General features: G+C 70.4%; 54 protein-coding genes and 2 tRNA genes. 13 read left to right on the forward strand and 43 right to left on the reverse strand.

Features of this window, described 5'->3' with window-relative positions; genetic code table 11:
- A partial coding sequence (locus ABGB01_RS41885) for a hypothetical protein (protein ID WP_347779545.1) occupies positions 1-371 on the forward strand: 371 nt, incomplete at its 5' end.
- Between the two features lie 54 nt (positions 372-425).
- Here the strand turns inward: ABGB01_RS41885 and ABGB01_RS41890 are convergent.
- The gene (locus ABGB01_RS41890) at positions 426-1,175 is read right to left on the reverse strand and encodes a metallophosphoesterase (protein WP_347779546.1); all 750 of its coding nucleotides are present in this window, start codon (positions 1,173-1,175) and stop codon (positions 426-428) included.
- Positions 1,176-1,273: 98 nt separating this feature from the next.
- On the opposite strand from ABGB01_RS41890, the gene ABGB01_RS41895 reads away from it, so the two are divergent.
- Positions 1,274-1,477, forward strand: coding sequence for a DUF4236 domain-containing protein (locus tag ABGB01_RS41895; RefSeq protein WP_132508543.1), 204 nt, complete (start codon positions 1,274-1,276; stop codon positions 1,475-1,477).
- A gap of 149 nt (positions 1,478-1,626) precedes the next feature.
- Here ABGB01_RS41895 and ABGB01_RS41900 read toward each other — a convergent pair whose 3' ends face one another.
- On the reverse strand, positions 1,627-2,061 hold the full coding sequence (locus ABGB01_RS41900) for a GNAT family N-acetyltransferase (RefSeq protein WP_347779548.1): 435 nt from the start codon (positions 2,059-2,061) through the stop codon (positions 1,627-1,629).
- Between the two features lie 44 nt (positions 2,062-2,105).
- On the opposite strand from ABGB01_RS41900, the gene ABGB01_RS41905 reads away from it, so the two are divergent.
- A complete protein-coding gene (locus ABGB01_RS41905) occupies positions 2,106-2,597 on the forward strand; it encodes an AAA family ATPase (protein WP_347779549.1) in 492 nt (163 codons plus the stop codon).
- Positions 2,598-2,713: 116 nt separating this feature from the next.
- Here ABGB01_RS41905 and ABGB01_RS41910 read toward each other — a convergent pair.
- Positions 2,714-2,786: transfer RNA gene (locus ABGB01_RS41910), tRNA-Ala, on the reverse strand.
- 75 nt (positions 2,787-2,861) lie between these two features.
- On the opposite strand from ABGB01_RS41910, the gene ABGB01_RS41915 reads away from it, so the two are divergent.
- Positions 2,862-3,767 carry an RNA polymerase sigma-70 factor gene (locus ABGB01_RS41915; protein ID WP_347779551.1) on the forward strand — a complete coding sequence of 302 codons (906 nt, stop codon included), beginning with the start codon at positions 2,862-2,864 and terminating at the stop codon, positions 3,765-3,767.
- A 4-nt stretch (positions 3,768-3,771) separates the two neighbouring features.
- Here ABGB01_RS41915 and ABGB01_RS41920 read toward each other — a convergent pair whose 3' ends face one another.
- Positions 3,772-3,921 (reverse strand): hypothetical protein, encoded by a 150-nt coding sequence (locus tag ABGB01_RS41920; protein WP_347779552.1) that lies wholly within the window; start codon positions 3,919-3,921, stop codon positions 3,772-3,774.
- A 26-nt stretch (positions 3,922-3,947) separates the two neighbouring features.
- On the opposite strand from ABGB01_RS41920, the gene ABGB01_RS41925 reads away from it, so the two are divergent.
- Positions 3,948-4,163, forward strand: a complete 216-nt coding sequence (locus tag ABGB01_RS41925) for a hypothetical protein (protein WP_347779553.1) — start codon at positions 3,948-3,950, stop codon at positions 4,161-4,163.
- On the opposite strand, the gene ABGB01_RS41930 is transcribed toward ABGB01_RS41925, so the two are convergent.
- From ABGB01_RS41930 to ABGB01_RS41950, 5 genes are all read right to left on the reverse strand, one after another.
- Positions 4,160-4,981, reverse strand: coding sequence for a metal-dependent hydrolase (locus tag ABGB01_RS41930; protein WP_347779554.1), 822 nt, complete (start codon positions 4,979-4,981; stop codon positions 4,160-4,162). The two genes, ABGB01_RS41925 and ABGB01_RS41930, sit on opposite strands and share 4 nt — an antisense overlap.
- The gene (locus ABGB01_RS41935; protein WP_347779555.1) at positions 4,978-6,210 is read right to left on the reverse strand and encodes an MFS transporter; all 1,233 of its coding nucleotides are present in this window, start codon (positions 6,208-6,210) and stop codon (positions 4,978-4,980) included. The genes ABGB01_RS41930 and ABGB01_RS41935 overlap by 4 nt, the downstream gene beginning before the upstream one ends.
- Before the next feature lie 139 nt (positions 6,211-6,349).
- Positions 6,350-6,679, reverse strand: a complete 330-nt coding sequence (locus tag ABGB01_RS41940; RefSeq protein ID WP_347779556.1) for a hypothetical protein — start codon at positions 6,677-6,679, stop codon at positions 6,350-6,352.
- Positions 6,680-6,740: 61 nt separating this feature from the next.
- Positions 6,741-7,118: a hypothetical protein gene (locus ABGB01_RS41945; protein ID WP_347779557.1), complete on the reverse strand. Its 378-nt coding sequence runs from the start codon at positions 7,116-7,118 to the stop codon at positions 6,741-6,743.
- On the reverse strand, positions 7,115-7,477 hold the full coding sequence (locus ABGB01_RS41950; RefSeq protein ID WP_347617765.1) for a hypothetical protein: 363 nt from the start codon (positions 7,475-7,477) through the stop codon (positions 7,115-7,117). The genes ABGB01_RS41945 and ABGB01_RS41950 overlap by 4 nt, the downstream gene beginning before the upstream one ends.
- A 126-nt stretch (positions 7,478-7,603) precedes the next feature.
- On the opposite strand from ABGB01_RS41950, the gene ABGB01_RS41955 reads away from it, so the two are divergent.
- Entirely contained in the window at positions 7,604-8,098 is a 495-nt protein-coding gene (locus tag ABGB01_RS41955; protein WP_347779559.1) for a DUF523 domain-containing protein, read from the forward strand.
- Here ABGB01_RS41955 and ABGB01_RS41960 read toward each other — a convergent pair.
- Positions 8,074-8,709 (reverse strand): helix-turn-helix domain-containing protein, encoded by a 636-nt coding sequence (locus tag ABGB01_RS41960; RefSeq protein WP_347779560.1) that lies wholly within the window; start codon positions 8,707-8,709, stop codon positions 8,074-8,076. The two genes, ABGB01_RS41955 and ABGB01_RS41960, sit on opposite strands and share 25 nt — an antisense overlap.
- 32 nt (positions 8,710-8,741) lie before the next feature.
- On the opposite strand from ABGB01_RS41960, the gene nhaA reads away from it, so the two are divergent.
- The 3 genes from nhaA to ABGB01_RS41975 all read left to right on the forward strand — a co-directional run bounded on the left by nhaA (position 8,742) and on the right by ABGB01_RS41975 (position 11,465).
- Positions 8,742-10,577, forward strand: coding sequence for a Na+/H+ antiporter NhaA (gene nhaA, locus ABGB01_RS41965; RefSeq protein ID WP_347779562.1), 1,836 nt, complete (start codon positions 8,742-8,744; stop codon positions 10,575-10,577).
- 8 nt (positions 10,578-10,585) lie between these two features.
- Positions 10,586-11,026 carry a hypothetical protein gene (locus ABGB01_RS41970; protein WP_347779564.1) on the forward strand — a complete coding sequence of 147 codons (441 nt, stop codon included), beginning with the start codon at positions 10,586-10,588 and terminating at the stop codon, positions 11,024-11,026.
- A gap of 106 nt (positions 11,027-11,132) precedes the next feature.
- Positions 11,133-11,465 carry a hypothetical protein gene (locus ABGB01_RS41975; protein ID WP_347779565.1) on the forward strand — a complete coding sequence of 111 codons (333 nt, stop codon included), beginning with the start codon at positions 11,133-11,135 and terminating at the stop codon, positions 11,463-11,465.
- Between the two features lie 125 nt (positions 11,466-11,590).
- On the opposite strand, the gene sigJ is transcribed toward ABGB01_RS41975, so the two are convergent.
- A complete protein-coding gene (gene sigJ / locus ABGB01_RS41980) occupies positions 11,591-12,529 on the reverse strand; it encodes an RNA polymerase sigma factor SigJ (protein ID WP_347779567.1) in 939 nt (312 codons plus the stop codon).
- On the opposite strand from sigJ, the gene ABGB01_RS41985 reads away from it, so the two are divergent.
- Together ABGB01_RS41985 and ABGB01_RS41990 are read left to right on the forward strand one after the other, a co-directional pair.
- Positions 12,486-13,088: an SDR family NAD(P)-dependent oxidoreductase gene (locus tag ABGB01_RS41985; protein WP_347779569.1), complete on the forward strand. Its 603-nt coding sequence runs from the start codon at positions 12,486-12,488 to the stop codon at positions 13,086-13,088. The two genes, sigJ and ABGB01_RS41985, sit on opposite strands and share 44 nt — an antisense overlap.
- 146 nt (positions 13,089-13,234) lie before the next feature.
- Positions 13,235-14,659, forward strand: coding sequence for a cytosine permease (locus tag ABGB01_RS41990; RefSeq protein ID WP_347779571.1), 1,425 nt, complete (start codon positions 13,235-13,237; stop codon positions 14,657-14,659).
- Positions 14,660-14,690: 31 nt separating this feature from the next.
- Here the strand turns inward: ABGB01_RS41990 and ABGB01_RS41995 are convergent, their stop codons facing one another.
- From ABGB01_RS41995 to nadD, 12 genes are all read right to left on the reverse strand, one after another.
- Positions 14,691-15,686 carry an ABC transporter ATP-binding protein gene (locus ABGB01_RS41995; protein ID WP_347779573.1) on the reverse strand — a complete coding sequence of 332 codons (996 nt, stop codon included), beginning with the start codon at positions 15,684-15,686 and terminating at the stop codon, positions 14,691-14,693.
- Complete coding sequence (locus tag ABGB01_RS42000; RefSeq protein WP_347779574.1) at positions 15,683-16,684, reverse strand: ABC transporter ATP-binding protein; 1,002 nt, start codon at positions 16,682-16,684, stop codon at positions 15,683-15,685. The genes ABGB01_RS41995 and ABGB01_RS42000 overlap by 4 nt, the downstream gene beginning before the upstream one ends.
- Positions 16,681-17,514 (reverse strand): ABC transporter permease, encoded by an 834-nt coding sequence (locus ABGB01_RS42005; RefSeq protein WP_347779576.1) that lies wholly within the window; start codon positions 17,512-17,514, stop codon positions 16,681-16,683. Before ABGB01_RS42005 ends, ABGB01_RS42000 begins: the two co-directional genes overlap by 4 nt.
- A complete protein-coding gene (locus tag ABGB01_RS42010) occupies positions 17,511-18,491 on the reverse strand; it encodes an ABC transporter permease (RefSeq protein WP_347779578.1) in 981 nt (326 codons plus the stop codon). Before ABGB01_RS42010 ends, ABGB01_RS42005 begins: the two co-directional genes overlap by 4 nt.
- Positions 18,488-20,098, reverse strand: a complete 1,611-nt coding sequence (locus tag ABGB01_RS42015) for an ABC transporter substrate-binding protein (RefSeq protein WP_347779579.1) — start codon at positions 20,096-20,098, stop codon at positions 18,488-18,490. The genes ABGB01_RS42010 and ABGB01_RS42015 overlap by 4 nt, the downstream gene beginning before the upstream one ends.
- Positions 20,099-20,109: 11 nt before the next feature.
- Positions 20,110-20,820, reverse strand: a complete 711-nt coding sequence (locus ABGB01_RS42020) for a PIG-L family deacetylase (protein WP_347617752.1) — start codon at positions 20,818-20,820, stop codon at positions 20,110-20,112.
- Complete coding sequence (locus tag ABGB01_RS42025; RefSeq protein WP_347779581.1) at positions 20,817-21,752, reverse strand: GNAT family N-acetyltransferase; 936 nt, start codon at positions 21,750-21,752, stop codon at positions 20,817-20,819. Before ABGB01_RS42025 ends, ABGB01_RS42020 begins: the two co-directional genes overlap by 4 nt.
- Before the next feature lie 477 nt (positions 21,753-22,229).
- On the reverse strand, positions 22,230-23,552 hold the full coding sequence (locus ABGB01_RS42030; protein WP_347779583.1) for a hypothetical protein: 1,323 nt from the start codon (positions 23,550-23,552) through the stop codon (positions 22,230-22,232).
- 630 nt (positions 23,553-24,182) lie between these two features.
- Positions 24,183-24,255: transfer RNA gene (locus ABGB01_RS42035), tRNA-Ala, on the reverse strand.
- 130 nt (positions 24,256-24,385) lie between these two features.
- Entirely contained in the window at positions 24,386-25,015 is a 630-nt protein-coding gene (locus ABGB01_RS42040) for a histidine phosphatase family protein (RefSeq protein ID WP_347779584.1), read from the reverse strand.
- Positions 25,012-25,407 carry a ribosome silencing factor gene (gene rsfS, locus ABGB01_RS42045; protein WP_347779586.1) on the reverse strand — a complete coding sequence of 132 codons (396 nt, stop codon included), beginning with the start codon at positions 25,405-25,407 and terminating at the stop codon, positions 25,012-25,014. The genes ABGB01_RS42040 and rsfS overlap by 4 nt, the downstream gene beginning before the upstream one ends.
- A 90-nt stretch (positions 25,408-25,497) precedes the next feature.
- A complete protein-coding gene (nadD, locus tag ABGB01_RS42050; RefSeq protein WP_347779588.1) occupies positions 25,498-26,115 on the reverse strand; it encodes a nicotinate-nucleotide adenylyltransferase in 618 nt (205 codons plus the stop codon).
- Positions 26,116-26,211: 96 nt separating this feature from the next.
- Here nadD and ABGB01_RS42055 point away from each other — a divergent pair, with 96 nt between their 5' ends.
- Complete coding sequence (locus ABGB01_RS42055) at positions 26,212-27,234, forward strand: M48 family metallopeptidase (protein ID WP_347617747.1); 1,023 nt, start codon at positions 26,212-26,214, stop codon at positions 27,232-27,234.
- Positions 27,235-27,301: 67 nt separating this feature from the next.
- Here the strand turns inward: ABGB01_RS42055 and ABGB01_RS42060 are convergent, their stop codons facing one another.
- The 5 genes from ABGB01_RS42060 to ABGB01_RS42080 form a co-directional block, all read right to left on the reverse strand.
- Entirely contained in the window at positions 27,302-29,374 is a 2,073-nt protein-coding gene (locus tag ABGB01_RS42060; RefSeq protein ID WP_347779589.1) for a protein kinase, read from the reverse strand.
- Positions 29,375-29,455: 81 nt separating this feature from the next.
- On the reverse strand, positions 29,456-29,644 hold the full coding sequence (locus ABGB01_RS42065) for a hypothetical protein (protein WP_347779591.1): 189 nt from the start codon (positions 29,642-29,644) through the stop codon (positions 29,456-29,458).
- 49 nt (positions 29,645-29,693) lie between these two features.
- Complete coding sequence (locus tag ABGB01_RS42070) at positions 29,694-30,965, reverse strand: glutamate-5-semialdehyde dehydrogenase (protein ID WP_347779593.1); 1,272 nt, start codon at positions 30,963-30,965, stop codon at positions 29,694-29,696.
- Between the two features lie 84 nt (positions 30,966-31,049).
- Entirely contained in the window at positions 31,050-32,177 is a 1,128-nt protein-coding gene (gene proB / locus ABGB01_RS42075; protein WP_347779611.1) for a glutamate 5-kinase, read from the reverse strand.
- A gap of 1 nt (position 32,178) precedes the next feature.
- On the reverse strand, positions 32,179-32,778 hold the full coding sequence (locus tag ABGB01_RS42080) for a helix-turn-helix domain-containing protein (protein ID WP_347779594.1): 600 nt from the start codon (positions 32,776-32,778) through the stop codon (positions 32,179-32,181).
- Positions 32,779-32,832: 54 nt separating this feature from the next.
- On the opposite strand from ABGB01_RS42080, the gene ABGB01_RS42085 reads away from it, so the two are divergent.
- A complete protein-coding gene (locus ABGB01_RS42085; protein ID WP_347779595.1) occupies positions 32,833-33,603 on the forward strand; it encodes an SDR family oxidoreductase in 771 nt (256 codons plus the stop codon).
- A 282-nt stretch (positions 33,604-33,885) separates the two neighbouring features.
- Here the strand turns inward: ABGB01_RS42085 and obgE are convergent, their stop codons facing one another.
- From obgE to ABGB01_RS42160, 15 genes are all read right to left on the reverse strand, one after another.
- Positions 33,886-35,238, reverse strand: coding sequence for a GTPase ObgE (gene obgE / locus ABGB01_RS42090; protein WP_347779596.1), 1,353 nt, complete (start codon positions 35,236-35,238; stop codon positions 33,886-33,888).
- A gap of 183 nt (positions 35,239-35,421) precedes the next feature.
- The gene (rpmA, locus tag ABGB01_RS42095; RefSeq protein ID WP_132516546.1) at positions 35,422-35,679 is read right to left on the reverse strand and encodes a 50S ribosomal protein L27; all 258 of its coding nucleotides are present in this window, start codon (positions 35,677-35,679) and stop codon (positions 35,422-35,424) included.
- 15 nt (positions 35,680-35,694) lie between these two features.
- Entirely contained in the window at positions 35,695-35,997 is a 303-nt protein-coding gene (rplU, locus tag ABGB01_RS42100; protein ID WP_132638318.1) for a 50S ribosomal protein L21, read from the reverse strand.
- A gap of 225 nt (positions 35,998-36,222) precedes the next feature.
- Positions 36,223-39,072: an Rne/Rng family ribonuclease gene (locus ABGB01_RS42105; RefSeq protein ID WP_347779613.1), complete on the reverse strand. Its 2,850-nt coding sequence runs from the start codon at positions 39,070-39,072 to the stop codon at positions 36,223-36,225.
- A gap of 639 nt (positions 39,073-39,711) precedes the next feature.
- A complete protein-coding gene (locus ABGB01_RS42110; RefSeq protein WP_347779598.1) occupies positions 39,712-40,464 on the reverse strand; it encodes a TIGR03936 family radical SAM-associated protein in 753 nt (250 codons plus the stop codon).
- A 153-nt stretch (positions 40,465-40,617) separates the two neighbouring features.
- Positions 40,618-42,528, reverse strand: coding sequence for a TIGR03960 family B12-binding radical SAM protein (locus tag ABGB01_RS42115; RefSeq protein ID WP_347779599.1), 1,911 nt, complete (start codon positions 42,526-42,528; stop codon positions 40,618-40,620).
- Between the two features lie 67 nt (positions 42,529-42,595).
- Positions 42,596-43,762 (reverse strand): rod shape-determining protein RodA, encoded by a 1,167-nt coding sequence (gene rodA / locus ABGB01_RS42120; protein ID WP_347779600.1) that lies wholly within the window; start codon positions 43,760-43,762, stop codon positions 42,596-42,598.
- A complete protein-coding gene (gene mrdA / locus ABGB01_RS42125) occupies positions 43,759-45,804 on the reverse strand; it encodes a penicillin-binding protein 2 (RefSeq protein WP_347779601.1) in 2,046 nt (681 codons plus the stop codon). The genes rodA and mrdA overlap by 4 nt, the downstream gene beginning before the upstream one ends.
- Positions 45,801-46,265 (reverse strand): rod shape-determining protein MreD, encoded by a 465-nt coding sequence (gene mreD, locus ABGB01_RS42130; RefSeq protein WP_347779603.1) that lies wholly within the window; start codon positions 46,263-46,265, stop codon positions 45,801-45,803. The genes mrdA and mreD overlap by 4 nt, the downstream gene beginning before the upstream one ends.
- A gap of 238 nt (positions 46,266-46,503) precedes the next feature.
- Positions 46,504-47,382 carry a rod shape-determining protein MreC gene (gene mreC / locus ABGB01_RS42135; RefSeq protein ID WP_347779605.1) on the reverse strand — a complete coding sequence of 293 codons (879 nt, stop codon included), beginning with the start codon at positions 47,380-47,382 and terminating at the stop codon, positions 46,504-46,506.
- Positions 47,382-48,413 (reverse strand): rod shape-determining protein, encoded by a 1,032-nt coding sequence (locus tag ABGB01_RS42140; RefSeq protein ID WP_347779606.1) that lies wholly within the window; start codon positions 48,411-48,413, stop codon positions 47,382-47,384. The genes mreC and ABGB01_RS42140 overlap by 1 nt, the downstream gene beginning before the upstream one ends.
- A 317-nt stretch (positions 48,414-48,730) precedes the next feature.
- Positions 48,731-49,141 (reverse strand): nucleoside-diphosphate kinase, encoded by a 411-nt coding sequence (gene ndk, locus ABGB01_RS42145; protein ID WP_020546379.1) that lies wholly within the window; start codon positions 49,139-49,141, stop codon positions 48,731-48,733.
- Between the two features lie 138 nt (positions 49,142-49,279).
- Positions 49,280-50,854 (reverse strand): hypothetical protein, encoded by a 1,575-nt coding sequence (locus ABGB01_RS42150; RefSeq protein ID WP_347779608.1) that lies wholly within the window; start codon positions 50,852-50,854, stop codon positions 49,280-49,282.
- Between the two features lie 11 nt (positions 50,855-50,865).
- Positions 50,866-51,207: a DUF4233 domain-containing protein gene (locus ABGB01_RS42155; RefSeq protein WP_347779609.1), complete on the reverse strand. Its 342-nt coding sequence runs from the start codon at positions 51,205-51,207 to the stop codon at positions 50,866-50,868.
- Positions 51,207-52,496 (reverse strand): folylpolyglutamate synthase/dihydrofolate synthase family protein, encoded by a 1,290-nt coding sequence (locus tag ABGB01_RS42160; RefSeq protein WP_347779615.1) that lies wholly within the window; start codon positions 52,494-52,496, stop codon positions 51,207-51,209. The genes ABGB01_RS42155 and ABGB01_RS42160 overlap by 1 nt, the downstream gene beginning before the upstream one ends.
- Positions 52,497-52,717: the final 221 nt, after the last annotated feature.

Genomic DNA, 52,717 nt, shown 5'->3' on the forward strand with positions numbered 1-52,717 from the left:
CTCGACCCCTGGCGAATCGGCGCGATCACCCGGGCGGCCCTCGTCCTCCTCCGTCTCGAACACGGACGCCACACCTAACCGAAGATGTGATCACACAAGGTCGTGATCCGTTACGCGGAAAGGCTCAATGCGGTGATGCGTTCTGCACCATCCAGGAAGGAACTCCGGGGCGCTACCACATCTGGCGATTCAGCGGCTGCGGCCGTTTCACGCTGGAAAACTTCAAAGGGGAATGGGACACACATAATCACGGGTCGCTGACCGTGAACTTCCGCAACCAGCAAAGAGAGATCATCGCAAGGTACGCGGGCGGCCGGAGCACCAACGTGATCTGGGACCCGTACTGGCATGTGTCGACCTGCAATCGGTGACGCAGGACAGCTCTCAACACGTCACCTTCCCCTGACGTGAACCGCGCGGTGCGGCTACGGGACGAGGCGGTAGTGGGTGGTCATCCGGCCCTCGCCGTCGAGCACGTGGAACGCGAGCGCCGGCGGCAGGTCGTAGTCGATGCAGGTGTCGAACGTCGTGCCGCCCTCCCACGGAAGCCTCACCGTGGACACGACCCCGGGAGCGACCAGCAGCGGGCGCCCCGCGAACGTGGTGGCGGCCGGCATGTGCGCATGGCCGACCAGCACGGCCGGCACGTCAGCACGGCCGGTGAGCAGCTCCTCCAGCCGCTCCGGCCGGTGCAACCTGATCCCGTCCAGCGGCGGGCTCTGCAGCGTCACCGGCGGATGGTGGAACGCCACGAAGACCGGGCGGTCGGCGCCGTCCAGCACTCCTTCGAGCCAGGTGATCGTCTCGTCCTCCAGCCGCCCGGCGTTCTCGCCGGGGATGGACGAGTCGCACATGGCGTAGATCGCGCGGTCGGTGCGGAGCATCTGGTTGACGGGCCCGTCAACCAGATGCTGCTCACCGAGCAGGACCCGGCGGAACTCCGCCCGCACGTCGTGGTTGCCGGGCCCGGTCAGTACGGGGTGACGCGAGGTGAGCACCTTCCCGGCCTGCTCGTACTCCTCGGCCAGCCCGTGATCGGCGACGTCGCCGGTCACCAGCACCGCGTCGAGGTCGTACGGCAGCGCGTCCAGGTAGCGCATCACCCTGTCGGCGCGCGCGACGGCGTCGGGCGTGGCGCCGACGTGGATGTCGCTCAGATGGGCGATCACGATCATGAGCGCGGATCCTTCCGATGGTCACGGCCCGGCGGGAGGAACCCCGCGGGCGGCCCGGTCGTTCTTCCGGATGAGCGTACGAAGCCGGAGGAGGGGCATTGGGCTGGCACTACAGAAAATCGATCAAGGTGGGGCCGTTCCGGATCAACCTGTCGCGGCGCGGCGTCGGCCACAGTTTCGGCAACCGGCGTTTCCGGGTCACGACGGGCCCCGACGGCCGCCGCCACGTGTCCGTGCACCTGCCGGGCGGGTTCCACATAGGCAAGACGTTGGGGTCGCGGAGACATCACCGGCATTACTGAAGCGTAACCCGCTCCCCTCGGTGTACTCGCGCCCGATGGCGAGCCACGCGGGGCTGCCGACGTCCGTGGCGGCCCAGGACACGTCCAGGTACGTCGATGACAGGGCCGAAGATCGTCATACCTCTGACAGCACGCGGCCGGTGGAGCACTCAGGTGTCCCCGACCCTCAGCCCGAACGCCGACAACTTCTGCTCGTGGTGCTCGATGAGGCCGAGACGCCGGTAGAAGGCGTGGTTGGCCGGTCCTTCCCGCGTGGACTCGTGGTCGGTGGTCAGCATGAAATAGCGGCAGTGCGCGTAACGTTCCTTCAGGTGCTCCAGCAGCCGCCGCCCGATGCCCTGACCGTGGAACTCCTTTTCGACCAGCAACTCTTGGACGTAGCAGATCATCTCGTCGTCCGACACCGTCCGCGCCAGGCCGAGGAGCCGCCCCGACTCGTCCCTGGCGGTGATGACGAGATGCGAGTTGGCCAGGCTCCGGCAGACCCTGGCGATGTCACGTGTCCACGGTCCCCAGCCGACCGAATCGTAGAGTGCGAAGATCTCGGCTTCGTCGAACGACCGCTCGGGAGCGATGACCACCACTTATGGGACTCCTTGACCTCTCACTGCGAAGGACATCTCCGATTATGCGGGAAGCGCGGACACGCCCTCCTGGCGCGGGGCGGTTGATCCTGGTGTGCGGCCTGCCGGGCGCGGGCAAGACGACGCTCGCCCGTCGCCTGGCCGCCGAGCTCCCGGCCGTGCGGCTGTGCCCGGACGAATGGCTGGCGCGCCTCGACCTCGACCTCTTCGACGACAGGGCCCGCGACCGGCTGGAACGGCAACTCTGGCGGCACGCCCAGGAGCTGCTGCGGCTCGGTCAGGTCGTGGTCCTGGAGTACGGCTTCTGGTCGCGGGCCGAGCGCGACGAGCTTCGGCTGGCCGCCCGGGCCCTTGGGGCGGCCGTGGAGTTGCGTTATCTCGCGGCGCCGATCGACGAGCTCTGCCGACGCCTGGAGTCGCGCAACACGAGCGGAGCCGGCGACACGGTCCCGATCACGCGGGACATGCTGGAGGAGTGGGCCCGCCTCTTCGAGGCTCCGCACCGGGACGAACTCGCCCTCTTCGACCCGCCCTGACGGCGGGGTCCGGAGGCTTCGCCGACCGTCCCGGACCTCGCGAACGGCGGCCGGACCTCGTCCGAACACGCAAGCGGCCCTCGTCATCAGACGAAGGCCGGTCCTGAACAATGTTGTGGAGCTATGGGGATTCGAACCCCAGACCTCCTCCATGCCATGGAGGCGCGCTACCAACTGCGCCATAGCCCCTTGCGATCACCAAGTGTATAGGAGATCCGGAGCCCTCGTGTCACACCGAAGCACTCGTGATACGTCTTAGACGTCATGTCGACGTTTGAGGAGCACAGAAGCCTGCTGGCCGGGGTCGCGTACCGGATCCTCGGCAGCGTCGCCGACGCCGAGGACGTCGTCCAGGAGGCGTGGTTGCGCTGGTCAAGGGTGGACGAGGCGGGCGTCGACGACGCCAGGGCCTATCTGGTCAGGGTGACCTCGCGGCTGGCCCTCGACCGGCTGCGGTGGGCGAAGTCGCGGCGCGAGTCGTACGTCGGGCCGTGGTTGCCCGAGCCGATCAGCACCGCCCCGGACGCCGCCGAGCAGGCCGAGCTGGCCGAATCCGTGGAGCTGGCGCTGCTCGTGGTCCTGGAGACGCTGTCGCCGCTTGAGCGGGCCGTGTTCGTGTTGCGGGAGGCGTTCGACCTGCCGTTCGCCGAGATCGCGGAGATCATCGCACGCAGCGAACCGGCCACCAGGCAGCTCGCCCGGCGGGCGCGCGAGCACGTACGCGAGAAGCGGCCGCGGTTCGACGTGGACCGCGAGCAGCGCAGGCGGATGACGGAGCGGTTCGTCAACGCCTCGGCGGAGGGGGACCTGGACACGCTGATCGCGATGTTCGCCGACGAGGTCACGATGGTCACCGACGGCGGCGGCAAGGCCAGGGCCGCGCTGCGGACCATCACGGGGGCGGAGAACGTCGGCCGCTTCCTGGTGTCGATCAGCCGCCCCGAGAACCTCGCCCGCTTCATGAGCTCGGTCGGCCTGGCGCGGGCGGAGGGGGTCTCCTTCGGCTCCGCGGTGCTGAACAACGCCCCGGCGATGGTCATCTCGGCGGCCGGGCGGGTGGTGTCGGTCATCTCGCTGGAGGTCTCGGAGGGGAGGATCAGCACGATCTACCTCATCGCCAACCCGGACAAGATCGCCCATCTGGAGCCGGCGGCGAACGAGGCCCGCTGACCGGTCAGGCGGCGCGGCGGGTGGGGATGCCCGCCTCCCGTACGAGTGCCGGCAGGTCCACGCCCGCGTCCGCGAGGATCACGGCGGCGCCGTTGGCGGGATCGGCGAGCAGGCCCCACAGCAGCCGCCCCCCGTGACCGGCCCCGGCCGCCACGCCGCCACCTCGACGACCTTTCTGGCGTGCATGGCCAGCGGGAGCTGCCCGAGCGGCCCGTACAGGGTGACGCGCAGCGGGCGGACCCGCGAGCGGCGCAGCCTCCACAGGCCAGGTTCGTCCGTGCCCGGCCTGGTGCGGCGGTGCACCGCGTCGAGGTCGATGCCGATCGTGGCCGGCAGCGCCCGGGGGTCGCCCGCGCCGACGCGCTCGCGTACGCCGGCCGTGCAGGGCTTCGCTAGGCGCAGGTGGTGCGCATGGTCAGGGTCGCCTCTTCCAGCGTGCACGCGACCTCGACCCGCCCCAGCTCCGCCGTGGTGCTCACGTGCGTGCCGCCGCACGGGATGGACGCCTCACCCTCCGGAAGCGAGCACCGCCAGGTGCGCCGGGCCGTCAGCTCCGGCCCCGGCACGTCGACGGCGACCGGCGCCCCGGCGGCCACCCAGGCGGCGAGCCGCTCGTTCACGTGCCGGGTGACCTGCGCCAGGTCCAGCCCTTCGGCGGAGAAACCCTTCTTCCGCAACGACTTGCCCAGGCGGTAGACGTCCACGCTGCCGCGCGGCACGATCCGTGACGAGGTGATCGCCGCCTGGTCGAAGTCGGGCCGCCCGAGCCCGTCGAGCGCCGGCTCCTTGCGCCAGCGGTCGGCCAGCGCCGCGTTGAGGGCGAGCGCGGCCAGGTGGCAGGCGGTGTGGCCGGCCGAGAGCCCCGCACGGAAGCCGGCGTCCACCTCCAGCTCCACCTCGACGCCCACGGGCAGCGGCTCCGAGGTGACGTGCAGGACCAGCCACTCCCACCCCTCGGCGCCGCGCCGCACCGGAATGTCCCCTCCGGCGAACACCTCGCCGGTGCTCGACTGGGCCCCTGTGACGCAGTCGAGAACCGGCAGGCCCGCGATCGTGCCCCGATCGGCGGGCTGGTCGGGCCAGGTGTGGTCGAGGGGGTGGAAGGGCGTCTCGGCGACGACCAGGCCATGCCGGTCCCCCACCGGCACGGCTCCCGCGATGCGCGAGCGGCCGCTGACCCGGCCGGACGGGAAGGTGACGACAGTGGATCTCATCCGTCGATCTTCCCAGCCGCGGCGGGTCGCCTCTCGTCCTCCAGGTAACGGTCGCGGCCCGCGTACAGGCCCGTGCAGAGCTGCGCCACGAGGACCAGGAAAATCATCGTGTACGGCAGCGCCCACCCGCCGGTGGCCTCGCGCAGCACGCCGACGAGCAGCGGTCCCGCACCCGAGATGAGGTAGCCGGCGCTCTGCCCGAAGGCCGACAGCCCGGCCGTGGCCTCCGGGGTGCGGGTGCGCAGCGCCAGCATCATCAGCGCCAGCGGGAACGAACCCATGCCCACGGCCACCAGCACGATCCAGGCCGGCGCCATGGACGCGGGACCGAACCACAACCCGAGGAACCCCGCCGCGTAGAACGCCACGAGCCCCACCACGACGGGTCGCTGGTCGCGGAAGCGGGAGGCGACCATGGGCGTGGCGATGGAGACCGGGATGTTCAGCGCGGTGAACACTCCCAGGATCAGCCCGGCCTGCGACGTGGTGTAGCCGCCGTCGATGAGGATGGTGGGAAGCCAGCCGAACATGATGTACGCGATCATCGCCTGGGTGCCGAAATAGATCGCCACCGTCCACGCCAGCCGGCTTCTGACCATCCGGCGGATGCCCGCGTCCCCGGCGCCCGTGTCCCGCTCCGGCTCACTGCGCAGCAGCGCGAGCCAGGGAACGGCGGCCACGGCGGCCAGGGCCGCCCACACGCCGAGCGCGACGTGCCAGTCGCCTGACGCACGCTCGATCGGGACGGTCGCGGCGGCGGCGAGCATGGTGCCGGCGGCCAGAGCCGTGGTGTAGACGGTGGTCATGATCCCGGTGCGGGCCGGGAAGTGCCGCTTGATCAGCGTCGGGATGAGCACGTTGCCGACGGCTCCGCCGGACAGCGCCACCGCGCTGCTCAGCAGGAATATCTCGGCGGATCCCGCCATTGACCTGATGAGCATGCCCACGCCGAGCGTGACGAGGGCGAGCAGCAGCAACCGGTGCTCACCCACGCGCCTGGCCAGCGTGGGGGTGATCGCGCCGACGCTGGCGAAGGCCAGCACGGGCAGCGTCGTGAGCACGCCGGTGCCGACGCTCGTCATGCCGAGCGCGCCGGCGAGTTCGTCGAGCAGCGGCCCCACGCTGGTGACGGCGGTGCGCAGGTTGAGCGCGGCGAGCACGATCCCCAGCACGAGCAGCCATGCGAGAGGGCTGGTACGGCCTCTGGACTCTTGGGCGAGCACGCTCATACGCCGGAGATCCTCCGTTCATCAAATCATGGGATGAATCACCAGCCTAACAGGAGTTAAAGGGCGTTTTATTCCTGACCCATGGCAAGCCCCCGAACCTCGCGGGGCCCGGGGGCGATGTCGGTGAATGACGCTCCGGTCAGAGAAGAGGACGCGGCGGCACCGGCCCGGGAGGCGGAAGCGTGCCACCGGGAGGCGCCCCGCCGCCGCCGACAGTGCCGGGCGGCACCGACTGCTCCCCGCCGTACGTCGAGCCGCGCTGGCGCGCTCCCGGCACGTCGCCGCGCCAGCCGCCCGTCTCGCGGCCTCGCGACTCGATGAACTCCTTGAAGCGGTTGAGGTCGTTCGTGACGCGCATGCGGACGATCTGGAGCCAGTCGCCCGCGGTCTCGACGAAGCCCTCGGGGTCGTACTCCATCTGGAGCGTGACCTTGGTCCTCGTGTCGTCGATGCGGTGGAAGGTCACCACGCCCCTCATGGGATCAGCCACTGCCCCGGCGGGCACGGCGATAACGCCGCGCGGGCCGCCGTCACCGACGGCGCAGCAGCCAGTAGAGACCCACCAGCGGCAACACGAGCGGGATGAACAGGTAACCCCTGCCGTACGCCGACCAGACCGTCTCGTCGGGGAACGCCGACGGATCCACCAGGCTGGCGGTGCCGATGATCAGCACACCGGCCAGTTCGATGCCGAGCGCGGCCAGCGCCAGTCCGCGCGCGCCCCGCAGGAGCGCCACGGTGAGCACGATGTAGACGAGCGCCGCGAAGCCCGACAACGAGTAGGCCAGCGGCGCCTCGGAGAACCGGCCGGCGATCTGCACGGCCGCACGCGCGCCCGCGGCCAGCGAGAACAGCCCGTAGACGGCGATCAGGGCGCGCCCGGGCCCGGAGCCGATGGCGGCGCTCACGCCACGCCCTGCCAGATCTGCAGCAGCCGCCCGTTCATCACCGCGATCGCGAACCCGGCCACGACCAGGATGGCCGGCCCCCACCTGCTCCTCTCGGCCAGCGCCAGGAACACCCCGGCGGGCGGGATCAGCACCCCGCCGCCGATGTAGCCGAACAGCGTCACCTTGTCGCCGGGCCCCGCTCCGCCGGCCACCGCCGCGATCACGAAGCCGGCCTGGACGAGCAGGGCCACCTCGAGCAGGGCGAACCCGGACAGCAGCACCATGCCCATCGGCCGGTTGCGGATCGCGACGACCAGGCTCATGAGCATGAGCAGCAGGGAGCCGGCGATGACGATCGTGGAGACGACGGTGTTCATCGCAGGTAAGGCTATCGCCCGTGCAGGTCGGCCTCGATTCCGTCCAGCACCCAGGTAAGCCCGCGCTCGAAGTGGTCGCCGGGCCGCCGTCTCGCTGGTGCCGATCGCGCTCATAGGATCGAAGTCGTGGAAAGAATCCTCGTCAGCGCCTGCCTGATGGGGCGCAAGGTGCGCTACGACGGCGGCGCGAAGACCAGTTCCGACGCCTTGCTCGCCACGTGGCGCGCGGAGGGGCGGCTGGTGCCGTTCTGCCCCGAGGTCGAGGGCGGGCTGCCGGTCCCGCGCCCGGCCGCCGAGATCGAGGGCGGCGCGGGCGGCGCGGCCGTGCTCTCGGGCGCGGCGCGCGTGCTGGCAGCCGACGGGTCCGACGTGACGGCCGCGTTCCTGTCAGGCGCGCGGTCGGCGCTCGCGCTGGCGCGCTCGTCCGAGATCCGGATGGCGGTGCTCAAGGAAGGCAGCCCCTCGTGCGGCGGGCTCTCCATCTACGACGGCACCTTCGAGGGGCGCCGCACGCCGGGTCAGGGCGTCACGACGGCGTTGCTCGAGCTCGACGGCATCCGCGTGTTCGGCGAGGGCCGGCTCGACGAGGCCGCCGCCTACCTGCGCACGCTGGAGACGTAGAAGGCTCCGGCGAGGCCCGCGGCGAGCACGGCCGCCATCGAGCCGTGATACCACGTGAGCAGCGCCGAGCCCGCGGCCCCGCCGAGCGCCATGGCCAGAATGCCCAGCACCACCCCACCCAGCGCCGCCGCGTGACTGTAGACGAGCCCGTTCCAGGCCCAGGAGCGCCCGGCCAGCGCGCCGCGGGCGCCGACGAGCACGGCGGCCACGCACAGCGTCTCGACGACCGCGGCCGGGATGATCACGGGCTCGCCCATCAGGCCGGGCACGACGCCCCAATGCGGCAGCGCGAACGTCAGGAAGACCAGCGCGTAGCAGGCGGACAGCCAGCCCAGCGCCCTGCGGAGAGCGTCCATGCGGTCCACGCTCGCATCCGGCCGCACGCCGTGTCGTCGTCCCCAAGGAGACGGCTCGGATACGCCGTCGGAGGTAGGGAGCAGCCGTCTCACCAGGCGGATCACCAGGCCGGGCTTGCCGCCGAAGTGGTGGTAGAGGCTGCCGACGCTGATGCCGGACGCCTCGACGATGTCGGCGACGGTCGCCTCGGCGTACCGGCTTCGCTCCGCCGGCAGAGTGCGGGCCGGGCAGCTCGAAGGCGATGTTCCAGGCACCTTTAGGATCGGACACCTGGGGGTGAACTGCCATGTTGCGGGCGTTTCTGAGAACGGAAGCGGGCAGCACGACCGTGCTGCTCGGCGCCACCGTGCTCGCCCTGCTGTGGGCGAACTCGCCGTGGGGCGACACGTACGAGGCCTTCTGGCACATACCGACAGGCATCTCCTTCAATGACGCGCTGTTCTCGCTCGACCTGCGGCACTGGGTCAACGACGGCCTGATGGCGGTCTTCTTCTTCCTCATCGGCCTCGAGGTGTCGTACGAAGTGCGGCTCGGGCAGCTGCGCGACCGCCGGCTCCTCGCCGTGCCGGCCGTGGCGGCGCTGGGCGGGATCCTCGTCCCTGCCGGGATCTACCTCCTGCTGAACTTCGGCGGGCCAGGAGCCGTCGGCTGGGGCGTGCCGATCGCCACCGACACCGCGTTCGTGCTGGGCGTGCTCGCCGTCGTGGGGGCCCGCTGCCCCGATCCGCTCCGGGCGTTCCTGATGACGCTGGCCATCGTGGACGACGTGCTGGCGATCCTGGTCATCGCGCTGTTCTACACGGACAGCCTGTCCGTTCCCGCGCTCCTCACCGCGTTCGGGCTGCTCGCCGCCATCCTGACCCTGCGCAAGCTGAAGATCTGGCGGGCTCCCGCGTACATCGTGCTGGGCTTCGGGCTCTGGGTGGCCACGCTGGAGAGCGGGATCCATCCCACGCTGGTCGGCATCGCGCTGGGCATCCTGGTCTTCGTCTACGCGCCGACCGACCAGAAGCTGCTGCTCGCCGGTGAGGCCGTGCACTCGTTCACCAGCTCGCCGAGCGCGCAGGCCGCCAGGGAGGCCACGATGCGGGTGCAGCGGGCCGTCTCCGTCAACGAGCGGCTGCGGCTGCGGCTGCAGCCGTGGAGCTCGTACGTGATCGTGCCGGTGTTCGCGCTGGCCAACGCAGGGGTGGTGCTGGACGGCGAGGCCCTGCGGGCCGCCGTCACCTCGCCCGTGTCGATCGGTGTGGCGCTGGGGCTGGTGCTGGGCAAGTTCGTCGGCATCTCGCTGGGCACGTGGGTGCCGCTGCGGTTCGGGTGGGGAAGCCTGCCGGGCAACCTGGTCTGGGGGCAGTTGTTCGGCGGCGCGGCGGTCTCCGGGATCGGCTTCACCGTCTCCCTGTTCATCGTGGACCTGGCCTTCGACGACCACCCGGGCATCCAGTCGCAGGCGAAGATCGGGATCCTGGCGGGGTCGTTGCTGTCCGCGGTGCTGGGATGGTTGATCTTCAAGCTGGCGTGGGACCGGGGCGGGGTGTGCGCGCCGCCCGACGCGGAGCCCGAGGAGGAGCTGCCCGACCTGCTCTCCGTGCCGGTGGGGCCCGGCGACCACGTGCGCGGGCCGGCGAAGGCCAGGGTGACGATCGTGGAGTACGGCGACTTCGAGTGCCCCTACTGCGGGCGGCTCCACCCGGTGCTGGAGGAACTGCTCAGGAAGAACCCGGACGTGCGCGTGGTGTTCCGGCACTTCCCGCTGCGCACGCTGCATCCGCGGGCCGCCTCCGCGGCGGTCGTGGCCGAGTCCGCGGACGACACCGGCCGGTTCTGGGAGATGCACGACATCCTCTTCGACAACCAGCGCTTCCTCACCGACGCCGACCTCGAGCACTACGCCGCCCAGATCGACGTCGAGCCCTGGACGGACGTCTCCCGCCACACCGCCAGGATCGCCGCCGACGAGATCTCGGGCCGCGACAGCGGCGTGCGCGGCACCCCCACCCTCTTCCTCAACGGCGTGCGCTATCAGGGCGCCTTGGATCTCGGCTCCATCAGCAAGGCGGTGGACGAAGCCCGCCGATCCACTACCGTCGAGGAGACCCCGCAACCCCCGGAGACGGCCTAATGCTCAATGTGATCACCATCATCTTCCCCCTCGTCATGGTCGTCGTGCTGGTGGGCGGCGTCATCGTGACCGCCATGAACCGGCGCGCCCATGGGCGCGGCGCGACGCTGGGCATGGCGGGCTGCGCCGTGCTGCTCGTGGGGGTGCTGGTCAACGTCGTCCTCGGGTTCGTCGCCTCCTCGTTGTACGACGCCCTGGGCGCGGGCGGCGCCGCCATGCTCATCAGCGCACTCGGCATGCTCTTCAACGCGACCGGCACGGGCCTGCTGATCGCGGGCGTGATCGCCCGGCGCGACCCGCAGCAACCGCACTACCCGCAGCCCGGCCAGGCGCAGGGCTGGCAGCAGCAGCCGATCCAGCACCAGCAGCCCTACCCCCAGCAGCCCCAGCAGCCCTCGCAGCCCCAGCAGCAGGGCTGGCGGCAGCCGCCTTACGGCGGCCAGGGCTAGCGGCCGCCGGCGCCCCTCTCGCGCGGCTTCCGTCGTGTCATATAGACGGAATTTCCCCCGGAAGTGTGACAATGTGGGCGTAACTCACAAGCGCGTGGGGGGGATCATGACGCGAGAGCAGCCAGACAGGCAGGAACCTGATCCCAACCGGACGATCAGGCATCGCTTCCCGCACCCGGTCCCGCCGCCCGGCCCGCCCTCGCAGGGCCCGCCGGAGTCGCCGTACACGCAGCGCCTGCCCTACACCCCCGACATGCTGCCCGACGTGCCCCTCTACGAAGCCAGGCCGCCCAGGTCCGGCTGGTGGTGGGTGATCGTGGCCGGCGGGCTGGTGCTGCTGATCACGGCGGTGGCCGTGGCGGCGGTGTTGTGGGTGCGGAGCGACGCCGGCGCCGGGTCGCGGGCCCTCCAGGCGGAGACCGCCGTCACGCGCGCGTGACGTCCGTGGGCCAGGTGTCGAGCGCGCCCGTGGTGGTGCCGGCGCGTGCCGGCCCACTACACCCCAGGCGAGTGGCGGGCAGCGAGGTGGACGCGCTCGCTTCGCCGCCGGGAGCCGGGTCGGTGTCAAGCAGGTCTGCTCCATCCGGGTCTGCGGGCCTGGTTCGCCTCGCGCACGACCGCCCAGGCGTCCGCCACCGGGCCCAGGTTCTGCACCTGCCTGTCGAGGAGGTCGAGCGTCAAGGTGTTTACGATCTTGCCGTCCCGGTCGCGGAAGATCGCACCCGGCTGGCCGTTCATCTCGTGCGACTCCACAACGCCGCCGATCCGTGCGAACGGCGTAGCGATGGCAGCCAGCGTTCGGGCCACGTGCCCAGCGCCGAAGACACCGTCGCCCCACAGCGGCGCCTTGCCGCCGCTGTCGCCGACCATCCGTACGTCGTCGGCGAGCAGCACGCGCAGCCCGTCCACGTCTCCTTCTCTAAAGGCGTGGAAGAAGCGCCCGGCGAGTTCTTCCCGCTCGCGGCGATCCGCCTCGAACCGGGCGCGCCCGTCGTCCATGTGACGACGCGCCCGGACTGCGAGCTGGCGGCACGCCACCTCCGAGCGCCCCACCGCAGAGGCGACCTCGCCGAAGCCGAACCCGAACACTTCGCGCAGCACGAAAACCGCGCGCTCCAGCGGGCTGAGCCGTTCCAGCAGCAGCAGAGCGGCCATCGACAAGGAGTCGGCCAGTTCAGCCGACCGCTCCGGATCCGCGTACGGATCGGTCAGCAGCGGCTCAGGGAACCACTGCCCGGAGTATTCCTCCCGTCGCACGCGCGCCGAGCGCAGCACGTCGATCGAGATCCGCGACACCGTGGCCGACAGGAACGCCTTGGTCGACCGGGGCTGTGCCTGTGAGGCCTCGTAACGCAGCCAGGTCTCCTGGACCGCGTCCTCTGCTTCGCTCACGCTCCCGAGAATCCGGTAGGCGATCGAGAACAGCAGCGGCATCACTGGCTCGGGGCGGGTCTCGCCGATGGACGCCGTCGACCAGATCCCCAGCACCGTGGACCTGGACATGGTCCGGGCGGTGTTCGAGACCAACGTCTTCGGAGTGATCGCGGTGACCAACGCCATGCTCCCGTTGCTGAGGCGGTCACCGGCGCCGCGCATCATCAACGTCAGCAGCGGTGGCGCGTCGCTGACCATCAACGGCGACCCGGACGGCCCGTTCACGGGGCTGCCGACGTCGGCCGCGTACTCGCCGTCCAAGACCGCGCTGAACGCACTGACCGTGCAATATGCCAACGAGCTTCGCAAGGACGGCATCCTGGTCAACGCCGCCGCCCCCGGCTACGTCGCCACGGACATCAACGACCACAGCGGGTTCCTCACCCCCGCGCAGGGCGCCACGCTCCTCGTACGCCTGGCCACGCTCGGCGCCGATGGACCGACCCGGCTTCTTCAGCGCGGACGGCCCCGTGCCCTGGTAGCAGTCGGACGCCCCGGAGCTTCGACGGCACGTGGCGATGCTCCGGGGGTCGGTGCCGGTCAGGGGGCGTGGCGGGCAGCTCGGTGTTGTGCACCCAGGCGACCGGCTCGTCCATCGCCCCCGGCCTGCCCGCGACCAGCACGGTGAGATGGAGGAACGAACGATCCACCAGACCAACGAAGGGGGAACACGGTGTGGCTCTGTCCAATGGATCAACGTAGTCATGGAGAAGTCTCCATTCATCTCCGATGATGCCCCGTGGTTCTGTGGGCCACATCACCAAGGAGGCAACCATGCGCCCGAGCACGAACACTCCCCCGGACGGCGTGCCCTTCGACGATCACGGAGTCGAGCCCATTCCCGCGTCCGCCAGAGACTCCACTCCCTGGCAGCAGTTCTGGATCTGGACCGGTGCCAACATCGCGCCCATCAACTGGGTCCTGGGATCCCTGGGGGTGACGCTCGGTCTGAGCCTCATCGAAACCATCACGGTCATCGCGATCGGCAACCTCATCGGGTGCGCCGTCTTCGGCCTGTTCAATCTGATGGGCCACCGTACGGGCGTCAACCAGATGGTGATCGGCCGGGCGGCGTTCGGCATCAAGGGAGCCATCGTCCCCGGAGTCGTCCAGGGCCTGCTGACCATGGGGTGGGTCGGGGTCAACACCTGGGTCGTGCTGGACCTTACCCTGGCCATTCTCGCCCGCATGGGGGTGCACGGCAGTGTCGGCCTGAAGTATCTCGTCGCCGCCGTCATCATGGCCGTCCAGCTCCTGCTGGCGCTCTACGGTTTCTACGCGATCCGTACCTTCGAGAAGTACACCGTGCCGGCCACCGTGGTGATCATGGCGATCATGACCGTCCTGGCCGTCGCCCAGGTCGACCCAGAATGGGCCACCGCCACCGCCACCACACCTTCCGACAAGGTGACGGCGATCACGCAGTTGCTGACCGCGATCGGCGTCGGATGGGGCATCAGCTGGCTACCCTACTCGGCGGATTACAGTCGTTTCGTGCGCCCGGGCGCGTCCCGCTCATCAGTCTTCTGGTCGACGGCGCTCGGCATGTACGTGCCCACGGTCTGGCTCGCCGCCCTCGGCGCCTACCTGAGCAGCAGCGGGACCGGAAGCGACCCCTCCGATCTGGTGACGAACACGTTCGGCCTGCTCGCGGTGCCCGTCCTGCTCCTCGTCATGCACGGTCCCGTGGCCACGAACATCCTCAACCTCTACTCCTGCTCGCTTGCCGCCCTTTCGGTCGGCATCCGGATCGCCCGCTGGAAGCTGACCCTCATCGCCGGCGGCGTGGCGTCCGCCGTGCTGGCGGTCTTCGTCCAGTCCGACGACTTCGCGCAGGCCTTTGACCACTGGATGGTCTCCATCCTGGTGTGGATCAGCCCGTGGGCGAGCATCCTGCTGGTGGACTTCTTCGTCACCAGGCGCGGCCGGCTCGAGGTGGCGTCCCTGTACCGCGCGGACGCCTCGCCGTACGGGCCGGTCAACGGCCGCGCGTTGCTCGCGCTGGCCGCAGGGCTGGTGGCGGCATGGAGCTGGCAGTACGGCATGGTGCCGCTCACCCAGGGTCCCATCGCCCGCGCGCTGAACGACACCGACTTCTCCTGGCTGTCGGGGGGACTGGTGGCCGGTGGCCTGTACTACGCGCTGACGCGGGCCCGCGTCCGGGCACAGACATGGACGAGGGTAGGGGAGCGGCCCTGAAGATTCGGCGAGCCAGGAGTCACCCGAGACGTCACCGCGCCACGGGGTCCGGCGTCTCCGCCTGCCAGCAGTGCGTCCAGCGGCCCTCCCCCAGTTCCGTACGTCCCGGCGCCTCGCTCGAGCACACCGGCAGCGCCACCGGGCAGCGCGGATGGAAACGGCACCCGCCGGGCGGGTCGATGAGGCTGGGCGGCTCGCCGTGCCGGGTCGCGTCGGGCGGGGTCACCCGGTCAGGGTCAGGCGCCGACTCCAGCAGCAGCCGCGTGTACGGGTGCCGGGGCGACTGGGTGACCGCCTCGCTGGGCCCGCTCTCGATGAGCCGCCCCGCGTACATCACCGTGATGTCCTCGGCGAAGTAACGCGCGCTGGCGATGTCGTGCGTGATGTACAGCAGCGCCAGCCCGCTCTCCTTGGCCAGCTCCTCCAGCAGCCGCAGCACGCCGAGCCTGATCGACACGTCCAGCATCGACACGGGCTCGTCGGCGATCAGCGCGACAGGCTGGACGGCCAGCGCCCGCGCGATCGCCACCCGCTGCCGCTGCCCGCCGGACAACTCGTGGGGCAGCTTGTCCATGAACTGCTCCACCGGCGTGAGGCTGACGCGTTCGAGCAGTTCGGCGACCATCTTGTGCTCCTGCTCGTCCGAGCGGGCGTGCCCGTGGATGCGCAGCGGCCTGGCCAGGTGGTAACGCACCCGGTGGAAGGGGTTCAGCGAGGAGAACGGGTCCTGGAAGATGAGCTGCACCTGGCGCCGGTAGTCGCGGAACGCCGCCCCGCGATGCGCGCGCACCGGCTCGCCGCGCAGCAGCAGCTCGCCCGACGTGGCCGGATAGACCTGCGCGAGCAGCCGGGCCACCGTGCTCTTGCCGCAGCCGCTCTCCCCCACGAGCGCCGACACGGAGCCGGCGCGCAGGGCGATCGACACGTCCTCCACGGCCCGTACGGGCGGCCGCCTCCCGAGCCGTCCCCGCGGCCCGCGGGCCGAGGTGAAGTGCTTGGTGAGGTTACGGCCCTCAAGAACGATCATGATGCTTCCTCCACACCGCGGCCGCCGTTCAGCAGGCACGCCACCTCGCCGTCCGCCCCGCCCGAACCACCGGTCAGCAGGGGCAGCCGCGTGGAGCACTCCTCCATGGCCCTCCCGCAGCGCGGGTGGAAGGCGCAGCCGGGCGGCAGCGAACGCAGGTCGGGTGGGGTGCCGGGGATGCCGAGCAGCTCCTCGCGGGGCCCGTGCAGGCGGGGGAACGAGCGGAGCAGGCCCAGCGTGTACGGGTGCCGCGGCGCCCTGTGCAGTGCCGCGGCGGTGCCGGTCTCGACGACGCGGCCCGCGTACATGATGGCGATCCTGTCGGAGATCTCCATGAGCAGCGACAGGTCGTGCGTGATGAACACGACCGCGAAGCCGTACTCCTCCCTGAGCGCCCTGATCTCGTGGAGGATGTCGCGCTGCACCACCACGTCGAGCGCCGTCGTCGGCTCGTCCATGATGATGACCTCGGGGTTGAGGGCGAGCGCGATCGCGATGGCGGCGCGCTGCCGCATGCCGCCCGACAACTCGTGCGGGTACGACCGCCGCCGGTCGGCGCTGATGCCGACGCGCTGCAACAGCTCGACGGCCCGCTCCGCCCGGTCCTTGCGGGGCATCTTGGGGGCGTGGATGCGCAGGACGTCGTCGATCTGGGCGCCGACGGTGCTGACCGGGTTGAGCGAGTTCATGGCGCTCTGGAAGACGACGGCCAGTTCCTTCCAGCGGAAGGCGCGCAACTCGTCCCGCTTGAGGGCGAGCACGTCGACGGCGGTGCCGTCCTGGCGGTGGTAGACCACCGAGCCGGAGGTGATCACGGCGGGCGGGCGCAGCAGCCGGGCGACGGCGTTGGCCAGCGTGGACTTGCCGCTGCCGCTCTCCCCCGCGAGGCCGAGGATCTCGCCCCGCCGCAGGTCGAGCGAGACGTCGGCGACGGCGTGCACGGCGCCGGTCTGCGACAGGTAGTCGACGCCGAGGTCGCGGATCTCCAGGACGTTCATGTGCGGGCCTTCCGGACCTTGACCTTGACCGTGCGCAGGCGGGGGTTGGCGATCTCGTCGATGCCGAAGTTCACCAGCGCGAGGCCGGTGCCGATGAGCGCGATGCACAACCCCGGCGGGATGAACCACCACCATGCCCCGATGAGCAGCGCCTGGCCGTTCTGGGCGAAGTAGAGCATGCTGCCCCAGCTGACCGTGGACAGGTCGGCCAGGCCCAGGAACGACAGCCCGGCCTCGGCCAGGATCGCGGCGACCACGGTGGCCAGGAAGCTGGTGGCGATGACGGGCAGCAGCACGGGCATGATCTCGAAAAAGATGATCCGCAGCGGCCCCTCGCCGCTGGCCCTGGCGGCCTGGACGAAGTCGCGCCGCCGTACCGAGAGGGTCTGGGCGCGCAACACGCGGGCGCCCCACGCCCAGCCGGTGACCGCGATCACCACCGCCACGGAACCGACGCCGCGCTGCGGCAGGTAGCCGGCCAGCACGATGATCAGCGGGAGGGCCGGCAGCACCAGGAAGATGTTGGTGAGCACGGACAGCACCTCGTCCACCGCGCCGCCGAAATAGCCGCCGACGAGGCCGACCAGGATCGCGAGCAGGTTGGCGATGACGGCCGACAACACGCCGACGCCCATCGAGATGCGGGCCCCGTACACGAGCTGGGTGAGAATGTCCTGGCCGGTCTGCGTGGTGCCGAGCCAGTGCTCGGCCGACGGGCCCTGCAGCCCGTCCTCGCTGGTGGCGGCGGGGTCTGCGCCGATGAGCAGCGGGCCGACCAGGGCCATCAGCGCGAAGAAGACGAGGATGCCGAAGCCGATCTTGATCTTCATTCGGACTCCTGCCTGGTTCGCGGGTCGAGCACGACGTACGCCAGGTCGGCCAGGAAGTTGGCGACGAGCACGGCCAGGGAGATGACGAGGAAGATGCCCTGCATGAGCGGGAAGTCCTCGTTCTCCACGCCCTTGAGGAGCATCGACCCGATCCCCGGATAAGAGAAGACGATCTCCGTCAGCACCGAGCCGCCCACCACGAAGCCGAGCGAGAGGGCGAAGCTGGTGATGTTGGGCAGGATCGCGTTGCGGGCCGCGTACGCCCACATGACCCGCCGCGAGGTCAGCCCTTTCGCCTCGGCCATGACCACGTAGTCCTCGCCCAGCGTCGTCACCATGACGTTGCGCATGCCGAGGATGCGGTCGGCCATCGACGCGATCACGATCGTGACGGCGGGCAGCGCCGCGTGGTAGAGCACGCTCGCCGCGAACTCGCCGGTCATGCCGGGCATCACGTCCAGCCCGTACGCCCTCGACACGGGGAACCACTGCAGGACAACGCCGAAGACGAACACGAGCGCCAGCGCCACCCAGAAGTACGGCACCGCGTGCATGAACGTGGCCGCGGGCAACACCCCGTCGAGCCAGGTGCCGCGCTTCCACGCCATGAGCACGCCCAGCGAGGTCCCGATGAGGTAGCTGATCAGGGTGGCCACGCCGACGAGCCCGACCGTCCACGGCAGGCTGTCGGCGATGACCGTGGACACCTCGGTGGGGAAGAAGGTGATCGAGCGGCCCAGCTCGCCGCGCGCGAGGTTGCCCAGGTAGTCGAGGTACTGCTGCCAGAGGTTCGCGTCGCTGATGCCGAACGCGCGGCGCATCGCGTCGATGGCCTCCGGTTCGACGTTGCCCTTCATCCTGGCCACGAGCAGTTCCACCGGATCCCCCGGCATGAGCCGGGGGATCAGGAAGTTGAGCGTGACCGCGGCCCAGGCCGTCAGGAGGTAGAAGCCGAGCCGCCGAGCCAGGAACCTCACTTGGCGGCCGGCTTCAGATGCAGCAGCACCACGGCGGCGTCGGGCGAGGTGTAGGGCGACGGCATCGCGTACGGGTCCTGCTCGGACGGCCAGCCGACGTACTTGTTCGTGCGGTACTGCGCCCAGGACGGGCTGTAGAACAGCGGCAGGGTGGGCAGCTTCTCCACCATGATCTTGCCAAGCCCCTGCGTGGTCTTCTGCTGCTCGGCCTTGTCCTCGGTGGCGGCGTACTCCTCGATCAGCCGGTCGGTCTCGGCGTCCTTCCAGCGCTGGTAGTTGCCGGTCGCGGACTCGCCGACGGGCTCGGCCAGGCCGCCGAAGAGCATCGAGCGCATCTGGTAGTAGGGGGTCGGCCCGGACGCGGTGGCCCTGATCGACAGCTCGTAGTTGCCCTTGCCGACCTTGGACACCCAGTCCTGGAAGGCCACGCCCCTGGTGTCGACGGTGATGCCGATCTTGGCGAGGTCCTCCCGGATGAGCTGGGCGGCGTTGACCCAGTCGGTGAACGGCGAGGGCACCAGCAGCGTGAACTTCAGCTTGGCCGGGTCGACGCCCTTCAGCAGCTCCTTGGCCTTGGCCAGGTCGACCTTGAACGCGGCGTCCTTGTACTCGGGCGGCACGTACGCCTCCCCGCCCGGCATCGGCACGCCGGTCGGATGCGCGACCTTGGTGTAGCCGCGCTCGGCCACGCGGACGATCTTGTCGCGGTCGATGGCGAGGCTGATGGCCTGGCGTACTTCCGGCTTGGACAGGATCGGGTGGGTCAGGTTGGGCAGCAGCGTCACCACGCCCTCGGGCGGGAAGAAGAACTTGTTCTGCTCCGGCTTGCCCTGCACGTAGATCTTCTGGATGTCCGGCACGAACGCGCCCGCCCAGTCGACCTCGCCCTGCTGGAGCGCCGTCTGGACGGCGTTGGCGGTGTACGCGGGGAAGCGCAGCACCGGCACCTCGGGCTTGCCCGGCTGCCAGTAGGACGGGTTCTTGACCATCTCGTACAGCTGGGCCGAGAACTTCGACAGCGTGTAGGGGCCGGTGCCGACCGGCTTGGAGTTGGTGAAGGTGACCGGGTCCTTCTGCTTCTCCCACAGGTGCTTGGGCACGATCGGCGAGTTGCCGGCGATGTTGAACAGCTTGGCGTAGGAGGTGTTCTCGAAGTCGATCCGCACCTTGTCCGGCGCCAGCGCCTCGGCGCCGGTGATCTCCAGCGCGTTCCTGTTGAGCTCCGGGTTGTCCTTGAGCATCTGGAACGTGAAGGCGACGTCGTCGGCGGTGAACGGCTTCCCGTCGGACCACTTCACGCCCTGGCGGAGGGTGAACGTGACCGACTTGCCCTTGTCAGACCATTCGTGCTTCAGCGCCAGCCACGGCGTGATCTCGCCGGGCTTGAGCTTGTTGAAGTACATGAGGGTCTCGTGGATCATCCCGCTCGTCCCGAAGTTCACGCCTTCGAGGTGGTACGGGTTGAAGTCCTCCTGGAACGTGCCCGCGTCCACGGCGTGGATGATCAACGGCGGGGCGTTCTCACCTTCACCGCCCCCGCCGGAGCCACCGCCGCCGGAACAGCCGGCGAGGGCGAGGGCGGCGAGCACCGCCAGCAGACGTTTCACGGGTGGCCTGATCATTGGGGGGCTGCCTTTCCGAAATACTTCGTCCGGAGGACGCGCGAGCCCTTCGGGGCGGCGAACGCCTGCGCGCGGCCGAATCCGGCTGGTGCACCGCGCACGACGGTCAGCGCGCGGTAGTAGTCGACGTAGGGGAAGCCGTAGGTCTCGCCCCTGGCGTAGGCGTAGCCGGTGATGGCCTGCGACCAGATCTCGTACGCCTCCTCGCTCAGCTCGACGAACACGTCGGGGGCGTAACCCTCGGCGTCCTCCCAGTTGTCGGCGTAGTAGAGCTCGCTCGCCCAGTAGGCGGGCTGCTCCCGTTCGAGGGTCTTCAGCCCGCCGTAGAAGCGGGCGTCCTCGACGATGCGGTGGGTGCGAGCGTGATCCTTGTGGATGGACGCGCTCCAATGGGTCAGGATGACGTCCGGACGCAGCTCCCTGATCTGGTCGCCGACGCGCATCTTGACCTCGTCGTCCTCGGGCAGCAGGCCGTCCTCGTAGTCGAGGAAGCGCACGCCGGCGCCGATCCGCTCGGCGAACGTCTCGGCCTCCTCGCGCTTCTGCTTGGCGTAGTCGGCCACGGACATGCGGGGATGGCCGCGCTCGCCGAGCGTCAGGTGCAGCAGCGTCGCGCGGTCGCCGCGCAGGACGTGCTGGGCGAGCACGGCGCCCGCGGTCAGGTCGAGGTCGCCCGCGTGGGCGCCGATGGCCAGAACGTGCGTCATGCTTCTCGCCTCATCACATGGAACCGCCTGGTGATCTCGTAACCGGCCTTGGTGTAGAGGTGGCCGGCGGGGCTGGTCTCGCCGGTCCACAGGAACCACGACGAGTGGAGCCCTTCGGCCCGCATCATCGTCATGGTGAGATGGAGCAGGATCTTGCCGAGGCCGGTGCCGCGCTGCCCCGGGTCGACGCCGAAGGGGCCGAACCGCTCGGGGATGCCGCGGTAGGCCGCGTAGAGGGCGAAGCCCACGATGTCGTCTTTTTTCGCGATGACGATGCGTTCGGGGTCGCGGTGGTGGCGGATCGCCTCGCCCCAGTCGGGGTTGAAGGCGTCGGCCGCGAACCGGATCAGCTCCGGCAGCTCGCCCACGGCAGGATTGCGGAAGACGTACCCCTCGCTCTCGCGCCTGGCGCGCAGCTCGTGCACGTCCTCCGGCGTCACGTAGCCGACGAGCGTGCGGTCCATCGCGACCGGCGAGTACAACGTACGGAAGCCCAGCGACTCCAGCAGCCGGAAGCCGGCGGGGTAGAGCTCCGGGTCGGCGCCCGGCAGCACGTAGTTCGGCGTATAGGACGAAAAATCCACCCTCGTCCGACCGACGCCCTCCAGGAACGCCAGCGCCTCCCCCACCAGCCGCCGCCCCAGCCCGCCGCCGCGGTGCTCCGGTGCGACGAAGAAGAACGGGATCCAGCCGGTCTCCGGCTCCAGATCGGTGCCAGGGGCCAGGGGTGTCAGCCTGCGGACGGCGTACGCGCAGCCCGCCACCCGCCCGTCCACCACAGCCACCCGCAGGCCCTCGGGGTCGAAGTTCGGGTCGAGCAGCACGCAGTCGCGCAACCATCCGGAGGTGGTGGGATCTCCTGGCATGCTCCTGTTCCAGGCGTCCACCAGGGGGCGTTCGTCGCCGGGCGCGAACGCGCGGACAGTCACCATGGGGGTCCTTTCACGCTGCTGCTGTCCCGCCACAGCTTTCCCAGTGTTAACCGCCCAGGTCAAGCGATGTAGGAAGAAATTTTCCATCTAGCAGTAAATGTGGAAAATTAGTTTCGCGTGCGGTATCTATGGATGGTTGCGCCTCCGCCCCGCTTGTCCAGGTTGCGTCCGCCCGGTCTGTCCCGCCCCTGGAAGCCCGCCCCGCGCTCCTGCGCCGGCTGCGCTCACCCTGCCCTGCAACCTGCGCGGACCCGACGGCTGCCTCGCGCTCGCGCCGGCCTCCGGTGCGACCGGAACGGCCGCACGGCGCGCCAGGCGCGCTGTGAGGAGTGCGTGCTGGAGGGGCGGTACCCCTCCAGCACGCTCCTCCGCCGGACGGGCAACCCCCTGTCCGCCCGGCGGGCTCGAACCCGCGCGATCAGCCCCGCGCGCCCGCGAAAGGGCGCCCCTGCCGCCGGCGCTTCCTCCGCGCAGCCGCTATTTCAGGCCCGCGAGGAACGTCTTGGCCAGCCGCGTCACGGCCGACTTGGCGGCGCCGGACTCGAAGACCGGCGCCTGGTAGTCGTCGGCCTCGACGATGCCGCCGCCGGCCGTCGTGCCCCTGAAGGTGAACTCGACCGTGCGCTCGCCGGCCAGGACCTTGATGAGCAACTCCCGCCGGGGTTCCTCGTCCTGCTCTCCAGGCGTGGTGGTCGAGGACACCACGGCGAACGCCTTCTCCCCGAGCCCTGAGAGCTCCTCCCTGGGCCCGTACGTGGTGTGGCTCACGCTGTTGCCGATGCCGCCCTTGGCGCGGTAACGGTCGTACTTCCTGGCATCACGATCGAACTGGAAGTCCGACCCGCTGCTGCCGTCGTTCCCCCAGTCGACGACGTGGATGCGCAGGCTTCCGCCCCTGGCGGTGTACTCCTGGCCCGGCTCGTGCTTCACCGCCTCCTGGATGGCCCAGGTGCAGGTGGTCTGCTTGATGCGCCCGTCGTTGTCGCCCACGGACGGCCCGGTGACGGCGGGGAAGAACGCCGACTGCACGTCCGCGACGCTGAGGATTCCGCAGGGCCCGCCGACCTTGACCTTCGAGGCGTCCTTGGCCATCTCCGCGGTGACGCGCTCGGCGACCTTGCCGGCCGCGGCGCGCACCTCGTCGCCCACGGGGTATTTGCGGCCGGTCCGGTTGCTGCCGCCGTACTCGACCTTGATCAGCCATGGCCCCTGCCGGACGTACACCTCGGCCGACAGGCCGCTGTGCCCGATCGAGCTCTGGCTGTACGACGCGTCACCGTACGCGAGCTTGAGGGTCTCGCCGAACGCCGAGCCCGAGGTCCTCCCGTCGACCCGCTTGCCGTCCCGGACGTTGACCCGCCGCTCGTGGGCCTTCCTGTCCTGCTCGAACTGGTCCTTGGCGTACTCGAGCGCGTTCTGGCTCTCGGTGCTCCTGGCCCGGACGGAGATGCTCAGGCTGCGATGCCCGATGACGCCGTCGCCGACGTCCATCTTGTTATTGCTCCACCCGCAGTTCGCCCGCTTGTCGCTTTCTGTGGCGGCCCCTGTGGACGCGTCCCTTCCGCCGTACTTGCCGTCGGTGACCAGGCTCTTGCGCAAGGCGTCCGGGATGGCGTCACAGAGCTGGGACCCGGTGATCGGCCGTAGTTTCACCACCTCGGCGGCCGCGGTCGCCGAGGGCGTCCGCACCAGTCGGGGCCGCTTGCCGGTGAGGTCGGGGGGCGGTCCCGGTCCGTCGCCGAACTGCTGGAGGAGCAGCCACCCTCCGGCCGCCCCGCCGATCAGGACGACGGCGAGCACCGCGACGATGGCGATCAGCGGCCCCTTCCCCCCACCGCCACGCCGCGGCGGCCGCCGCCCTCCAGGACCGCCCGGCCACCCCCCGGGCCCTCCGGGGCCGCCCCGACCCGGTCCACGCCCATCCGGACCACCCGGCCACGGCCCTCCGGGACCGCCCCGACCCGGCTCTGCGGGACCCATCGGCGGGAAACCGCCCACCTGCCCCGGCATCCCCCGCCCGCCGTGCCCCTGCGGCGGCCTGGCGGGGCCGTGCCCCGGGGACGGCGGGAATGGGGTGGACATCAGCAACCCTTCACAACAGACCGGCAGAACTTCGACTGGGTGGCCACGAGGGCCGGGAAACCGTGTCCAAGCGAGGGGCCCTGCCGTCCTTGGGGCGGCCAGGCATGCGTACGCCCCCGCGCTTGAACCGTGGCCGGTCCGAGCCTACGGACGGCCCGCACGCGGGAGTGTCAGGCGAACACCCGACAACCGATCACGGTTCGGTCGAGCCGGGAGCACCGCCGCGGCGGCGAGCCGCCGGGCGGCGGCCCTGGGCGCCGGCCTCGGTCGCCGGGTCGGCGAGCCGCCTGCACAGACGACAAAACGGCGGCGCCCATGAAGGACACCGCCGTCGTGCGAAACCGTGGGTGGAGCTATGGGGATTCGAACCCCAGACCTCCTCCATGCCATGGAGGCGCGCTACCAACTGCGCCATAGCCCCTGATCACCGCTCCGAGCCCACCCGTTGCGGCGCTCGGAGAGCATATAGCCATCCGCGCTGATTCTCCTAATCGCGCCGGAACACCGGAGGAAGGCCGTACGGCCCCCGAGCCGTACGGGCCTGCCGGACCTCAGGCCTCGGCGTCCGGCCGGTCGTCACTGTTGACGGGCTCCGGCAGGGTGCCGGCGTTGTGCTCGAGCAGCCGCCATCCCTTGCGCCCTTCCTGCAACACGGACCAGGAGCAGTTGCCCAGCCCGCCGAGCGCCGGCCACAGCTCCTCCGGCAGCCCGAGCAACTCGCAGATCCCGAGCCGCAGCGCGGCCCCGTGCGAGGCCACGACGAGCAGCCCGTCGTCGTCGATGCGGCCGGCCCACTTGCGCATGGCGGCCGCCACCCGGGCGGCCACGTCACCGACGGGTTCTCCGTCCGGCGCCTCCCAGGCCGCGTATTCGTCGGGCCAGCGCGCGGCGATCTCCTCGCGCGTCAGCCCTTCCCATTGACCCCCGCCGCGCTCGCGGAAGTCCTTGTCGACCGCCACGTCGAGCCCGACGACCCGCCCGAGCGCCAGCGCGGTGTCGTTGGCCCGCTGGAGGTCGGAGGAGACGATCAGGGTCGGACGCAGCGATGCCAGCAGCGACGCGGCCCTGGCCGCCTGCGCCATGCCGGTCTCGTCGAGAGGGATGTCGGAGTGGCCCTGGAAGCGCCGCTCAACGTTCCACAACGTCTGCCCGTGACGCAGACACACGATCCTTTTACTCAACTGCGGGCCCGCTGCAGATTGGCCTGCATGACGCTCTCCGGCAGCGCGATGGCCGGGCAGTCCTTCCAGAGGCGCTCGAGCGCGTAGAACGTACGGTCTTCCTCGTGCTGGACGTGCACGACGATGTCGATGTAGTCGAGCAGCACCCAGCGGCCCTCGCGCTCGCCCTCTCGGCGCACGGGCTTGGCGTCGGCCTCGGTGCGCAGCCGCTCTTCGATCTCGTCGACGATGGCGCGTACCTGACGGTCGTTGGTGGCGGAGCAGAGCAGGAAGGCGTCGGTGATGACGAGCTGTTCGCTCACGTCGTATGCGAGGATGTCATCGGCCAGCTTGTCGGCCGCGGCCTCCGCGGCGATGCGCACGAGCTGGACGGATCTGTCAGATGCGGTCACGATGCGGGTCTGTCCTCCTGTGTCGGCAGCATGCCTTATGTTGAGCGTACCCTTCCGGGCCGAAACCCCTCACCCGCAGCGTGACGACCTTCAGCCGGTGGCGTGATAGAGCCCGCGCTTGTTGATGTACTGCACGATCCCGTCAGGCACCAGATACCAGATCGGTTCGCCCTTGGCGACGCGCTGCCGGCACTCCGACGACGAGATGGCCAGCGCGGGGATCTCCAGCAGCGTCACCTTGCCGTCGGGCAGGCCGGGGTCGTGCAGCGTGTGGCCGGGGCGCGTGCAGCCGACGAAGTGGGCCAGCTCGAACAACTCGCCGGCGTCCTGCCAGCCGAGGATGGCGCCGAGGGCGTCGGCGCCGGTGATGAAGAAGAGCTCGGTCTGCGGACCATAAACTACCGATACATCACGCAATGTGTCGATAGTGAAGGTAGGGCCGGGGCGATCCACGTCCACCCTGCTCACGGAGAAGCGGGGGTTCGACGCCGTCGCGATGACCGTCATCAGATAGCGGTCCTCCGCCGCCGAGACCTCACGCTCGGACTTCTGGTACGGCCGTCCGGTCGGTACGAAGACGACCTCGTCGAGATGGAAATGGTGGGCCGCTTCGCTGGCCGCGACAAGGTGCCCATGATGGATGGGATCGAACGTCCCACCCATCACACCCACTCGCCGCTTCCCCTGGACACCAGGCGCGTTCATCATGAAACGGACCTTACGCGGACGTCCTATGACAACATGATGGCACCCCCCTGAGTGATGTCCGCGCATCGCTTCCCCTGCGGACGTAGCATGCCGGGCATGACGACCACCCCGGACCGCAACCGCGTCCAACTGCCCGGCATATCGTCCCGAGCCTACGAACACCCCGCAGACCGGTCCGCCCTGGTCGCTCTGCGTAAGTTGAGTGGGTTCGACACAGTTCTCAAGCAGATGTCCGGCCTCGTCAGCGAGCGCCGGTTGCGCCTGATGTACCTCGCGTCGGCCGTACGCGTGAGCGAGACCCAGTTCCGCGCGCTCTACGACATGGGCCGCGACGCCGCCTACACCCTCGACCTGCACCGGATCCCCGAGATCTACGTCCAGCAGGACCCGCAGGTCCAGGCCAAGGCCATCGGCTTCGACGACCCGTTCATCGTCGTGACCACCGGTCTGCTCAACCTCATGAACGAGGAGGAGCAGCGCTTCGTCATCGGCCACGAGACCTCGCACATCCTGTCGGGGCACGCGGTCTACCGGACGATGCTCGACATTCTCACCCGCCTCGCCACCCGCGTCGCCTGGATCCCGCTCGGCTACATCGGCCTGCGCGCGATCGTCGCGGGCCTGGAGGAGTGGTACCGCAAGTCCGAGCTGTCCTCCGACCGCGGCGGCCTGCTCACGGGGCAGAACCCCGAGGCGGCCAAGCGCGCGCTGATGAAGCTCGCCGGCGGCGACTACACCCACGAGATGAACATCGAGGCGTTCCTGGCCCAATACCAGGAATACGACACCGCGGGCGACCTTCGCGACGGCTTCCTCAAGGTGCTCAACCTGCTCGGCACCACCCACCCGTTCGCGGTGGTGCGCGTGGCGGAGCTGGACAAGTGGCAGCGCAGCGGCGAATACGACCGGATCATCGGCGGCGACTACCCGCGCAGGGAAGACGACGCCAACGCCCGGGTGACCGACGAGATGAAGGCCGCGGCCGAGTCCTACCGCGCCTCATGGCAGCAGTCGCAGGACCCGTTCATCGGCGTCCTGCGCGATGTGGCCGAGGGCGCCGTCAACGCGGGCGAGCGCATCTTCAACCGCTTCTCCCGCCGCGACGGCGGCCAGGGCTGACGGGAGCGCCGCACGCGGCCGATCAGCGTGATCGACCGCGTGATCCGCCGCGCACGGCGACGGCGGATCAGAGCAGCAGGGCGATGGCGCGCACGGCGGCCGCGCACAGGGCGACAAACCCGCCCAGCACGGCCAGTGCGCGCAGCCCTTCCCTGCGCAGATCGGGCAGGCGCTGGCCGATGCGCTCGATCTCGCGCCCGGTGAAGCCACCGCACAACATCCCGAACACCACGCCGGCCACGGTCACCGGCGCCGGCTGCTGCCACCAGTCAGCGTCGATCTCGCCCCCGCCGGTCGCCCAGAGCGCCCCGCCCGACGCCACCGCGACGGGCACGCCGGGCCACACGGCGGCCGTCGTCGCCGCCGCCGCGAGCGCGAGCGGGAAGAGCAGCACGCGAAGGACCACGCGCGTGGCCCGTGAGCTGCGGTGCCTGACCAGCCAGTGGCTCATCCAGAGGGTCCTGGTCAGCACCACGAGCACCGTCGTGATGGCGATGGAGGCGATCGGCCAGATCACCGAGGTCACCACGCACGGCACGGCCAGCGCGGCGAGCAACAGCAGGGCGCCGTTGCCCGCTGGCAGCGTGGTGGACGATTCGGAGCGCAGGCCCTTCTTCCGCTTGTCCTGCGGTTTGGTCACGGCCCTCGCGCGTACGGCCGCCGCCGTCCGCTGACGTGGCGCGGTCACCTTGGCGCGCGGCCCCGTGACCTTGCCGTCGACGCTCGCGCGGCTCCGCGGCGCGGGCACCTTACCCTCGGCCTGAACACGGCTCCGCGCCGCGGCAACCCCGTCCGTGCGGTTCCGTGCCGCGGCTCCGTCCGTGCCCGCCCTGTTCCGGGCGGCCCCGTCCGTACTCGCCCTGTTCCGGGCGGCCCCGTCCGTACTCGCCCTGTTCCGGGCGGCCCCGTCCGTGCCCGCCCGGCTCCGGGCGGATCCCTCCGTACCCGCCCTGTTCCGGGCGGCCCCGTCCGCGCCTGCCCGGCTCCGCGCCGCGGCCCCGTCCGTGCCCGCGCGGCCACGAACGGCGGCTCCGTCAGCCCCTGACCGGCCGCGCGCGGCCGAACCGTCCGGGTTCGCGCGGTTGCGCGCGGCTGGACCGTCCGTGGCCGCCCGGCTCCGGACCGCCGCGCCGTCCGCGTTGTCACGGCTGCGCGCCGCCACGCCCTTGCCGTCGGCAGTCGTACGGCCGCGTGGAGCGGGCACCTTGCCGTCCACACCCGTGCCACCGGCCCGTCCGCGCGCCGAGTCCTCCGTCGTGCGGCTGCGTACGGCCGTGCCCTTGCCGGCCTCCTCGGCCGCCTCGACGGCCCGTCCACCGGTCGCCGCGGGCTCGGGATCGGCCCCGCTCGCCGCCCTGGCCAGCCGCGACAGCCGATCGGCCAGCAACGCCGCCGTGGGCCGCTTGCCCGGCTCCCTGTTGAGCGCCGCCCGCAGCAGGGGCAGCAGTTGCACGGGCACGCCCTTGAGGTCGGCCTGCCCGTTCAGCACCGCGTACATCTGCGCCTCGGCCGTGCCCCGCCCGAACGTCGGCCGCCCGGTCGCCGCGAACGCCACCGTGGCCGCCCACGCGTGCACGTCGGCGGGCGAGTCGACGTGCTCGTCGGCGAAGATCTCGGGCGCGGTGTAGCCGGGCGTGCCGAGGAACGTGCCCGTCATGGTGAGCCGGGTCGCGTCGAGCACCTGGGCGATGCCGAAGTCGATCAGGACCGGCCCGCCGGCGCCCATGATGATGTTGCCCGGCTTGAGGTCTCGGTGGACGACTCCGGCCGCGTGGATGATCGCCAGCGCCGCCGCGATGCCCTGGGCGAGGTCGACCAGGTCGGCGTCGTCGAGCGGGCCCTTCTGCCGTACACGATCGAGCAGCGTGGCGCCCTCGATGTGCTCCATGACCAGGTAGGGGCGAGCGCAGCCCAGGTCAGCGTCGAGGACCTTGGCGACGTAGGGGCTCTCGACCCTGCGCAGCGCGCGGACCTCGCGCTCCAGCCTGATGCGCGAGGTCTCGTCCTCGGCAAGGTCGTGCAGGACCTTCAGTGCGACGTGCTCGCCGCGACGGGACGAGGCGAGATAGACCTCTCCCATGCCGCCGCGGCCGAGCCGCTCGACCAGGGTGTACGGCCCCACCTTGCCGAGCTTGCTCACCGTCCCTCCCCGCCCGGCGCGCCCATAAGGGACACAACCCTAGCGCCGTGACGCGAGTCACCGCGTGAGGCACGCCGAAGGTTAATGGCGCCCGTGAGTGGCCGGCCCGCCGGACAACATGCTGTCGAGCTCGGCTGTGGGCGCCTCGGACAGCCGCCTGCGATTGTTCCTGCGCCAGTTGACCCGGCCACGGCTCTCCAGCCGGAGCAGCAGCCGGTCGGCGCCGAACAACACCGCGGCCATGAGGGCGAGGGCGACGACAATTTCCATGCCCCCAGTCAAACCGCGTCGTCAGGCGCCGGCCATGCCGACACGCCGGTTAACCGGCCACCACCGTGCCCTCCGACGTGCGCAAATGCCCCTCACCGGTGTAGATCCACTTGGTGGACGTCAGCTCGGGCAACCCCATCGGGCCGCGCGCGTGCAGCTTCTGTGTGGAGATGCCGATCTCCGCCCCGAAGCCGAACTCGCCCCCGTCGGTGAACCTCGTCGAGGCGTTGACCGCCACGGCCGCCGAGTCGACCAGCGCGACGAACCTGCGGGCGGCCCCCTGCGACCTGGTGACGATGGCGTCGGTGTGGCCGGAGCCGTAGCGCCTGATGTGGGCCACCGCCTCCTCCAGCGAGCCGACGACGGCGGCGGCGATGTCGAGCGAGAGGTATTCGGCGCGGAAGTCGTCATCCGTGGCCGGCACGACCTCGCCGTAGGCGGCGATCCTCGCGTCGCCGTGGACGGTCACGCCCGCCTCGGCCAGCGCCCGCAGCGCCTTGGGCACGAACGCGTCGGCCACGTCGGCGTGCACCAGGAACGTCTCCGCCGCGTTGCACACCGAGGGCCGTTGCGCCTTGGCGTTGACCAGGATCTTCACGGCCAGGTCGACGTCGGCGTCGGCGTCGACGTAGACGGTGCAGTTGCCGACGCCGGTCTCGATCACCGGGACGGTGGACTCCTCGACCACCGAGTTGATCAGCGACGCTCCGCCGCGCGGGATCAGCACGTCGACCAGGCCGCGGGCGCGCATGAGCTCCTTGACCGAGTCGCGCGTCAGCCCGGGGACGAGCTGCACGGCCCCGGCCGGGACCTCGGTGCCGGCCAGGGCGTCCTGCATGACCCGCACCAGGGCGGCGTTGGAGGAGTGAGCGCTGGACGAGCCCCTGAGCAGCACCGCGTTGCCGCTCTTGAGACAGAGGGCGGCGGCGTCGACGGTGACGTTGGGCCGGCCCTCGTAGATGATGCCGATCACCCCCAGCGGCACCCTGAGCTGGCGCAGCTCGAGCCCGTTGGGCAGCGTGGCGCCGCGCATGACCTCGCCGACCGGGTCGGGCAGATCGGCGACCTGGCGCACGGCCTCGGCGATGGCCGCGACCCTGGCCTCGTCGAGCCGCAGCCGGTCGATCATCGCCTCGGCGGTGCCCTGGGACCTGGCCTGCTCGACGTCCTTGGCGTTGGCCTCGACGATCGGCACCGCGTGCGCGACCAGCGCATCGGCGATGGCGCGCAGCGCCCGGTCCTTCGGCGCCCGAGGCAGCGGGGCCAGCTCGGCGGCGGCCTCTCGCGCCGCGTGGGCGACCTTCAGGAACTCTGTGCTCATGGCTACGCTCCGCTCCGCTGCCCGGGGCGCCCGGCGCCCCGGCCGTCCTTCGTCACCGGGGCCCGTCGGTCGGGCATCCGGCTCTCAACTGTGGGCTTCCAGTATGACGATGTCGTCACGGTGGATCAGCTCGCGCTCATATTCCGGACCCAGCGTGCTCGCCAGCTCCCACGTGGAGCGCCCGAGCAGGCCGGGGATCTCGGCGGCGTCGAAGTTGACCAGGCCGCGTGCCACCACGAGGCCTTTCGGTTCGCACAGGTCGACGGGGTCGCCGGCGGCGAACTCGCCCTCCACCGACGTCACCCCTGCCGGCAGCAGCGACTTGCGCCGGCCCACGATGGCGTCGACCGCGCCCTGGTCGAGGTGGAGCCGGCCGCGCCCGGTGGTGGCGTGCGCGAGCCACAGCAGGCGCGTGCCGGGGTGGCGCCCGCCGGGGTGGAAGTAGGTGCCGACGTCCGCTCCGCCCAGCGCCTGGGCCGCGTGAGCGGCCGCCGTGAGCACCACGGGCACGCCGGCCCCGGTGGCGATCCTGGCCGCCTGCACCTTGGTCACCATGCCGCCGGTGCCCACGGCCGCGCCGTTCCTGCCGAGCTCGACCCCGATCAGGTCGCCGGCGCCGCGGATCTCCGTCAGCCGGCGCGAGCCGCTGCGGCTCGGCGGGCCGTCGTAGAGCGCGTCGACGTCCGACAGCAGCACCAGGGCGTCGGCGCGGATCAGGTGCGACACCAGCGCCGCCAGCCGGTCGTTGTCGCCGAAGCGGATCTCGTCGGTGGCCACCGTGTCGTTCTCGTTGACGATGGGCACGATGCCCAGCTCGAGCAGCCGGTTGAGAGTGCGCTGGGCGTTGGCGTGGTGGGCGCGGCGCATCATGTCGTCGGCGGTCAGCAGCACCTGGCCGACGCGCAGGGAGTAGCGGGCGAAGGAGGAGGTGTAGCGGGCGACGAGCACACCCTGCCCGACGGACGCGGCCGCCTGCTGGGTGGCCAGATCACGTGGTCGCGCGGTCAGCCCCAGCGGGCCGAGGCCCGCCGCGATCGCTCCCGAGGAGACCAGGACGATCTGCGTTCCGGCCAGGCCCCGCGCCGCCAGCACGTCCACCAGCGCGTCGACCCGGTCGACGTCGATCATGCCCTGAGGGGTGGTGAGCGAGGAGGAGCCGACCTTGACAACGACCTTGGACGCCGAACTGAGCTGTTCCCGCACATCTGGCAGCTTATCGGCTGCTGGAAAGTGCGACGCGCCCGGCCGCCGCGCGCATGGCGGCGGTGACCTCCTCCGGCGTGTCACCCCGGCGCAGCGCGTACGCGGCGGCCGAGGTCACCGCCCCCATCATCGCCCCCACCAGCGCCCCGACGGCCACGACGTCGCCTTCCTCCGGATAGCTCCGGCGCAGCGCGTCGACGATGCGCCGCTGCGCATCCAGCAGCCGCCGCAGCATCCAGGCCTGCAGGTCGGGGACGGTCAGCATCAGCTCCACCCGGACGTCGGCCATCCCGGTGGCCAGGTCGGAGCCGGCGACCTCGCTGATCATGCGCTCGACCGCCGTGGCGAGCACGTCGGGCAGCGACTCGTCCGCCCCCCGCCCCTCGATGATCCGTACGGCCAGCTCGACCCGCATGCCGGCGTCGGCCAGGACGACGTCCTCCTTGGTGGGGAAGTGCAGGAAGAACGTCCTGGTCGACACGTCGGCCGCGGCCGCGATCTGGGCGACGGTCGTCGCCTCGTAGCCCTGCCGCCGAAACAGCTCCACCGCCGCCGCGATCAGCGTCTCGCGCGTACGCCGCTTCTTCCGCTCCCTCATCCCCTCCGCCATGAAGCTCACATTACTACATTGACTGCATCTATTCATTCGATGTAGTAATTGTCCATGGGAATCCGTACTTACGTCGTCACCGGCGCCGCGTCGGGCATCGGCGCCGCCACCGCAGACCACCTGGAGAAGGGCGGCGACCGGGTGATCCGCTGCGACGTGCGCGACGCCGACGTGACCGCCGACCTGACCACCCCGGAGGGCCGCGAACGGCTCGCCTCAGAGGTGGCGGAGGCCTCGGACGGCCGGGTCGACGGCCTGATCGCCGTAGCCGGCAGCGCCGTCCCGTCGCCGCTCACCGCGCGGCTCAACTTCTTCGGCACGATCGCGACTTTGGAGCGCCTCCGGCCCCTTCTGGCCGGATCGGACCAGCCCAGGGCGGTCGCCGTCTCCTCGCTGAGCGCGATCGTGGCCGCCGACGACACCATCGTCGACGCGTGCCTGTCCATGGACGAGGAGGCAGCCGTGACAGCCGTCACGACCGCCGTCGAGGCCGGCCGGGGCCGCATCGTCTACCCGTCCACCAAGCTGGCGCTCAACCGCTGGCTCCGCCGGGCCGCCGTCAGCCCTGCCTGGGCGGAGGCCGGCATTCCGCTCAACGCGGTCGCACCTGGTGTGGTGGACACGGAGACGGCGAGAACGATGTTCCTGGACGATCCGGCCACCCGCGCGCTCGTGTCCTCGATGATGCCCCAGCCCCTCGGATTCCCCGGGCCCGTCTCCGCGATCGTGTCCCTGCTCGCCTGGACGGTCAGCCCGGACAACGCCTTCATGACCGGCCAGATCCTCTACGCCGACGGCGGCGCCGAAGCCACCCTCCGCCCCTGACCGGGCAGGCCGGCGTCGAGCCGCCCCTCCGCAAGCCCTCGTCCTGACCGTGCGCAGGCCGTACACCATCACGCCGTGCCCCCGGCGGAGACGCTCGGAGCCAGGCACAAGCCCGCCTGCACGGGGATCACCGCCACCCGTCACCCTGATCCGCCACGGGACCCCCCGGCACCTGACACGGACCAGGCTCGCCCGCGCACGAGCGTCCCGAAGGCATCCGCCGCCACCGCCCCGCACGGGCACTCGCCCGGCAGGGACGGGACGGGCGCCCCAGGAGAAGGCCTACCCGAGGCGGCTGTCGGAGCCCCTCGGACCTTGCCGTATCGACTCGGCGTGGAGCGTCGGCTGCCAGTCGAAGACGTAGCCGCCCTCCATGGGCCCGATGACCACCTCGACCCCCGCGCGGGCGCCGGCCTTCGCCAGCTCCTCCTCCACCCCGAGCCGTTCGAGCCGGTCGGCGAGATAGCCCACGGCCTCGTCGTTGCTGAAGTCGGTCTGCCTGATCCACCGCTCCGGCTTCTCGCCGGTGACCTGGAACAGGTTGTCGTTGACCCGCCGCACCCGGAAGCCGGCGTCCCCGAGTTGCCTGGGCCGGATCACCAGCCGCGTGGGCTCCTCGACCGGCTTGGCGGCCCTGGCGGCGGCCACCCACTCGCCCATGGCGTACGTGAGCTCGCGCAGCCCGTCATGCGTGGCGGCCGAGATCGTGAAGACCTTCAGTCCTCGCGCCTCGAAGTCCGGGGTGACCATCTCGGCCAGTTCCCTGGCGTCGGGCACGTCGGCCTTGTTGAGGACGACCAGCCGCGGCCGGTCGTCGAGCTTGCCGTACGCCCGCAGCTCCGCTTCGATCACTTCGTAGTCGGTGATCGGATCGCGCCCCGGCTCCATGGTGGCGCAGTCGATGACGTGCACGAGCATGTCGCACCGCTCGACGTGGCGCAGGAACTCGTGCCCGAGCCCCTTGCCCTGCGACGCCCCGGGAATCAGCCCGGGCACGTCGGCGACGGTGAACACGGTGTCGCCGGCCGTCACCACGCCCAGGTTGGGGACGAGGGTGGTGAACGGGTAGTCGGCGATCTTGGGCTTGGCCGCGCTCAGCGCGGCGATCAGCGACGACTTCCCGGCGCTGGGGAAGCCGACCAGCGCCACGTCGGCGACGCTCTTGAGCTCCAGCATGACGTCGAGCTCGTCGCCGGGCTCGCCGAGCAGCGCGAACCCGGGAGCCTTGCGCCGGGTGGTGGCCAGCGCCGCGTTGCCGAGGCCGCCGTGCCCGCCCTGCGCGATCACGTAGCGAGTGCCGACCCCCACGAGGTCGACCAGCACCTCACCCGTGGCGCTGTCCCTCACCACGGTGCCGTTGGGCACGGGCAGGACCGCCTCGTCGCCGTTGGCGCCGTCGCGGTTGGACCCCTGCCCCTGCTTGCCGTTGCCGGCCTTGCGGTGCGGGCGGTAGTGGTAGTCGAGCAGGGTCGCGGTGTTGGGATCGACCTCGAGGACGACGTCGCCGCCCCGCCCGCCGTTGCCCCCGTCGGGGCCGCCGAGCGGCTTGAACTTCTCCCGGTGGATGGAGGCGCACCCGTTCCCCCCGTCACCGGCCTTGATGTGCAGGACCACCTGGTCCACGAAGTCCGGCATCAAGCACCCTCTCCATCACCCCGGCAGGGGCATCTCCACTACACGAACGAGCCCGGCGGCAGTCCTCACGCCGGGCGGTCGCCTGTTCAACAAGCGCGGGGCCGCAGAACATCCCCGAAAAACGCCAAGGGGTGGATCGACACTCGATCGATCCACCCCTTGGCTGCGAAACCCGGGAGGAAACTACTCCGTGACGGGAACGATGCTGACGGCCCGGCGCCCGCGCTTGACACCGAACTGCACGTGACCGGCGGCCAGCGCGAACAGCGTGTCGTCGCCGCCACGCCCCACGTTGTCGCCGGGGTGGAAGTGGGTGCCACGCTGGCGGACGATGATCTCGCCCGCATTGACCAGCTGGCCGCCGAAGCGCTTGACGCCCAGGCGCTGAGCGTTGGAGTCACGGCCGTTCCGGGTGGACGACGCGCCCTTCTTGTGTGCCATCTCTCAAACTCCCGATCAGGCCTGGTCGATGCCGGTGATCTTCACCTGGGTGTACCGCTGGCGGTGACCCTGGCGCTTCTTGTAACCGGTCTTGTTCTTGTACTTGAGAATGCGGATCTTGGGGCCCTTGGTCTCGCCGAGGATCTCGGCGTTGACCGTGAACTTGCCCGCCTCCGTGGTCACATCGCCGTCGTTGACGACGAGCACCGTCGGCAGCGAAACCGAAGAGCCGACCTCGCCGGCGACCTTGTCCACCTCGAGGACGTCACCGACGGAGACCTTCTGCTGCCTGCCGCCGCAACGAACGATCGCGTACACCGCGGAACCCTTCTACTGACTCACTGTTGCACTGCACTGAGACCCGGCCACCCCGCGCGGGGATGGCCGCTGACTCCGAATGCTGCGCCTGTCATTCGGCCTGTCAAAACCGACGAACCGAGTAAGCGCGCCAACAGGGCACGTCACCTGACGCACCGATTCACCAGGGTACCGGATTAACGGCGCCCTAGGCGAACCGGACGGAACGTCGGAAGTCTGCCGAAGTTACTCGGCTGACTTGGCTCGGCGGGAACGTCTCCGCCCCCTGCCAGAAGTCTGGCTGGCTTGGTCGTCCTCAGCGGGGACTTCTTCAAGCGCACCGGTCACAGTATCACGGTTGCCGGAGACCTTCGCCGCGGAAACCTTGTCGGAGACCGCCTTCTCGACGGCCATCTTGCCCTGCGTGCCGCGCGGTTCCGGCTTGGCCTCGACCGGCTCCGTGGAGATGATCAGGCCGCGCCCGTTGCAACAGTCGCAGACCGTCGAGAACGCCTCCAGCAGGCCCTGACCGACCCGCTTACGGGTCATCTGGACCAACCCCAGCGAGGTCACCTCGGCCACCTGGTGCTTGGTCCTGTCGCGGGCCAGGCACTCCAGCATGCGCCGCAACACCAGGTCGCGGTTGGACTCGAGCACCATGTCGATGAAGTCGATGACGATGATGCCGCCGATGTCGCGGAGCCTGAGCTGGCGGACGATCTCCTCGGCCGCCTCCAGGTTGTTGCGCGTGACGGTCTCCTCGAGGTTGCCGCCCTGGCCGGTGAACTTGCCGGTGTTGACGTCGACGACGGTCATCGCCTCGGTGCGGTCGATCACCAGGGAACCGCCGCTCGGCAGCCACACCTTGCGCTCCAGCGCCTTGGCGAGCTGCTCGTCGATCCGGTACGACTCGAACACGTCACCCTGGCCGGCGTCCCACTTCGACAGGCGCTCGCCCAGATGCGGCGCGACGTACTTCACGTACTCGTCGACGGTGTCCCAGGCGTCGTCGCCCTGCACGACCAGCGAGGTGAAGTCCTCGTTGAACACGTCACGCACGACCCTGATCGTCAGGTCGGGTTCTGCGGACAGCAGCTCGGGCGGGCTGGCCGACTTGGCCTTCTTCTGGATGTTCTCCCACTGCGCTGACAGGCGGGCCACGTCGCGGGCCAGCTCTTCCTCCGAGGCGCCCTCGGCGGCGGTGCGCACGATCACGCCGGCGTTCTCCGGCATGACCTTCTTCAGGATGCTCTTGAGCCGTGCGCGCTCCTTGTCGGGCAGCTTGCGGCTGATGCCGGTCATCGACCCGTCGGGAACGTACACAAGATAGCGGCCTGGCAGGCTGATCTGCGACGTGAGCCGCGCACCCTTGTGCCCGATCGGGTCCTTCGTGACCTGGACGAGCACCGACTGGCCCGACTTCAGCGCCGATTCGATGCGCTTCGGCTGGCCTTCGAGACCGGCCGTGTCGAAGTTCACCTCACCGGCGTACAGGACGGCGTTCCTGCCCTTGCCGATGTCCACGAACGCCGCCTCCATCGAGGGCAGCACGTTCTGGACCTTGCCGAGGTAGACGTTGCCGACGTAGGACTGGCTGGCCTCGCGGTTGACGTAGTGCTCGACGAGCACGCCGTCCTCCAGCACCGCGATCTGGGTGCGGTCGCCCTGCCTGCGCACCACCATCATCCGGTCGACGGACTCGCGGCGGGCCAGGAACTCCGACTCCGTGATGATCGGCGGGCGCCTGCGCCCGAGCTCGCGGCCCTCGCGGCGGCGCTGCTTCTTCGCCTCGAGCCTGGTCGAGCCGCGCACACTCTGCACGCCGTCAGTGGCGGTGTCGAGTCCGGCCGAACGTCCCGAGCGCGGCGCGCGGATGCGCACCACCGTGTTCGGGGGGTCGTCGCCGGCCGGCTCCACGCCCTCATCCGTGCCACGGCGCCGACGCCGGCGGCGGCGGCGCGAGCTGGAGCTCTCCTCTTCCTGGGTCTCCTCGCTCTGCCCCTCGTCGGAGTCCTCTTCCTGCTCGTCGGAGTCCTCGGACTCGTCACGCTCGCGGGACTTGCCACGGCCCCTGCCGCCGCGACGGCGGCGACGGCGACGGCCGCCGCCCTCGTCTTCCTGCTCGTCGGAGGTGTCGGTGTCGGGCTCGTCCTCGTTCGCGGTCTCGTCGACCGGCTCCTCGGCCTCCTCCGGCTCGGCGACCGGCTGCGGCGGCTCGGCCCGCCTGGTGACGGCGGGCTTGGCCTTGCTGGGGTCGGGCGCCTGGAACAACGGCGCGAAGATGGCAGCGGGCCGCTGGAACGCGGCGCCCGGCTCGTCCTGCCTGCGCGCGGTCAGCCCGAACGGGTCGGCGAGCAGGCTCGGACGGTCGACGTCCTCGTCGAGGTCCTCGCCCGCGGGCTCGTCGTCGAGCGGCTCGTCCTCGGGCAGGATCTCGATGATGTCCTCGTCGTCCCCCGTGCCGTCCCCCGTGCCGTCCTGCGTGCCGTCCTGCGCGCCGGCGGCCGCGAAAGGCGCCACGTCCGCGCCGGAGGGCGCCACCTCGACGTCCCCCCCGGAACGCTCGGCCCCGGAACGCTCGGCCCCGGATGCCGTGGCCGACGAGCCCTCGGTCGCCGTCCCCGCGCCGGCCCGTGCGTCCCTTGCCGGAACAGCCGTCCGCGCGCCGGCCTGCGAGACCTCGGCCTCGCCAGCCGCCACGGCGGCGACGTCAGCGGCCAGGTCCTCGGTGTCACGGCCGCCGGCGCCCTCGTCCGTGCCGAACGGGGCGGCGGCCTCGGCACCGCCTGTGGGCGCGCCCACAGCGGCCGCGCCACCGGCGGGTGTCGTCACGCCGTCCTGCTCTTCGGCGACCGCGCCGGACCCAGGCTCGGCCTTCTTGCGGGTCCTGCGCCGCTTCGCCGGGGCCTCCTCGGCGGACGCCGCGCTCTCGGGGAGCGCTCCCGCCTCTTCGGCCTGCGCCTCAGCGGCCTTCTTCGTGGTACGCCGGCGCGTCGTCGTGGCCGTGGACCGTGTCCGCGTGGCCCTCTTGGGCTTCTCCTCGGCCGCCGTCGCACCGGCACCTGTGCCTGCGTCAGCGGCACCGGCCGCGCTCATCCCTCCACCGTCGGCGTCGGGAGCTCCGGCAACCGTGCCACCGGCCGCGGCCTCAACGACCGTGCCGCCGGCACCTGCGGCCTCGCCAGTGTCGCCGGCGCTTCGAACCCCGCCGGCCGTGCCGCCGTTGCCCGGAACTCCGCCGGCCGTGTCAGCGCCACCGGCCGGGCCCGGCGCTCCAGCGGCCTGCTCGGCCGTGCCGGGACGATCGGCGGTCGTGGGCGCAGCCGTCGTGGTGGCGGCCTCCGCGAAGATCTCGGGTGCGGGCTCACCGGCGGCACGCTGCACGGCGTTGATCTGCACCGGCTGCACCTCAGCCACCGACGGCGCCGCCTGCGCGGCTGCGACGGTGACCGGAACGGAGGCCGGCTCGTCGGGCTCCGGCGGCGGACCCGCGGGCCTGCTGGCGGAACGGCGACGCTTGGTCACCTCGGGCTGTTCAATTGTCTCCCCGTCAGGGCCAGTGGCCCCGGCGTTGGGCTCGTTGTCGAGCATGCGGGCGCTCTCCCGTCAGCTCCCGGGCGCGTCGCCGCGCCGCGCAGGAGCCCTCGTGTCTCGTTGTCCGCCGGCTCCCCCGATGAGGGGGCGCCGGCGCCAAGTCCTGTCAACGGTCGTGCCCGGCTCGCGCAGGGCACTTCCTTAACCGGCGACGTGCTCACCCGCCGGTCCCGCCTCGCCGCCGCGCGTCGTGTCGCGGTCCAGGTCGAGCGGGTCGGCAAGCGCACCGGTGCTGGCGTCGAGCGGCCCCTGCGCCAGCCTGGTCACCTCGGGGGGAACCGGCGGCGCGAAGTCGGCCACAAGGCGCAGCCCTGTGAGCACATCGTCGGGTCGAACGGCAGGCGTCATGTGCCGAACAACCATGCGCAGTATGACACACGGCCGTCCATGCACCTGAGCTGCGGTTCTGTCTGTTCCCTCGGACACCACGAGCCTCAGGACGGCCTCCCGCGCGTCGAAGCGGCGGGGGCCCTTCTTGGTGAGGCGCTCGACGTCCACCGTGCTTGCCGCGAGAAACTTCTCCACCGCCACCTCGGCGAGCTCGCGGTCGGCACCGGGCAGCCGCACCTCCCAGTCGGAGACCTCCAAGCGGTCGGCCAGACCACCAGGCCCCGCCTCCACAACGTCGAGCACGTCGAGCCCGGGCGGCAACGACCCGTCGAGGCCGGATTTGACCTGCTCCGGAACGCACGGCGTGGTAACACCGATCTCGAGGTATTCGGCTTCGCTGGCGACGCCGGTCGGCGCCGCGCCCGCGTAGGAGATCTTCGGGTGAGGCGAGAAGCCCGCGCTGTAGGCCACCGGAATGCCGGCACGGCGGACCGCTCTTTCGACGGCCCGCGAGATGTCGCGGTGGCTGGTGAAGCGCAGGCGGCCGCGCTTGGCGTAACGCACACGCAGGCGCTGCACCGTGGGCGCGGGCGGAGGCCCTTCGGGAACAGGTTTCAGAGCTTGTCGTCCTTCCCTTGTAAGAGTTCCTTCCACTCAGGATAAGCCGCGCCGGCGTGTGTACGTGTACGCCGTGACACGGCTCGCCCACTGAGCGCGCTAGACCACCGTCAGAGGAAGGAGTTTTCGCCCGGTAGGGCCGATCTGAATTTCCGTCCCCATGGTGGGGCAGACTCCGCAGTCGTAGCACGGGGTCCAGCGGCAGTCTTCGACCTCACCGCCGGTAACGGCCTCCTGCCAGTCCTGCCAGAGCCATTCGCGGTCGAGCCCGGCGTCGAGATGGTCCCACGGGAGGACTTCGTTCTCTTCCCGCTCGCGCGTGGTGTACCAGGCGACGTCGACGCCGGCCTGCTCGGCCGCCGCCATCCAGCGCTCGTAGGAGAAGTGCTCGCTCCAGCCGTCGAACCTGCCGCCGCTCTCCCAGACGGCGCGGATCACGGCGCCCACGCGGCGGTCGCCGCGCGAGAGCAGGCCCTCGACGATCGAGGGTTTGCCGTCGTGATAGCGGAAGCCGATGGCCTTGCCGTACTGCTTGTCGCCCCTGAGCGAGTCGCGCAGCGCCTTGAGCCGCCGATCGACGGTCTCGTGGTCGGCCTGGGCGGCCCACTGGAACGGCGTGTGCGGCTTGGGCACGAAACCGCCGATGGAGACCGTGCACCGGATGTCCCGGCTGCCGGTGATGTCGCGACCCGCCTTGATGACCTTCTTGGCCAGGTCGGCGATGCCGAGCACGTCTTCGTCCTGCTCGGTGGGCAGCCCGCACATGAAGTAGAGCTTGACCTGCCGCCACCCCTGGGAGTAGGCCGTGGTGACGGTGCGGATCAGATCTTCCTCGGTGACCATTTTGTTGATCACCTTGCGCATGCGCTCGGAGCCGCCCTCGGGCGCGAACGTCAGGCCCGAGCGCCTGCCGTTCCTGGAGAACTCGTTGGCCAGATCGATGTTGAACGCGTCGACTCTGGTCGAGGGCAGCGACAGCGAGGTGTTGGTGCCTTCGTAGCGGTCGGCGAGGCCTTTGGCGACGTCGGCGATCTCGGAGTGGTCGGCCGACGACAACGACAGCAGGCCGACCTCGTTGAAGCCGGACTCCTTGACGCCGTTCTCGACCATGGCGCCGATCGTGGTGATCGAACGCTCGCGCACCGGCCGGGTGATCATGCCTGCCTGGCAGAACCGGCAACCGCGCGTGCAGCCGCGGAAGATCTCCACGCTGAACCGCTCGTGCACCGTCTCCGCCAGCGGAACCAGCGGCTTCTTCGGGTAGGGCCACTCGTCGAGATCCATCACGGTGTGCTTGTGCACCCGCCACGGCACGTCGGCCCTGTTGGGCGCGACCCGCTTGATGCGGCCGTCAGCGTGGTAGTCGACGTCGTAGAACTTGGGCACGTAGACGCCACCCGACTCGGCGAGCCGCATCAGCAGCTCGTCACGGCCGCCGGGGCGGCCCTCCGCCTTCCACTCGCGGACGACCTCGGAGATGGCGATGGAGATCTGCTCCCCGTCGCCGAGCACGGCCGCGTCGAGGAAGTCGGCGATCGGCTCCGGGTTGAAGGCCGCGTGGCCCCCCGCGAGCACGATCGGGTCGTCGTCGCCCCTGTCGGCCGCCGTCAGCGGGATGCCGGCCAGGTCGAGCGCGGTCAGCATGTTGGTGTAGCCGAGCTCTGTCGAGAACGACACCCCGAGCACGTCGAAGGCGCGCACCGGCCGGTGCGCGTCGACGGTGAACTGCGGGATGCCCTCGGCGCGCATGAGCGCCTCGAGGTCGGGCCAGACCGCGTAGGTGCGCTCGGCCAGCGTGCCCGGTAGCTCGTTGAGGATCTCGTAGAGGATCGCCACACCCTGGTTGGGCAGGCCCACCTCGTAGGCGTCGGGATACATCAACGCCCACCGCACCTCGGCGGAGTCCCAGTCCTTGACGGTCGAGTTGAGCTCGCCCCCGACATACTGGATCGGCTTCTGCACCTTCGGCAGCAACGCTTCCAGGCGGTGGAAAATCGACTCGACAGGCATACCGTCAAGGGTAGCGGCGATCTGAGGGTGAGAGGTCCGGGGCCCATGCGCCGCCCCCGAGGGCCTTTCAGGTGAACGAATGACCGCGCACCCTGATGGCCTGCAACAACCCGACCGCGATGAGATTGGCGAACGTGGCCGTGCCGCCGTACGACACGAACGGCAGCGGCAACCCGGTGATCGGCATGATCCCGATCGTCATCCCCACGTTGATGAACATCTGGAACGCGAACCAGCACACGATCGTCCCCGCGACCAGCGTCCCGAACCGGTCCTCACACTGCCTGGCGATCTTCAGCCCGCGCAGCAGCACCACGCCGAGCAGCAGCACCACGGTGACGGACCCGAGAAAGCCGAACTCCTCCCCCGCCACCGTGAAGATGAAGTCGGTGTGCTGCTCGGGCACGAACCGCCCGGTCGTCTGCCCGCCGCCCAGCAGCCCCTTGCCCAGCAGCTGCCCCGAGCCGATCGCGATCAGCGACTGCGTGCTGTTGTAGCCCACCCCTCGCGGATCCACGCTGGGATCGACGAACGCGGTGAACCGCGCCACCTGGTACGGCTCCAGCAACTGGAAGTAGAACACCGCGAACACTCCCGCGCCCGCCACCATCGTCAGCGCCGCGATCAACCGTTTTCGCACCCCCGCGATGATCAGCCCGGACGCCGCGATCACCGCCAGCACCATAGCCGTGCCGAGGTCGGGCTGGAGCATCACCAACCCGATCGTGAGCGCCGCGGCGAGCAGCGCCAGCACGACGTCGAACCCGCGCGGCCGGTCGGACCCCTCCGCCGGCTGCGCCAGCAGCATCGCCGTGATCAGCAGCAGGCCCACCTTGGCGAACTCCGACGGTTGCACCGCGAACCCGCCGCCGAGCAGGATCCACGAGTGCGAGCCGTTGATCGTCGCGCCCAGCGGAGTGATCACCAGGCCCAGACCCACCAGGGACATCAGGAACACCAGCGGCGCGTACGCCCGCATCGCCCGGTGGTCGATCGAGGCCACGATGCCGCACAGCACCACACCCAGCGCCTGGTTGAGCAGGTGCTTCTTGACCAATCCCGTCGCCCCCGGCGCCCAGGTGCGGGTGGACGACCACACCAGCAGTGTGCCGATCACGCACAGCCCGGCCACCGCGACCAGCATGAGCCCGTCGAAGCGCCGCACGGCCGAGTTCTCGCCCGCCACCCGCCGCAGCAGCGAGGGGCGCCGGACAGCGGCCGTGCGGCCCGTCATCCTCTTGCCACCGTTCCGTCAGGCGCGAACGTCGGCAGCCGCGTCGTCAACCGCCCGCCGGGCACCGCCGGGGGCCGCTTGATGCCGTAGATGCCCTCGTAGATCTCGCGCGCGGCCGGCGCCGCCGCCGAGCCGCCCATCCCACCCTGAGAGATCATGACGACCACGACGTATTGAGGGTTCTGGGTGGGTGCGAACGAGGCGAACCACGCGGTGTCCTTCTTGCCCCAGACCTCGGCGGTGCCGGTTTTGCCGCCGATGCGTACCTTGTTCATCGGGAATCCGGCGAAGGCGCCCGCGGCGGTGCCGTCGGAGGGCACCTGGCTGAGCGCGTTCTTGATGTAGCGCCGCTCCTTCTCGCTGAGCGGCAGCTTGCCCACCACCGGCACGTCGATGGTCTTGACCACCTTGCCGTCGGGCCTGACCTGCGCCCACCCGATGCGCGGGCTGCGCAGCCTTCCGTCGGTCACCAGCGCCATGTAGGCCCTCGCCAGCTGGAGCGGCGTCACCAGCACGTCGCCCTGGCCGATGGAGAAGTTGGCCGCGTCACCCGGCCGCAGCAGGAACCCCTCGGTACAGTTCTCCAGCGCGAGACGCTTCAGGAACTCCGCCCGCGCACGGTCCTTGACCTCCGGATAGCCCTTACGCGACCGCTCGCAGTTGACCGCGCTGGTGCGGTTCCACAGGTCCTTCTTCCAGGCCCGGTCGGGGATGCGCCCCGACGACTCGCCCGGCAGGTCGATGCCCGTCGGCCCGCCGAAGCCGAAGGACCTCGCCACGTTGGCGAACACCTCCTTCGGCGTCTTCTTCGGGTTGCGGCCGCCGTCTTTCAAGTACTGCTCGAAGGCGGCCTGGTAGAAGATCGTGTCGCATGATTTGACCAGCGCCATGTGCAGGTCGAGCGTGCCCAGGGGGATGCCGCGGAAGTTGTTGAACGCCCGTCCGCCCACCATGACGGAGCCGGGGCAGCTGTATTTGCCGTTGAGCGGGTAGCCGGCCCGCAGCATGGAGGTCACCGACGAGACCTTGAACGTCGAACCCGGCGCGAACTGGCCGTTGATCGCCCGCGACACGAGCGGCTTGCCGGACTTCTCCGACATCAGCCACTGGTATCCGCGCGCTGAGATCCCGCCCGCCCAGATCGCCGGATCGTAGCCGGGGGCGCGGGCCCGCGCCACGACCCTCCCGGTGCGGGCGTCGAGCACCACCCCGGCCCCGCCGTCGGCTGCCGGCGCCGACTTCATGGCCCGTGCGAGTGCCTTCTCCACCACGTTCTGGACGCGGGAGTCGATGCTGGTGACCAGGTGGTCGCCCGGAATGGGAGTGGTCTGCTCCTCGACGCCGAGCGCCTTGCCCATCCGATCGACCTGCACCCTGCGCAGCCCCGCCTTGCCGCGCAGCGCCTCGTCGTAGACGTATTCGAGCCCGTCACGCCCGACGAGGTCCACCCCCGAGAAGCTGGCCTTGAGCCCTTCGCGCTTCTCCAGCTCCGCCTCGGTGACCGGCTGGAGGTAGCCGAGCATCTGGGCGCCTGCCCTGCCTCCCGGATATTGCCTGACGGAGTGGATCTCCGCCGTGACCCCGGGAAACTCCTCCTGTCGCTCGAGGATCTGCAACGCCTCACGGGTGTCGACCTTCTCGTCCAGCGGAACCGGCTGGTACGGCGAGCCCGTCCAGCACGGCTTGGCGATCCCGGGCCCGCACGGCGTGATGCGCTGCTGCAGGTGCGCCACCGGCCTGTCGAGCACCGCGGACAACTTGCGCAGCACCTTCACACCGCCGTCGGGCATCCTCGAGAGCCGTGTACGGTCCACGGACACGACCAGCGCGGTCTTGTTGCGCACCAGCGGCCGGCCGGACGAGTCGAGAATCTGCCCGCGCACGGCCGGCACGATCACGGTGCGTGTCCGGGTCTCCGTCGCCCGCGTCACGAACTCCTGCCCGCGCACCACCTGCACCTGCCACAGCCGCATGGCCAGCACGACGAGCAGCGTCAACACGAGAACGTGCAGCACCAGCAGCCGCGCCCGCATCCGCATCATGTCCTGAACCTCGCCCGCCCGGCACGCGTGGTCAGCCAGATCACGAGCGGCGAGACCAGCAGCGTGTAGACGACGGTGACCGGCACCTGCTCGGTCAGCGTGGACATCGTCACCCGGGAATCGGAGATCAGCCCGCCCACGCCGGCCGCCAGCAGCGGCGCCATCAGCACGCACAACACGACCGTCGTCACCGGCCCGCCCGCGCCGTGCCCTGCGACGTAGCCGACGAGCGCGAGCACGAACGCGTACTGGCCGAGCAGGTGCGCGGTCGGCGGCATGACGTCGACCAGCAGCCCGGCGAAGAACCCGAGCATCGCGCCCGACGCGGACCCGCGCGACAGAGCCGTCCCGATCAGGGCGAGCAGCACCAGGTCAGGCGCACCCCCGCCGGGCAGCGGCAGCCGGTTGACCAGCATGACCTGCGCCAGCAGCGCGATCACCACGGACAACCCCCCGATCACCGCGACCCCTCCCCATCGACGACCACACCGGACCCTGCGCACGCCCCACCCGAAGACGCCACTCCCGCCCTCACCAGGGCCCAACCCCATGCAGCTCTCACACCCGACCCCACCAGGGGATCGTCCGAAGGCGTCACCGCACCTGGCGGCGGAGCGATCATCTCGCCCGCAGAGGCGCCCGCACCTGGCGCCGCGTCCACTCCCGGCCTCAGAACCGTCATCCCTCCCGACGCCCCGATCACCGCGCCTTCTCCTTGGGGGGCAGCACCGCGTCACGCGGGTCACGCTTGGGCGCCTCCACCACCACACCGACCACGTCGAGAGCCGTCAGATCCGCGTACGGCCTGGCGTAGGCGATGCGCGTCAGCTCTCCAGGCGTCGACTCCACCCTCTCGATCACCCCGACGGGCACCCCGGGCACGTACGGCCTCCCGTGCTGCGATCCGAAGCTCACGATCCGCCCGCCCCTGGTCAGCGGTGCGGTCGAGTCGAGGAGCCGGAACTGCACGAGCCGCCCGTGCTCCCCCACCCCGTGCACGACTCCGATCTCCTTGGCCCCTTCCAGCCGCGCCCCCACGGCCGAGGCGGGATCGCTGAGCAGCACCACCGTCGAGCTGTGCGCCGACGCGCGGATGACCCTCCCGACCAGCCCTTCGCCGTTGAGCACGGTCATCTCCGTACGCACGCCGTCGCTGGTGCCCGCGTCGATCTGCACGGCGTCCTCGAACCCGGGCGCTCCCCGCCGGGCGACGACGTTGGCCGGCACCACCTTGTATCCGCCCGCACCTGCCAGGCCGAGCAGATCCTTGAGCTCCTTGGCCCGGTCGGAGTCGAGTTTGCCGACCAGCATCCCCGCCCGGAGCTTGGCGTTCTCCGCCTTGAGGGCGTCGATGCGTTCCTGAGCGCCGGGCGCGGCCACCAGCGCCTGGACGAACCCGCCGATGGGGCGTACGACGCCGCCGCCGAGTTGCTCCACCGTGCCGAACACGTAGGCTCCGGCCGCTCGCAGCGGGTGCAGCGGCGAGTTGTCGCCCGTGCGATGGTCGATGGTCAGGAGGACCAGCGCCGCCGCCAGCAGCGCTCCCAGGATCAGCCGGGCACGGTTGGAATCTCTCATCAGTGTCGCGACTCCGGAACCAGGACCTGCTGGAGCGCCTCGAACTCCTCCGCACACTTGCCTGACCCGATGGCGACCGAGTCGAGCGCATTGTCGACGAGGTGGACGGGCATGCCCGTCTCGACCTTGACCCGCTCGTCCAGCCCTCTGAGCAGGGCGCCACCGCCGGTGAGCGCGATGCCGCGGTCCATGATGTCGCCGGACAGCTCGGGCGGGCACTTGTCGAGCGTGGTCTTGACCGCGTCGACGATCGCGTTGACCGGCTCCTCGGTGGCCTTCCTGATCTCCTCGCTCGACACGATGATGGTCTTGGGCAGCCCGCTGACCAGATCGCGGCCGCGGATCTCCGCGTGCAACTCCTCGCCGTTGGGGCAGGCCGAGCCGATCGCCATCTTGATCTCCTCGGCCGTGCGCTCGCCGAGCATCAGCGAGTATTCCTTCTTCGCGAACGAGATCACCGCCTGGTCGAGCTCGTCGCCGCCGATCCGGATCGACTGGCTGGTGACCACGCCGCCCATCGAGATGATCGCCACCTCGGTCGTGCCCCCGCCGACGTCGACCACCATGTTTCCGGTGGGTTCGTGCACCGGCAGCCCGGCGCCGATGGCGGCCGCCATCGGCTCCTCGATGATGTAGACCTTCCTGGCACCCGCCTGGTATCCCGCCTCCTTCACCGCGCGTTGTTCGACGCTGGTGATGCCGCTGGGCACGGCGATGATGATGCGAGGCTTGGCGAGGTGGCGGCGTCGATGCACTCTTTGGATGAAATATCGCAACATCCGCTCAGTGACATCGAAATCGGCGATAACACCATCCTTGAGCGGACGAACGGCGACGATGTTGCCAGGCGTACGGCCGATCATCCGCTTGGCCTCGATGCCGACCGCCACGATCTTGCCGGTGGCGGTGTTGATCGCTACGACTGACGGCTCGTTTAGCACGATGCCCCGGCCGCGCACGTAAACCAACGTGTTTGCGGTGCCCAGGTCGACCGCCATGTCGCGGCCGAGAAACGCGAGCTTGCTGCCCATGGGGAACGGAGCCCTCCGTAACGTCCAATGCGAATGACTACGGATCGAATTCGAATCGTAACGTGACGTACCCACCGATGGGCGCAATGAGCCCCCGCGCCCCTCAAAAATCTCCAGCCCCTACCTCAACCGCAATTTTGCCCGGATTGCACCACAACATCCGACCGGCCGCGGGAACGCCTCAACACCCAACCGCGGGCAAGACTATGGAAACGCTCCGATAAAAAACTGCTCGCGCCCCCGTAAAGAAATCGGCGAAAAGACCACTGCCCGCGCAGCGAAAAGCTACGCGGGCACGGCAGGAAAGGGGGAGACGGCTAGAAGCGGTCGGGGAAGAAGATCTTGATCTCCCTGGCGGCCGACTCGGGCGAGTCGGAGCCGTGGACGACGTTCTCCCCGATCTCGAGGGCGTGGTCGCCACGGATCGTGCCGGGGGCCGACTTGACCGGGTCAGTGGCGCCGGCCAGCGCACGGAAGGCCTCGACCGCGCGCGGGCCCTCGAGCACCATGGCGACGAGCGGCCCGGAGGTGATGAATTCGACGAGCTCGCCGAAGAACGGCCGCTCGGAGTGCTCGGCGTAGTGAGCCTTCGCGGTGTCGGCGTCGAGGGTGCGCAGGTCCATCGCCACGACCTTGAGGCCCTTGCGCTCCACGCGGGCGATCACGTCACCAATGAGGCCGCGCTTAACCCCGTCGGGCTTGATCAGGACAAGAGTGCGCTCGGACACTTGATGTTCTCCTTCGAACAGAGTGGGACGCGGCGACAGGCACCGGACCTGGCCCGGTGAACGCTCCGCGGGGCACGGGCCCACGCGTCGCCATGACAGGGCCCTCAGCTTACCGTCCCGTGCCGCGCCCTCGTTTCGCTACGCGGAGGCGGTGTCCTCGGGCGAATGCGCCTGCGGCGGCACCGCCGGCGGCTCGGGCCGCCGCTCGTCACCCCACCGCGGCCGGCCCGTGTCGAAGGCCGACTCGGGGGGCGCGCCGGCCCGGGCGCCCTCAGCCGCGGGCCCTCCGACGCAGGGCTGCTCCGCCGAGCCGGCGTCCGCCCTCTCATCAGGGGACGGCGCCTCCTCCTTCACCGGCCGCCGGGCCATCACCGAGGCGAGCGCGATCACCACGACCAGCAGGAAGCCGCCGATCAACGCCCACCAGTGCAGGGCCCCGACGAAGCGGTCGACCAGTTCCTGGGCCGAGCGCACACCGTCGAACATCGTCATCTGCACCCCGGTACCCAGCAGGAAACCCGCCAGCACCCCGGCGCAGCACAACGACAGCCCATAGACCGCCGCTCCGAATCCCACCTCCTGCAACGCCGCCGTCAGCGCCACCGCCGCCCCTGCGGCGAGCAGCGTGAACGGCACCACGAGCACCAGCCCATCAGCGGCAGGCACGACCAGCCGGACCGAGCACAAGCCCGCGACCATGGCCAGCAGCCCCAGAGGCACCAGCCACCGCGCGGCGATCCCGGCGAACAGCCGCACCGCCACAGCAGCCGCGACGGCGAGCAGCCCGGCCAACCCGAACGGAACCCACAACCCGCGCAGCCCCGGCCCGCCGAGCCCGCCCATCTCCATGAGCGTGACCTGCGCCGCGCTCGGCAGGAGCACCACGCCCACCGCCACCATCGAGTACGACAGCGTACGGTTCGGTGGCGGCCCGAATGAGGCCAGCACCAGCAACCCGACGACCGCCAGGCCCGCCAGCGCGATGACCGGGATAGCCCGCCAGCCTTCGTTCGCGGTGCTGATCGCCATGATGGCGATGCCCGCCGCAGGCGCGACGGCCAGCAGCAGCCTGCCGCGGTCCTCGTCGTCGGCCGCCTGCGTGGACGGCCGGCCGAGCAGCATCCATCCGACGAGGTGGACGGCGGCCAGAGCGAGCGCCACACCCGTCACCAACGGGTAGGGCTGCAACGTCACCTTCCAGCTGCTCACCGCGTCGAGTGGCCAGAGCGCCAGCGCCTGGGCCGCGAGCAGGCTCAGACCGAACGTGCCCACCCACAGGGCGCGCAGCACCCGCGCCCGCTCCCAGACGGCCGCGAGCGTGGCGGGCAGGATCAGGCCCGCGCCGATGCCACGCACCACGCGCACCGCGCCTACCAGCAGCTCGGACCCGGCGTAGCCGCCCGCGGCGTCGGACAGCGCCATCAGCGTCAACCCGGCGAGCAAGAGGTGCGCGGCCTGCACCCGGCGCAACGCCACAGAGGCGAGCGGCACGGTGAGCATCAGCGCGGGCAGGGCGAGCCCGTGGGTGCGCATGAGCCCGATCTGGTCGATGTCGCCGGGAAGCAGCTTGGCGACGACGGAGAGCGTGTTGGGGATCGCGACGATCGCCAACGGCAGCGCGGCCACGACGAGGAGCCCGAGCACGGCATCGAGCAGCCATGGAAGCCTGGGGCCAGCCGGGTGCGGCGACCGATGGATCGGGGGGACGGCCATGTAGGCCGACTTTAGCGGGTAGTAGCGCCTTCGACACGGCGAGCGACGATAATCGCAGTGATCCACAGTGCGGCGAAGATCGCCCCGAGGAAGAACATCGCCGGCACGAGGAAGCCCGCGCAGATGGCCAGCAGCTGGACGACGCTGCCGAGAACGTAGCCGAAGGGCTTCTTGAGCAGGCCCGCGGCGACCACGCACAACACGGCCAGGCCGATGCCGACGGTGACCGCGAGCCACGGCTCGACCCCGACGACGCTGATCGCCACGGGTGTGATCAGCCCGGCGACGATCGCCTCCATGCCGAGCACGCTGGCGCCGAGCCGCCGCATCCCCGGGGTGACCTCGAAGCTCATCACGAACCATCCGCCTTCAGCAGCAGCCGCGCATCCCCCGCGGTGACCACGGACCCGGTGATGAGCACGCCCGTGCCGCTGAACTCACCCTCGGCGTCGGCGATGCCGATGCCCTTGTCGATGGCGTCGTCGAGCCGGTCGACGACGTGCACGCGCTCCTCACCGAAGACCGGCACCGCCAAGGACCCCAACTCCTGCGGCGTCATCGACCGGGGAGAGGAGTTGCGCGTGACGATGATCTCGTCGAGCACGGGCTCAAGCAACTCCAGCAAGGCGTCGACGTCCTTGTCGCGCATGACCGCGACCACGCCGATGACCTTGGCGAAGTCGAACGCCTCGTGCAGCCCCTCCAACGTGGCCTGCATACCGGCGGGGTTGTGAGCGGCGTCGACCACGACCGCCGGCGTGCGCCGCACGACTTCCATCCGCCCCGGCGAGGCGACCTCAGAGAACGCCTGGCGCACGAGGTCGACGTCGAGCGGATCGTCGCCGCCGGTCAGCGCCTCGACGGCGGCCAGCGCGCAGACGGCGTTGCCCGCCTGATGGGCGCCGTAAAGCGGCAGATAGACCTCGTCGTAGACACCCTTCAGCCCGCGCAGCGTGAGCAGTTGCCCTCCGAGCGCCACCTCACGGTTGAGTACCCCGAACTCGAGCCCTTCCCGCGCCACGACTGCGCCGACGTCGGCCGCGCGCCTCATGAGCACCTCGGCCGCCAGCAGCTCCTGCTGGGCGAACACGGCGGTGGAGCCGGCCTTGATGATGCCCGCCTTCTCCGCGGCGATGCTGGGGATGTCGGGCCCGAGCCGATCGGTGTGGTCGAGCGAGATGGGCGTGATCACCGACACGGTGCCGTCCGCGACGTTGGTAGCGTCCCAGGAGCCGCCCATCCCGGCCTCGACGACCGCGACATCGACCGGCGTGTCGGCGAACGCCGCGAACGCCATCGCCGTCAGCAACTCGAAGAACTGGATGCGCCGCCCCTGCGTGTCGGTCAGTTCGGCATACGGGATGATCTCCTCGTAAACCTCGGCGAACCGTTCCTCGCTCAGCGGCGCACCGTCAACGGTGATCCGCTCGCGCATCGACACCAGGTGCGGGCTGGTGAACCGCCCCACCCTCAGGTTGCGCTCCCTGAGGAGCGCCTCTGCCAGCCGCGCCGTGCTCGTTTTGCCGTTGGTGCCGGCAATGTGCATGACGGGGTACGCCCGCTGCGGGGAGTCGAGCACGTCAAGAAGGGCCGCGATCCTGTCGAGCGTCGGCTCGAAATCCCACTCGACGCCACGCTCCATGATCGCGCGTTCTACCGCACGATAATCCACACCCCAACCCTACTGACCGCCCCCACCGCTCACGACGCGGCCCGGCTGCGGAGGTGCCCCAACACAAAAAAGAGGGGGTTTCGACGCGCTAGGCGTCGAAACCCCCTCCAAAGATTGTCCGGCGGTGACCTACTCTCCCACACCCTCCCGAGTGCAGTACCATCGGCGCAGAGAAGCTTAACTTCCGGGTT

It is taken from the genome of Nonomuraea sp. B5E05 (assembly GCF_039880665.1).
Taxonomy (GTDB): domain Bacteria; phylum Actinomycetota; class Actinomycetes; order Streptosporangiales; family Streptosporangiaceae; genus Nonomuraea.

Coding starts and splice junctions, on each gene's coding strand:
- obgE (WP_347779596.1), bottom strand. CDS start 35,238: ATGCCGGACTTCGTGGACCAGGTGGTCCTGCACATCAAGGCCGGTGAC.
- nadD (WP_347779588.1), bottom strand. CDS start 26,115: ATGATGAACGCGCCTGGTGTCCAGGGGAAGCGGCGAGTGGGTGTGATG.
- rpmA (WP_132516546.1), bottom strand. CDS start 35,679: ATGGCACACAAGAAGGGCGCGTCGTCCACCCGGAACGGCCGTGACTCC.
- ABGB01_RS42025 (WP_347779581.1), bottom strand. CDS start 21,752: ATGGTGACTGTCCGCGCGTTCGCGCCCGGCGACGAACGCCCCCTGGTG.
- ABGB01_RS42085 (WP_347779595.1), top strand. CDS start 32,833: ATGGGAATCCGTACTTACGTCGTCACCGGCGCCGCGTCGGGCATCGGC.
- ABGB01_RS41890 (WP_347779546.1), bottom strand. CDS start 1,175: ATGATCGTGATCGCCCATCTGAGCGACATCCACGTCGGCGCCACGCCC.
- sigJ (WP_347779567.1), bottom strand. CDS start 12,529: ATGTCCAGGTCCACGGTGCTGGGGATCTGGTCGACGGCGTCCATCGGC.
- ABGB01_RS42080 (WP_347779594.1), bottom strand. CDS start 32,778: ATGGCGGAGGGGATGAGGGAGCGGAAGAAGCGGCGTACGCGCGAGACG.
- ABGB01_RS41985 (WP_347779569.1), top strand. CDS start 12,486: ATGGACGCCGTCGACCAGATCCCCAGCACCGTGGACCTGGACATGGTC.
- ABGB01_RS42105 (WP_347779613.1), bottom strand. CDS start 39,072: ATGAGCGCGGCCGGTGCCGCTGACGCAGGCACAGGTGCCGGTGCGACG.
- nhaA (WP_347779562.1), top strand. CDS start 8,742: ATGTTGCGGGCGTTTCTGAGAACGGAAGCGGGCAGCACGACCGTGCTG.
- ABGB01_RS41935 (WP_347779555.1), bottom strand. CDS start 6,210: ATGAGCGTGCTCGCCCAAGAGTCCAGAGGCCGTACCAGCCCTCTCGCA.
- ABGB01_RS42115 (WP_347779599.1), bottom strand. CDS start 42,528: ATGCCTGTCGAGTCGATTTTCCACCGCCTGGAAGCGTTGCTGCCGAAG.
- mreC (WP_347779605.1), bottom strand. CDS start 47,382: ATGAGAGATTCCAACCGTGCCCGGCTGATCCTGGGAGCGCTGCTGGCG.
- ABGB01_RS42005 (WP_347779576.1), bottom strand. CDS start 17,514: ATGAAGATCAAGATCGGCTTCGGCATCCTCGTCTTCTTCGCGCTGATG.
- ABGB01_RS42160 (WP_347779615.1), bottom strand. CDS start 52,496: ATGGAGCGTGGCGTCGAGTGGGATTTCGAGCCGACGCTCGACAGGATC.
- ABGB01_RS41915 (WP_347779551.1), top strand. CDS start 2,862: ATGTCGACGTTTGAGGAGCACAGAAGCCTGCTGGCCGGGGTCGCGTAC.
- ABGB01_RS41905 (WP_347779549.1), top strand. CDS start 2,106: ATGCGGGAAGCGCGGACACGCCCTCCTGGCGCGGGGCGGTTGATCCTG.
- ABGB01_RS42055 (WP_347617747.1), top strand. CDS start 26,212: ATGACGACCACCCCGGACCGCAACCGCGTCCAACTGCCCGGCATATCG.
- ABGB01_RS42000 (WP_347779574.1), bottom strand. CDS start 16,684: ATGAACGTCCTGGAGATCCGCGACCTCGGCGTCGACTACCTGTCGCAG.
- ABGB01_RS42155 (WP_347779609.1), bottom strand. CDS start 51,207: ATGAGCTTCGAGGTCACCCCGGGGATGCGGCGGCTCGGCGCCAGCGTG.
- ABGB01_RS42020 (WP_347617752.1), bottom strand. CDS start 20,820: ATGACGCACGTTCTGGCCATCGGCGCCCACGCGGGCGACCTCGACCTG.
- ABGB01_RS41975 (WP_347779565.1), top strand. CDS start 11,133: ATGACGCGAGAGCAGCCAGACAGGCAGGAACCTGATCCCAACCGGACG.
- ABGB01_RS42150 (WP_347779608.1), bottom strand. CDS start 50,854: ATGGCCGTCCCCCCGATCCATCGGTCGCCGCACCCGGCTGGCCCCAGG.
- mrdA (WP_347779601.1), bottom strand. CDS start 45,804: ATGATGCGGATGCGGGCGCGGCTGCTGGTGCTGCACGTTCTCGTGTTG.
- ABGB01_RS42065 (WP_347779591.1), bottom strand. CDS start 29,644: ATGGAAATTGTCGTCGCCCTCGCCCTCATGGCCGCGGTGTTGTTCGGC.
- ABGB01_RS41995 (WP_347779573.1), bottom strand. CDS start 15,686: ATGATCGTTCTTGAGGGCCGTAACCTCACCAAGCACTTCACCTCGGCC.
- ABGB01_RS41930 (WP_347779554.1), bottom strand. CDS start 4,981: ATGAGATCCACTGTCGTCACCTTCCCGTCCGGCCGGGTCAGCGGCCGC.
- ABGB01_RS42070 (WP_347779593.1), bottom strand. CDS start 30,965: ATGAGCACAGAGTTCCTGAAGGTCGCCCACGCGGCGCGAGAGGCCGCC.
- ABGB01_RS41950 (WP_347617765.1), bottom strand. CDS start 7,477: ATGAACACCGTCGTCTCCACGATCGTCATCGCCGGCTCCCTGCTGCTC.
- rodA (WP_347779600.1), bottom strand. CDS start 43,762: ATGACGGGCCGCACGGCCGCTGTCCGGCGCCCCTCGCTGCTGCGGCGG.
- ABGB01_RS42140 (WP_347779606.1), bottom strand. CDS start 48,413: ATGGGCAGCAAGCTCGCGTTTCTCGGCCGCGACATGGCGGTCGACCTG.
- ABGB01_RS41990 (WP_347779571.1), top strand. CDS start 13,235: ATGCGCCCGAGCACGAACACTCCCCCGGACGGCGTGCCCTTCGACGAT.